We start from the raw sequence: 48,308 nt of genomic DNA, 5'->3' as shown, positions 1-48,308 counted from the left end.
GTTGCGGCTGACTTCCTCACCCGCTTGGTTGTTAGCCGTGTAGTTGTAGGTTCTCAACGGGAGACCGAGTACCCAACGCGCGGTATCGTTCAAGAAATCCGTTCGTTCGTCTACGAGCACCTGCCCTGGCACATCGTTCGAACGCCGGGTACGAACCGCTTGCGCGAAAACGTCGAATTCAGCCACCTCCGAAGTGAAGGTATTACCGTCCTGCACGCGCACATGCTTGCGCACCGGCATCCAACGTTCCGTTTGATCGGTATTGACGCGCTTCTGCAATTCCTCGCCGACGAAGGGAGGGAACGGACCCTGTGTCGGCTCGGCATATTCATCCCATTCCGTAAGAACGGACGTGCCTCCCGCCGCACCCGCATACAAGGTCGTGCTGAGTAGCCGGCTTTCTGTCTTGTCAGCGCGATTGCTGAAAACCGAGCGTGTCGTGTTCCCGTCAGGCGCTATCGTGTCGGTCCACACGGTGGACTGGCAACCCGATGAACAGTCTTGCTCCCAACTTTCGTTGCTCGGGGAGAGTTGGAAGTCCCAGCGCCTGGCAGGCATGCCGGCGCCTGTAAATGTCTTGGAGACGATCGAAGTGACGTACCACGCGTTGGGCATCAATGCCGAGCCACTGTCGGGATCGCCGACCATGCCACCGAAGCAATTCTTGGTGACGTACGAGCGGCCACGGCGCGTGGGCTTGACCACGAACGTACCCGTCAAACCCGAAGGATGGGTGATCGTCCCCGTAAACTCCTGCACGTTCGTCGGCGGACTCAGGACGCTGCATGAACTCGAATTGCTGTTGACGAAATTGGGGCCGGAGTGTGCCGATATAGCCGCCATGTTGAACTGCCATGACGAACCATCCGGTTGAGTAATCGACGTAAGGGTCGGAATGCCGAAATCGCCGATCGTATAGTTATACGTCCAGGTTCGCGGACTGGCCGATCCAGCTTGCACGGTGATCGTGTGCACACGCCGCGTATTCGCGTCGTACGCGAAATTCACTTTTCTTCCGTCGCTTGCATCGATGACGGTCAGTTTTCCGGCGTCGTAGCTGTAGTTGACCCAGTTACCGAAACGATCGGTCACGCGAGTCACCAGCATCGAGGCTTCCTGCCTATATAGGTCATCCTGTTCAGCAGCTGCCATGGGGCTGAACACGGCATCGGAACCCGACGCGCGAAGCGACGTGCTGAAGGTATCGATGGGGCGCGACAAGATGGCGGCCCATCGCGTGGCGAGGTAATCGAAGCGGTACTGCGTACCATCGGGAGACACCACCAGGAAGGCTTCGCGGGTGCTGTCGTTCACGGCCTGGGCAAGGCAACCCACCTGCCAGTTCTGTTTGGTGATCGCCGGAAACACGCTGCTCCCGACTTGCGGGGTCAACGTGTAATAGCTACTCCGAGCCAATAGATCCTGCGAACCGGCGCCGGGAACGACCAGCTGGTAGCCGTGCCACCAGTCTTGAGGCTGCCATGAGTGGCGATAGGCGTCGCCGGGCACCCCGTTGACCCCGGGAGGCGGACCGAAATGGGTGCAAATCTGTTTCGGATATTGTCCGAGTACCATCCAACCCTGCACATTCTGCTGGGTCGCGGCGATGGTGGTGATGCGTGGCACCTCCATGTCCCAGTCGCCGAACGCATTGTCCTTGAGGCGGTCGAGATCGCCATAGTTTTCGATCTGGAAGGTGCGATTGATCTGGATCGAAGGACCCGTACCGCTAAGCGAAATGTCGGTACTGGAGAAGCTCAGGCGTCCATCATACAAACTGACGTTTTCGCCGAACGGTGTTTCGCCCAGGGGCTGGATATCCTCGTTGACCCGGATCAGCTTCCGGTATTCCTCTTCGGGCGTGGTGTTGCTTGCCTGCGCTGATGCATCAGCCGCATACACGGCCGCAACAAGTGCAAGCCACCCCGACCAGTAGGCCATCGACTTCGACATGTTCCATGTTCCCCAGCGCGCGCAAGCGGAGGCGCCGGCCAGTCAATGACCAACGCAACGACAGGATTTCAGAAGGCGAACGTCGGGATACACGCTGACGGAATTGCTCCCGACACACGCCTCAACTTCGTTGGTTCAGTGAGTTACCGGCTTCCGAATGGAGCTGGGTATCGAGCGACGACGACATGAAAAGGCGCCATCCGGCGCGGCAAGATACTATCGAACATTCCGTTTCCCCTGAGACATCGACCCCCGGGTCGATGGACTTGGAAACGTTACGCAACTTCTTGCGCAATCGTCAATAGGAAATTGCGAACGAACGCACCATGGTTGGTCCCCCTGCCGCGGCATAACCCGCGGCAGGGGGACACGAGGTTGGACACGCGGCTTATGCCGCTGGATGAGCGACGTCGTGAAACCTGAGAACGGCACCGGAGACGCGATCACGGTTCTCCAGATCCTTCGTCGTGAAGTCGTCGACGAAGCCCACCTTCCTCAAAATCCGTCTGACCGCATCGCCCTGGTTCCAGCCGTGCTCGACCAGGACGGCCCCACCGGGCAGGAGATGTGCGCACGCGTCGGACGCGATGCGCCGGATGTCGTCCAGGCCATCCGCGCCGGAAGCCAGCGCCGATGCCGGTTCGAACCGCAGATCACCTTCGCCCAGGTGACGATCGTCCGCCTCGATATAGGGCGGGTTGCTGACGACGAGGTCGAAACGTCGGCCTTCCAGCGGCGCGAACCAGTCGCCCTGCACGAACTCCACGCGCTCCAGCCCGAGCCGTCGCGCGTTACGCCGCGCCACGTCCAGCGCGGCGGGGCTGACGTCCACCGCGACCACGGCGGCATCCGGCCGCTCCTTGGCGATGGCCAGCGCGATGGCGCCACTACCCGTGCCTAGATCGACCACGCCGCCACCCGCCGGCAACCGTTCGAGCGCCAGTTCCACCAGCCGTTCCGTTTCCGGGCGGGGGATCAGCGTCGCGGGCGTGACTTCGAGCGTAAGCGACCAGAAGTCACGCGTCCCGGTGATGTAGGCGATGGGTTCGCCCGCAGCCCGCCGCCGCACGAGGGCATCGAAACGCCGTATGCCATCGGCATCGGGGGCATCCTCCGCGTGCGCGAAAAACCATGCGCGACCCACGCCCAGCGCGTGCGCCAGCAACAGTTCGGCTTCGAGACGGTCGCCCAGGATATCGGAGGCCTGGCGCAGGATCGTGCGGATATCGGTCATGCCACGATTCTAGCGGTCCGCCCGCCTACAATGCCGCCATGCGCTTGCTTCCCCTGCTCTTCGCGGCCCTGCTCCTTGCCGGATGCCACGCCACGTTCTTCGGCGCCGTCAACGCGCGGCAATCGTCGACGGGCATCGCGTCGCATCGCGATATCGTGTTCGACCCGGCAAACGCCCTCGCACTGGACGTGTACAGCCCCGCCGATGCATCGCACGCACCGGTGGTCGTCTACTTCTACGGCGGCAGCTGGATGACCGGCAAGCGCCAATGGTTTCGCTGGATGGGCGAGGCCCTCGCGGCCCAGGGCGTCGTCGCGATCGTCGCCGACGTGCGCCCGTGGCCGAAGGCACGCATGGAAGGTTTCCTCCGTGACGCTGCCGGAGCCGTGCGATGGGCGCGCGATCACGCGGCCGGTTTTGGTGGCGATGCGGCACACCTGTTCGTCATGGGGCACTCGTCCGGGGGACAGATCGCCGCCATGCTGGCCACCGACAAGCAGTGGCTCGCGGCGGTGGGCATGAAGCCGCGCGACCTCGCCGGCTTCATCGGCGTCGCCGGCACCTATGACTTCATCCCCTTCGACGAGCCCGAGTTTTACGACATCTTCGGTCATGGCCCGGAGGAGCAAGCACGGTCGCAGCCGATCAACTTCGTCGACGGGGACGAACCGCCGGCCCTGCTGCTACAGGGTGAGAACGACACCATCGTATCGCCGGCGGAAGCGGTGTCGTTCGAGGGACGGTATCGATCGCAGGGCGAATCCGTGGAGTTGAAGCTCTATCCGAACGTGGGGCACGAACAACTGCTGCTGGCCTTCGGGCCACTGAAGGACAAGGCACCGGTCCTACGCGACACGATGGCATTCATCCATCGCCATGCAGGTGCCGCTTTCCATTGATGTAGTGAATCCGGGTGGGAGCCGACCCTGTCGGCGATGGGTGCTTGCCGTAATCTGGCCCGCTGCCGCGGGATCGCCGACAGGGTCGGCTCCCACCTGTCCCTAGCGCGCCTTCATCACGTCGCGGCCTTCCGCATTGCCTCCGCGCGCCGCATCCAGAATTTCAGGATAGGGATAATCGAGCCCGAGCAACTGGCGGATGTCCGCGCTCGCGTTCTTCACGAACGCCTCTGGCAGCGCCGCCGGCATGTTCTCCATGGGTTTCACGAATTTCGGCAGGTATTGCGTGATGATCGCCGAGCGGTCGATGCCGCTTCGATTCGGCATCGCGCAATGCCAGACCGCGCCAAAGAAGATCACGGTGTCGCCGGATTCGCCAAGCATGCGCTCGCAACGGTCGAAGAAACGATCGCCCTCATCCGGGTAGCGCAGCTCGCGCTGCGATCCCGGCACGAACGCGGTCGCGCCGGTTTCCTCCGTGAAAGGATCGAGCATGATCGTCGCCTGCGCATTGAGCGGGAAGCTCGCGTTGATCCGTACCGGATGCGTGGCCGGGGAGTGGAAGTCCCAGTAGGGATAATCGATATGCGGCTCCTGGCCGGGGCCTCCGGGAAGGATGCGGTTGGCCGCGATCGAACCCATGATGAACTCGCTGCCGATGAAGGCGCGCATGACCTGCATGATCGCCGGATGCGCCGCCATGTGGGAAAAGATGTCGCCTTTCGCCAGCAGGTTCCAGACGCGGCGTTGCAGGTTGATGCGCCCCGCCCGCTCGGCGTCGCCCTGGAAATGGGTCACCTTGCCGCCGTTTTCGTCGGCGTCCGACTCGCGCATGACGATCGCCCGCGCCTCGGCGATTTCCGCAGGCGTGAACAGGCCGCGCAGGACGACAGCGCCGTGGCCGTCGAGGAGTTCGTCGACGATGGCGCCGGTGTCCAGGCTGTCGGGAGTGAAGACCCGAAGGGGGGCCGAGGGACGGGGGAGGATTTGCGCGGAGGCGGTCATGCATGACTCCTGCCGTTTCAGGCGGCGTGGCAAGGGGACGGTGACGAGGTATGCCTTTACGCTAGGCCGTTTTGCAAGCGCTTGCAAATTGCGCCGCAACATACGTAGAGTCGATGGACCTCGGCCAGGATCCCTGCCCATGAAGAGCCAGCTACGCGTCGGCCTGATCGGCGCCGGCTATATGGGGAAAGCGCACACCGTGGCTTACCAGAGCGTGGGCGCCCTGTTCGAGCCGGGCCGCCGCCCTGTATGCGAGATGATCGCCACCTCGACCGAGGAAGGCGCCGCCGACGTCGCCAGGCGCTGGGGATGGGCCCGTTCCACGGGGGACTGGCGCGACCTGGTCGACGATCCCCAAGTGGATATCGTGGTCATCGCGACACCGCCACGTACCCACCATCCGATGGTGATGGCCTGCGTCGCGGCACGGAAACCGGTGTTCTGCGAAAAGCCGCTGGGCATGAACGCCGGGGAATCGCTGGCCATGACCGAGGCCGTGGAACGTGCCCGCATGCCCAACATGGTGGGCTTCAATTACATCCGCACGCCCGCCAGCCAATTGGCGCGACAGATCATCGCGTCGGGTGAGATCGGCGAGGTGATCCAGGTCACGGCCGAGCATGTCGAGGACTATTTGCACGACCCTGCCCTTCCCGCTTCCTGGCGAACCCGAATCGCGACCGGATCCGAAGCCGGCGCGCTGGGCGACGTCGCCACCCACATCGTCAACGCGTGCCTGCGCCTCGTGGGCCCGATCGAAAGCCTGGTGGCCGATATGACCATCGTGCAGCCACGTCGCGATGGACCGCACGGACCCGAAGCCGTGGAGAACGACGACCAAGGCCAGATGCTGCTCCGGTTCGCCAACGGCGCCACAGGAAGCATCAGCTTCAGCCGCATGGCCGCGGGCAGGAAGATGGGTTACACCTACCGGATCACCGGCACGCGCGGCGCCATCGCCTTCGACCAGGAAGACCAGAACGCCCTGTGGCTATACGACGCCTCGCGCGAACCGGCGCGAAGAGGATTCCAGAAACTGTTGATGGGGCCGGCGCATCCGGATTATCTCGCCTTCAACCAGGGTGTCGGCCACGGCACCGGCTACAACGAGCAGATCGTGATCGAAGCGCGGGATTTTCTGCATGCGGTGACCACCGGCGAATCGGTGTGGCCGACATTCCGCGACGGGTACGAGGTGGACAAGGTGATCGCCGCGGCGTTGCTGTCGAATCGCGAAAGGCGCTGGGTGTCGCCGTGACGCCGGCCGCTCACCGGAGGCTTCCCCGTTTCACCAGTTCGCAGGGAAACAACTTGTTGCGCGGTACGGCGGCCGGGTCGTCCATCCAGGCCACGATACGTTCAATGGCGTACAGCACCATCTCGCGAATGGGCTGGCGTACCGTCGTCAGCGAATAGGAGGCCCAGGCCGCCAGCGGCATGTCGTCGAAACCGACGATGCTGACGTCCTCCGGGATCGCCACGCCACGCTCGCGGCAGGCATCCATCGCGCCCAGGGCCAGGACGTCGTCGCCACAAAACACGCCGTCCAGCGTGTCATCGCGATCGAGCAACGTGTGCATGGCCAAGCGGCCGTGTTCATGCGTGTAATTGCCGGCATGGATGGTCTCGCGTAGCAATTTCCCGGCCGCCTCCGCAAATCCCTTGTTCCGGTCGATGGTGGAAGCGTCGTGCGCCGAGCCACCCAGGAAAGCCAGCCGGCGCAGCCCGCGCCGGCGCATGGCCTCCGCGACCTGCCGTCCGCCGGCCACGTTGTCCACCGTCGCCACGGGCACCGGCGACGAGCGCCCCGCCCGGCCGAACACATGCATCGCGGGCAGGCCCGCCCCACGGCACGACGCGGCGAATCCCGCTGGCGGCGCCGAGGTGGCGATGATCACGGCGTCGACGTTGTATTGGCGCAACATGTCGAGGGCGGAAGTGCCGTCTTCGTCCTCGCCGAGGTTGGCCAGAAGCGGGCGCAAGCCGCGGGCCTGCAGTTCGCGCGTGAAGAGGTCGAAGACCTCCATGAACGCCGGGTTCCCGAAATGATTGGACACCAGCCCGATGAGCTCGGTGCGGCCGGTCATGAGGCTGCGGGCAAGATGGTTGGGGCGATAGCCAAGAGCGGCGGCGGCCTCGAGCACGCGTTCGCGTGTCTTCGCGGAGACACTCGCCCCCTCGGTGAATGTTCGCGACACCGCCGAGATCGACACACCCGCGGCTTCCGCGACATCGCGCGCGGTGACGCGCGGTCGAAGATCTGACGAGGTAGACCTAGGGCTCATGTCAGCTAGGTTAGCTCAACCCGACGCTCGGGCGGTGCGCTACCACGTCTCGTCCGCGTAGGTTGCCCGAAAGGTCCGCTTTGCTGTCTCTGTCAACCCAAACGATGGTGCATCTATCAATTCCAGGAACCGCCTCACGTCGAAGACCAGATCCGGGTCAGGAACCAACGTGGCTAGCGAATCTGTCGTAGCTAACATGCCGATGGGCTCCGCAGGATCTTCGAACAGAATCCAATGACCATCCATGGACGAAGCGACTATCAGGCCATCCCAAGTCCCGGTTGGCATGTTTGCACGATAGCCCTTCGCGCCCGCACCGCTAAAGGGATGCTCACCGCGAGAAATCCACGTCGTCACTTCGGCATAGAGCTCATCAAAGCTACCATCCCTTTCGTGGCCTACCGATACAACAATTTCGCGTGACGCCGGAGACACCAGAAGTCTATCCAGTTCTTGCGCGATATCATTTCGTCCGAGGATGGACGTTTCAAAAAAATAATGGTGCGACCAACCTTCGCGTGAAAAGACATCCTCCGGAAAGCTGCGTCCCCAGCGGATACATTGCGCAAGACGTCTCTTGAGGTCCGACATATTCATTAATCTAGCTTCTCATTGAAGCGAATCTTTACCACCACCTGCCCATCAACCTGCACCGATGCAGAAGCTCCACCGGTGGATGAAGCCTTATCGTAGAATGTGTATTTCGTCCCGTCCTTGCTCAGCATTACCACGTTTCCATCTTTGCTCGTAGTGCGAACGAATCCGTTCGCTGCTAGATTTTTTTGTGCGGTCAGAGGCGAAGCTGAAGTACGGATCTGTCCTGGACTGTTACGCGTCGCCCCTCGCTCGACCAGTATCCGCGTTAGCTGTGCCTCTTCCGTAGGAATTATCGCCCTGGTGGCATTGAGAGCTAAGTCGGCCGACCGGATGGCGGCCTTGGCAAGCCCGAACTCGAACGGTGTGACGACGGTTTGAACAGCCCCACTTCCAGGCGGCGGCCTCCAATCCGGATCACATCCACACAGCGTCGACTCTAGAAAGTAGCTAGATTCTTCCGGCGACATGTATTTTCCATTCGCGACTTCGGCGCTACCGAAAACTTGCCTACCGTCCGGGTCCACATACCTATATGGATTATTGTTGGCATATGACTGTCGGTTGAAATTGAAGATGTCCCCAGGACGGGGCTTTACGGGATCCAGACTCGTAAAGCGTGAGGTTTCGCTGTCGTAATAGCGAGCCTGCATATAGACAAGGCCGGCCTCAATGTCACGGTAATGGCCTGCGAATGATGCGCCCCCCAATTCTTGCCCAAGCGCCATGGCCCCAAATGAATGATAGTCGCTCGCAGCAATCACATTCCCTGAGGCGTCCGTTGTAGCGAGTACATTGCCACTTGAGTCCGTATAAAAGTACGTAACGGACTTCGCGGCTAATACGGAGTTCGAGAAGAACAACAAAAGCAAGCTGCCAATCATATGCAGCCATGCCACCGTTCTTGGTGAACCGTTCCGCCTCATACTCATCCCCCTTCAGTGCCCCTTGACGCAGGATCACTAGTTCAAACCTTCGCCGTCAAGTAGCCATCACTGGCACCGCCCCGAAACGATCAGTGCCAACCAAAAAAAGCCGGGCGATCGCTCGCCCGGCTCGTCGTCACTCAAACATGCGCTGGATCAGCGCAGGATCGCCTTCGGATCCTGCTTGGCCTTCTGCGCCGAGCAGAGCAGGATCTGCTCGCTGGTCTGCGCCAGCCCGCGCTCGGCGCCGCTGACCTGGCCCAGGCGCGGCTTGAAGAACTCGCTCAGGCGATCGGCTTCGGCCTTCGAGCAACCGCCGCCACCGGCGAGACCCGGTAGCTGGCCACCCGCGAAGCTGCCCGTGCGCGCCACGATCTTGTCGTAGTTGGCCACGAACCACTTCCACAGGTCGGCACGCGTCGCTTCGGAGTCACGGCCGCCACGCAGCACCATGGCCATCTCGCCCACCTTCACGTCCTTGCCGAGCGCGAAGTCACGGACCTTGTTGGCCAGTGCCGGATCCTTGGTGGATGCCAGCGCCGACAACATCGCATTCCGCTTCGCCGGGTCGGAGGTCTTCGGGATCTCGGCGATGAGCGCGTCGACCGCGGGCGCGCCGCGTTCCTGCACCGCCACGCCCAGGGCGTCGGCGAGCAGGTCCGAATCGGCCGCTTCAAGGTCCAGGCGGCCATCCTTCACCTTCAGTGCGGCGTCGCCCTGCTTCAGCATTTCAGCGCGAACTTCCGGCTGGGCGATATCGTCGTCGGCCAGGAAGCCGGCGAGTGCCGTGCGGGTGATGGTGTCGTTATCCGGCTCGCCCGCCTTCTTCTTGTAGCCCAGCTCCTTGAGCTTCGGCAGGTACGCGTCGGTCGCCCACTTGCGCAGGCGCGTGCGCTGCGCATCCGTGGTGGCTTCGTTGTTGAGTATCCAGTTGAAGGTCATGAGCGGCGCAGTGAACACCTCGCGGGTCTTCGACGACGTCAGCGGCTTGAACGCGGCCAGCACGTCGCCCGCATCCAGGTCACCGTGCTGGAAGCCCGCGCGCACGGCGTCGGCATAAGCCAGCTGCTCCGCGTCGCTGAGCGTACCCACCACCTTCGACAGCGCGGCCAGGTCGGCCTTGCTCTGCGCGAAGCGGTAGTACCCACGGCCGTCGGCGTTCGGCAGCACCCACGTGTTCTTCGCCGCATCGTCCAGCACCATGGTGCCGGTGGCCTTGTCGAGCAGTTCGCACTTCACCTTGTTCGCGCCGCCGGTGGTGCCGTAACGCACGCACATCGGCACGCCCCAGACACGGCTGGCGTCGCCGGTGCTGCCCAGCGGCAGGTAGCGGCTCTGCGACAGGTGCAGCACGGTCTTGCCGCCCTCGGTCTTCACTTCGGTGCTGACGTAGGGCACGCCGGACTGGTCGAGGAAGCTGCGGAAGGCCTTCTTGAAGGCATCGCCCTGACCAGCGGCCTCGGCGATCGAATCGATCAGGTCGTCGGCCGTCGCGTTGGCGAACTTGTGCTTCTGGATATAGGCACGCATGCCCTTCTGGAACACCGGATCGGTCACATACCCCTCGAACATGCCGAGGACCGCCGCGCCCTTCTGGTACGTGATGCCGTCGAACGCGGTCTCGATGTCGCCGTTGCCCGTGATCGGCTGGCGGATCTTGCGCGCGCTGACCAGGCTGTCGTTGTTCATCGCGCCCTGCGCGCCGCGCACGCGATCGAGATCGGCGCGGTATTCCGGGTGCACCTTGGTGGTGACCTTCTGCTGCATCCAGGTGGCGAAGGCCTCGTTGAGCCAGAGGTCGTCCCACCAGGCCATGGTCACGGTGTCGCCGGTCCACTGGTGGGCCAGCTCGTGCGCGTTGACGTTGAACGAGCCACGCACGTACTGCGCGGCCGAGTCGGGATCGATGAGCAGCAGCCAGTCACGGAAGGTGACCAGGCCGGCGTTCTCCATCGCACCCGCGCTGAAGTCGGGTGCCGCAAGCAGGTCGAGCTTGTCGTACGGATAGCCGAAACCGTAGTAGTCCTCGAGCGTGTGGATGATCGAGTTGGTTTCACCCAGCACGTGCTGCAAGCGGTGGCCTTCGCCCTTGGCGGCGATACCGCGCAACGGCGTCGGGGTGGAACGGAATTCCGTCGGCGTGATATCCGGCCCCTTCACCACGTCCCACGGACCTACCGCGAACGCGACGAGGTAGGTCGGCAGCGGCTTGGTGGTCGAGAAGGTCAGCGTCTTCCAGCCTGCGCCCGCCTTCTCCTCCTTGACCTGCGCGGTATTGGCCACGCCCTGGTCGTCGGCGGGGATGGTCAGGCTGATGTCGAACGGCACCTTGAACGACGGCTCGTCGAAGCCCGGGAACGCGTAGCGCGCCGACACCGGCTCCATCTGCGTCATCGCATAGGGAACGCCCTCGTGCGAGACCTTGTACAGGCCCTGCAACTGCTTGTTCAGCGGTGCGGTGAATTCGATCGCGAGGGTGATCTCACCCTCCAGCTTGGCCCCGAGGTCGACGCGGACGACACCTTCCTTCTCGGCGGCCACGGTGTATTTGCCGGCGTGCTTCTTGCCCGCGGCATCGGTCACGGTGACCTTCGAGACCTTCAGCTCCTTGCCGTGCAGCCAGAGGAAATCGGACGGCTGGCTCAGCTTGATCTTGATCGTCGAGGAACCCGCGTAGGTCTCCTGCTTCGGGTCGACCTTGAACGAGAGCTTGTAGGATTCCGGCTGGGCCCAGGTAGGCAGATGGCCGAGGGGCGGCGCGTCCGTGGTGGCGGCGAACGCGGCACCACAGCAGGCGGCGAGCGCGGTGAGAACGAGAGGGCGGACGAAACGACGCATGGCGGGTGGGACTCCCCTGTGGGTGATCCATCCATCGTGCGAAGAGGGTGACCTCTGACACAGTGCCAGAAGGCACCCCCTGTTTCGCTGCGCCGCGTCAGAACTCGACGATGGGCTTGAACCCGCCCCAGAACATCCGCTTGCCGTCGAAGGGCAGGGTCTTGGGGTCCATGAACTCCGCAAGCCTCGGATCTTCCATGACTTTCTTCATGATGCGGTCGCGATCCCGGCGGTTGTTGTAAACGACCCACGAGAACACCACGGTCTCCCCGGGCTTCAGCTTGACCGATTGCGGGAAGGACGTGGATTTCCCCGGCTTCACGTCATCCGCGACGCACTCGCTATAGGCCAGCGCGCCATGCTCCATCCATATCTTGCCCGCCTTGCGGGCCATCTTCTTATACTCGGCCAACCGGTCCACCGGAACCGGCAGCACGAAACCATCGACGTAGCTCATTGGAACCCCTCCCCGCGTGTGGATGTGCGGGGAGAGTCCTCCAGAATGAAGAAAGGCCGCGTTAAGACGCGGCCTTTCACCGACAGGGCCGGCTCCCACCAGGCCGATCCGACCGGGGTGAACCCGATCCCTGGCTGGGACGATTCGTGGAACGGCGAGGATCAGCCCGCGGCTTCGGCCTGCTCGAGCACCACGGCCACGCCGTGGATCACCGAGGCGATGCGCACGGCGCTCTGGATCGCCTGCACGCTGATGCCGCCATCGCGCAGCACCTTGTCATGCGAGTCGATGCACATGCCGCAGCCATTGACGGCGGAGACGGCCAGCGAGACGAGTTCGAAGTCGTTCTTCGCGTCGCCCTTGTAGGCACCGATCACGTTCATGCGGAGCTTCGCCGGGATCGTGGCGTATTCCGGGTGGCTGACCAGGTGCTGGAAGCGGTAGTAGATGTTGTTCATGCCCATGATCGCGGCCGAGCCCTTGGCGGCGGCCAGCTGTTCGGCCGACGCATGCTCGGCGGCGAACGCGGCGATCGCCTCGGTCAGCGGCTTGTAACGGGCGGCGTACGCCGAGCCCAGGGCGACCATCGAGATCTGGGCCAGGTTGAGGCCGGGGGCGCCCGCTTCGCTCAACACGGAGTCGAGGTTGAGCTTGAGGTCCTTGGCGTATTCGGGAAGCTTGCTGCGCAGATCGGCGACGCTCATGGATGCACCTTGTCTTGATGAGGGAAAGGGGCGCGGAATGGCTCGGCGCCTAAGGCACCGGTTCACGCGGAACACGCGGGGGACGCGTGTCTGAAAAAAGAGGCGGTGAAGATCACTTCACCGCCTCCGGGGCTGCCCGCGCCGCGGGGGGAGGGGGAGGTAGCGGCGCGGGACTTACGACCGCTGGGGCTCAGGCGACCTTGAGGGTCTCGTCGCCAGCCTTCCAGTTGCAGGCGCACAGCTCGTCCGTCTGCAGCGCGTCGAGCACACGCAGCACTTCGTCCGGGTTGCGGCCAACCGAGCCTGCCGTCACATAGACGAACTGGATCTCGTTGTTCGGGTCGACCAGGAAGGTCGCACGCTGGGCGACGCCTTCATCGGTCAGGATGCCCAGGGCCGAGCACAGTTCCTTCTTGATGTCCGCCAGCATCGGGAACGACAGGTCCTTCAGGTCGGCATGGTCCATGCGCCAGGCGCGGTGGACGAACTCGGAGTCGGTCGACACGGCCAGGATCTGGCAGTCACGGTCGGCGAACTTCTCGTTCAGGTCGCTGAAGCCCTTGATCTCGGTCGGGCAGACGAAGGTGAAGTCCTTCGGGTAAGAGAAGACCAGCTTCCACTTGCCCTCGTAAGACTTGTCCGTCACGTCGACGAACGCGTCTTCGATCTTGTTGGCGAGCGGGCCGCCGGCCACGGCCTTGAGGTTGAACTGGGGGAACTTATCGCCAATGCTCAGCATCTTTCGACTCTCCATTGAGGGTTGGGTGAACTCTTCGCGCGCTTGGTGACGCGACTGAAACGCAAGCTTAGCCGCCTGCCCACACATATTCCAAATCGATTGTAGGCATCAATGTGATAGGCTAAGGCTATTGCGAACACCCCGGGGTCCGTCGCCATGAACCTGCGTGACTTGTCTTACCTCGTCGCCCTGGCGGAATACCGTCATTTCGGCCGCGCGGCTGAAGCCAGCTTCGTCAGCCAGCCCACGTTGTCGACCCAGATCCGCAAGCTCGAGGACGAACTGGGCGTTGCGCTGGTGGAACGTACCCCGCGTAAAGTCCTGCTTACGGAAACGGGACGTGAAATCGCCCGCAGGGCGCGGGGCGTGCTCTCACAGATCGATGAGATCAAGTCGATCGCTCAGCGCACCCGCGATCCGGAATCGGGCACGATACGGCTCGGCATCTTCCCGACCCTCGGGCCCTACCTGTTGCCTCACGTCGTCCCCCACCTGCGGACGCGTTTCCCACGCCTGGAGCTGTTGCTGCGCGAGGAGAAAACGGAACAAGTGCTGCACATGTTGCGCGAAGGCACCCTCGACGCCGGCATCCTCGCCCTGCCTGTCCACGACGATTCGCTGCACGTGGAATTCCTTTTCGAGGAGCCGTTCGTGCTCGCGGTCCCGAGCGGCCACGAGCTGGCGTCGCGCGCCTCGCTGCGCATGGACGATCTCGCCGAGCAGAACCTCCTGCTGCTAGAGGACGGGCACTGCCTCCGCGACCAGGCGCTGGAGGTCTGCCACCTCGCCGGCGCGGGCGAGAAATCGGGTTTTCGTGCCACCAGCCTGGAGACGCTGCGGCAGATGGTCTCGGCCAACGTCGGCATCACCCTGCTCCCCGCCCTGGCGGTGAAGCCGCCCGTCGCGCAGTCGCCGAACGTGAACCTGATCGAATTCGAAGCCCCCGCACCGAGCCGGCGCATCGCCATGCTCTGGCGGAAAAGCTCGGCCATGACGCCCTTCTTCGAGGCGCTGGCGGCGATCATCCGCGACGTGCCAGCCGAACTGTTCAACACCCGTGGCTTCGCGGCGGGTCAACCGGACGGCGCGCCGGCCGTTGCCAGTCCATCCCCCTGACGGTTCCGGTTGCATGCGCGTATGGCTTGTCGTCCTGCTCCTGCTTTGCGGCTGGGGCGCGTATTCCTGGTGGCAGCATCGTCCGGTACATAACGCGCCGGGGGTGCTGGTCGACGGCGTACCCAGCCAGGAAGACCTCGGAGCCGGCGTCACATTGACGCGCGGGCACTTCACGTTGAAGCCCCGGGCGACCTTCGCCATGACCGGCCGCGTACTTTCGCGCGAGGACTACCAGCTCGACGACCTCTCGCCGATCGCGCCCACCGACCTGGCCATGGGCTGGGGGCGCATGTCCGACAGTTCGGTGCTGGACCGTATCCGTATCTCGCAATCGAACCGCTTCTATTACTGGTACACGGACAATTACCCGATCCCGCGTCACGAGATCGAGGATTCCAGCGCGAACATGCACATGATCCCCGCCAACGACACCATCGCGCGGGAATTGCGCAATGTGCGTCCGGGCGAGCTGATCCAGTTCGAGGGGTTTCTCGTCGACGTGAAGCGCGACGATGGCTGGCACTGGGACACCTCGCTCACCCGCGAGGACACCGGCGCGGGCGGCTGCGAGATCGTGCTGGTGGAAGACATCCACGAAGCACGCTGACGGCTTCCGGTCAGTACGTCATCAACGCGTGCAATGGCAACGGCAGGGGCCACCTGGACCGGCCGTTCAGGCCGCCGAGTTCGATCACCACGCTGGCGCCGACCACCTCCGCGCCCAGGCGTTCCACGAGACGACGCCCCGCCTCCAGGGTGCCCCCGGTGGCGAGGACATCGTCCACGACGATCACCCGCTCGCCTGGCGCGAGCGCCTGCGAGCCGATCTCCAGCCGGTCCATCCCGTACTCGAGGCCGTAATCCACGCCCACAACCGGCGGTGGCAGCTTGCCGGACTTGCGTAAGGGAACGAAACCCGCCCCGAGCGCCCGGGCCATGGCCGCGCCGAAAATGAACCCGCGCGATTCGATCCCGCAGACGGCGCCCACGCCCTGCCCCCGCCACGGTTCGCACAAGGCGTCGATGCAGGCGCCGAAGGCGGAAGCGTCGGCGAGGAGGGGCGTGATGTCCTTGAACATGATGCCCGGGCTTGGAAAGTCCGGCACGTCGCGGACGAGATCGAAAATGGCCTGCATGAAAATCCTGGAGGGTGGCGCGAGCGACTCAGGCGGGAAGGGTAACCGCATCGAAGTCGTCGTCGGCGGCCGCGGCACGCGCCTCGGCCAATTGAGCGTCGATCGCGCGAACGATGCCTTCGGCCGCCTCGGCGGCGGCCTCCGGAACCATCACGGCGAGGAAATCGCGGGCCGGCAGCTGGCCGACGGCGCCGGTGAGGAACTCGCCCGCGATGAAGGCCGGAATCTCCGCCCGCTCGAGCGCATCCTTCACCAGGTGGGCATCGATCAGGGATTCGGCGTGGTAGGCGATACGCATGGCTGCAAGCTACCCCGCCGACCGAGTCCACGGCAAGCGCCCGGCGCGCAAGAAAGGTAAACTCGGACGTTTGCCGCGCCCCAGCCTCCGAGTCCCTCGCGATGTCGACCGAAACACCCGTCCTGCAGCAGCACTTCATCCGCCAGATCGTCCGCGACGACCTGGCCTCCGGCAAGCATGCGGTCATCCATACACGGTTCCCGCCCGAACCGAACGGCTACCTGCACCTGGGCCACGCCAAGTCGATCTGCCTGAACTTCGGGCTGGCCGCCGAATTCGCCGGTACCTGCAACCTGCGCTTCGACGACACCAACCCCTCGAAGGAAGACGTCGAATACGTCGACGCGATCCAGCGCGACGTGAAATGGCTGGGTTTCGAGTGGGCCGAGCTTCGCCATGCCTCGGATTACTTCGAGGTGTTCTATCGCTCCGCGCTGAAGCTGATCCGCCTGGGCGTGGCCTACGTGGACGATCTCAGCGCCGAGGAAGTGCGCGAGTACCGCGGCACGCTCACCGAGCCGGGCCGCAACTCGCCCTACCGCGACCGTTCGATCGAGGAAAACCTCGACCTGTTCCAGCGCATGCGCTCGGGCGAGTTCGCCGACGGCAGCAAGACCCTTCGCGCGAAGATCGACATGGCCTCGGGCAACATCAACCTGCGCGACCCCGCCCTGTACCGCGTCCGCAAGGTGCACCACCAGAACACCGGCGATGCCTGGCCGATCTACCCGATGTACGACTTCGCGCATTCGCTGTCCGACGCGCTGGAAGGCATCACGCATTCACTGTGCACCCTGGAGTTCGAGGATCACCGGCCGCTGTACGACTGGTGCGTCGACAAGGTCGACCTGGCAAACGATCCGGAACTATGGGAACCGCTGGTCAAGGCGGGCCTGCCCACGGCGCCGAGCAAGCCACGCCAGATCGAGTTCTCGCGCGGCAACCTCAACTACACGGTGATGAGCAAGCGCAAGCTGATCACGCTGGTGTCGGAGAACCTGGTCGATGGCTGGGACGATCCGCGCATGCCCACCATCGCGGGCGTGCGCCGGCGCGGCTTCACCGCCGCCGGCATCCGCCTGTTCTGGGAACGCATCGGCGTCAGCAAGCAGAACAGCACCATCGACATGAGCGTGCTCGAAGGCGCCGTGCGCGACGATCTCGACGGTACGGCGCCACGCCGGCTCGCCGTGATCGATCCGGTAAAGCTCGTCATCACCAACCTCGACGAGGCACACGCCGAAACGCTCACCTTTCCCAACCATCCGAAGGACGAGTCGTTCGGCACGCGCAGCGTGCCCTTCTCGCGCGAGCTCTGGATCGAACGCGACGACTTCGCCGAAGTGCCGCCGAAGGGCTTCCACCGCCTGAAGCCGGAAGGCGAGGTGCGCCTGCGCGGCGTCGGTATCGTGCGCTGCGATGAAGTGATCAAGGACGCCACGGGCGAGATCGTCGAACTGCGCTGCACGCTCGACCTCGACACGCGCAGCGGCATGCCCGGCGCCGACCGCAAGGTGAAGGGCACCATCCACTGGGTGAGCGCACGCGACGCCGTGCCTGCCGTGGTGCGCCTGTACGACCGCCTGTTCGACGTCACCGATCCGGACGACGACAGCGATGGCAAGACGTACAAGGACCACCTCAATCCGCACTCGCGCCGCGTGGTCCACGGCTATGTCGAACCCGCGGCGGCGGCGGCGACGCGGGAGGACCGCGTGCAATTCGAACGCCTGGGTTACTTCGTCGCCGACATGCACGACCACACGCACGACGCCCCTGTCTTCAACCGCGTGGTGACGCTGCGCGATTCCTGGGCGAAGCAAGGCTGATGTTGTACGCGCAGGTCCATCTCACCCTGCCTGCCTGGGTGCACGAGGCGGTGGATACGTCGCTGGCCTATCCGGACGACGAGGCCAAGGTCGGCCTCGCCATCGAGCTATCGGCGCGCAACGTCGATCTCGCCACCGGCGGGCCATTCGGCGCGGCGGTGTTCGACGGGAGCGACCGCATCGTCGCCGTGGGCGTGAACCGGGTCGTACCGCATGCCTGTTCGGTCGCCCACGCCGAGATGATGGCGTACATGACCGCGCAGCAACGCCTGCAACGCTTCCGGCTCAACGAGGACGGCGGCCGCTTCGTGCTGGCCACCAGTTCACAGCCATGCTGCCAGTGCTACGGCGCTACCGTATGGGCCGGCATCGATGCACTGTTGATCGGCGCCCGTGCCGAGGACGTCGAGGAGCTCACGCCCTTCGACGAGGGCCCGCTGCCGTCCGACTGGATCGGCGAACTCGAACGGCGCGGCATCGCCGTACGCCGCGACATCCGCCGCGACAGTGCACGCGAGGTGCTGCGCCGCTACGGCGAATCGGGCGCCGCATATTGATCGCGAGCCGCACCCGGTGAAGCGCTGGCGCACCGCGCTGCCGCTGTGCCTGCTGCTGATCGCGGGAGCGGTCCTGCTCGCCAGCGGCGTACTGGACCGCTTCGATCCCCACCATCTGCTCGCGGAAGAAGGGCTGCTGCGCGCGACGATCGCCGCGCATCCACTCACGTCCCGTCTTGCCTACGCTGGCGTACTGACCCTCGCCATCGCCACCGGCGTGCCCGGCACGATCGTGATCGTACTGGCGGGCGGCTTGCTGTTCGGCGCCGTGGAAGGCACCGCCTTGTCGTCGGTGGCCCTGGTCCTCGGCTCGCTGGTGCTCTATCTCGCCAGTCGCTACGCGTTCGGCACCGGCCGGCGCGAACCGCCGCGGTTGGCAAGACGCCTGCGCGACGGCTTCGCCAACCACCCTGTCACCTACACGCTCGCCCTGCGCTTCATTCCCATCGTCCCGCTCGGTGCCATGACGGTGGCGCTGGCATGGCTTCGCTGCCCGCTGTGGCTGTTCGTGGGCGCGACCTGGCTGGGCGGCACCGTATCGCTGTTCGTGGAAAGCTCGGTCGGCGCCGGCCTGGGCGAGACCTTCGGCAGCGGCGCGCCGGTGACCGCCGCCAGCTTCCTGAATACCCGGATCCTGCTGCCCCTGGCCGCCTTCACGCTGCTCACGATCCTCCCTGTGCTCGTGAAGGCGGTAAGCGCACGGCTAGGCCGGAAGGGCTGACGCCGCTCCGCGCGATCTGCGCTAGGCTGTAGTCTCGCGCCGCCGGGGATGGGTGGTGCCTGGGGAATCGCATGCGTGATGTATCCGCTCCATGGCTGGAAAAGGTCTGGCGCCGCACCTCGCTGGTGCAGCGCCTGACCTGCGTCGCCCTCGTGCCGACCGCGATCAGCGCGATTCTCCTGGTCACCTTGCTGACGCGCCACCAGATGGACACCCTTCACGAAATGGGCCGCTCCACGGCGGATGCCATCGCGCAGCAGGCGGCGACCGTCTCCGGGGAGGCCTTGCGCACCGGCGAGCGCCGCGAGATCGGCCGCATCGCGCAATCCATCGTGCAGTTGCCGCAGGTATCCCGGGTACGGATCAGCGATCGCGACGGCGAGATCATCGCCGATCGGGTGAACGGTTCGATCGGCAACGATGACGACGGCCTGACCGTGGCGCGCGAAGTACTCGATCCCGCGTCCCATCGCGTGGTCGGTTCCGTCACCGTGGATGTGAGCGTGGAGGATGCCGTCGCCGCGCAACGCGCCAGCGTGCACAACGCCCTGGTCTGGCTGGCGCTCAGCCTGCTGATCGCGGTCACCATCGGCTGGTCGACGGCCCGCTGGTTGAGCGCGCCCTTGCGCAACCTGGCGATCGCGGTGCGCCAGCTGGGCCTGGGCGATCGTACCGTGGTCGTGCCGGTCACCGACGACACCGAGATCGGCGACCTGCAACGCGGCTTCAACGGCGCCGCCTCGAAGTTGTTGCACGCGCAGATCGGCATGGAGCGCGAAATCGCCACCGCCACCGAGGAACTCGCACGAAAGAACGCCGCCCTGGAGGCGGCCAGCGTCGCCAAGGCGCGTTTCCTGGCCGCCGCGTCCCACGACCTGCGCCAGCCGCTTTACGCACTCACGCTGTTCTCTTCCGGCCTCGCCGTGGATGAATACGACCCCGTGCGCCTCAACCGTATCGCGCACATCCAGGAGTGCGTGGAATCGCTCGACCACCTGTTCGGCGAACTGCTCGACCTCTCCCGCCTGGAAACCGGAGCGATGCCGGCCATCATCCGCGACGTGCCGCTGGATGAGGTGTTCGAGGAGGTGAGCGTGAACTTCCGCATGGTGGCCGAGCAGCACGACCTTCGCCTGGTGGTACGCACCACCGGTCTCTGGGTACGCACCGACCGCACGATGCTCGCGCGCATCCTCAACAACCTCGTGAGCAACGCGCTGCGCTACACGCGCTGCGGCGGCGTGCTGGTCGGGGCTCGGCGCCGTCTCGACGGCGGTGTGCGGGTGGACGTGTGGGATACCGGCCTGGGCATCGGGCCGGATCACCTGCAGCACATTTTCGACGAATTCTACCGGGTGGAAAGCGGCCCCGAGGCAGGCCGCCCGGAAGGCACCCGGCGGGGACTCGGATTGGGACTGTCCACCGTGCAGCGGCTGGCCGGCCTGCTCGGCACACGGGCTTCCGTGCGCTCCAAGCCCGGCAAGGGGACCGTCTTCTCGATCACCCTGCCCGAGGTCCAGCCCGGCACGGTCGAGGCGACGACGGTGGCCGCGCCGGAGCCCGGCATTCCGCGGGACATCGTCGGAATGCGCGTCCTAGTGATCGACGACGAGCCCAGCATCCTCGCGGGCATCAGCTACCTCCTTGGCAGCTGGGGCTGCGAGGTCATGACCGCCGAGGATGCCCAGCAGGCGATGGAAGCCGTGCACCAGTGGATGCAGCCGCCCGACATCGTGATTTCCGACCTGCGCCTGCGTGAAGGCACGGGCCTGGACGTGATCGCCCTGCTCGATCGCTACTACCGCCGTCGACCGGGCGATCCGCCGCCGTTCGCCCGGGTGCTGATCACCGGCGAAACCCGCGGCGAATTCCTGCGCAACATCGACCAGCAGACCACGCAGGTGCTGTTCAAGCCGGTATCTCCCGAGCGCCTGCACGAGGTAATGGTTTCGGCCTGGACTGTCCATCATGCAGCCGTCTGAGCCGGATGGCCTGCTTGCCCATGGACGCCCGTAGGGCTATGGTCCGGACAACGGGGAGCTCGCGATCCAAGCGAGCGGAGGGAGAGGCATGCGTGTTCTGATCGCGGACGATCATAGGCTCATCATCGAGGGCGTGAAGCTCAAGCTTCGCGAACTCGACACGGACGTGGAGTTCATCGAGGCCGAAACGGTAGCCCAGCTTCGCGACAAGCTTGCACAGAAGCCCGCGCCCGACGTGGCGCTCATCGACATGGCCATGCCCGGCGCGGACGGTGTCGAGCACATCAAGGAGGCGGTGGCGGCCCTGCGCGAGTCCGATACCGACGATGGCGCGTCGCGCATGCGTCCCGTCATCGTGCTGTCGGGCACCGAGGACCCCTCGTCGATCCGCCACGTGCTCGACCTGGGCGTACAGGGATACATCCCGAAATCGTCGCCCCCCGACGTGATCCTCAACGCCGTGCGCCTCGTCGTCGGCGGCGGGGTGTACGTACCGCCGGAAGCGATGAAGGCGGCTTCCGCGGGCGGCGTGCCCACGTTCTCCCTGGCCAACAACAACGACGGGCTCTCGACCAAGGAGCGCCTCGCCACGGTCCTGACCGACCGCCAGATCGACGTGCTCAAGCTGCTGGCGAAGGGCCGCCCGAACAAGCTGATCGCGCGCGAACTGGGCATCAGCGAGGGAACCGTCAAGATCCATCTCGCCGCGATCTTCCGTGCGCTTCACGTGCGCAACCGGCTCGAGGCCCTTGTCGCGGCGCAGCACCTGGGCGACTGAACAGACGCCCATTCGTCATCGGCCCGGCGTAAGCTGGGCGGAACAACGCGGGGCAGGCGCGATGCGGGCAGGCGTGGAGATCGCTGCGACACGGCGGAAACGCGGATGGCTCGCCGCCGTGCTGGCGTGCGCCCTGTGCGTCCTGCCAGCCATCGCGAGCCCACCGGGCGACATCGACCCCCATGCCCCGCTGACCTTCGGCATCCTTCCCATCGGCGGCCCCGCCGAGTCGCTGGAAGCATGGCGGCCCATGCTGGACGACCTTCGCAAGGCGATCGCCCGGCCCGTCCGCGCGGTATCCGTCACCACCTACGAAGGCATCGCGCAGGCGATCGCCGAACAGCGCGTCGACATCGCCTTCCTTTCCGGCAGGCTGGCCCTGGACGCCGTGTCCCGGCAGAACATGCAGGTGATCGGGCGACTCACCCGGGGCGATGGCTCGAAGGGATATTACGCGGTGCTGCTGGTCGCTTCCGACTCGCGCCTGCGCACGCTGGACGAGCTCTTCATGCGTCCGGGCAAGTGGCGCTTCGCGCGCGGCGAGGCCTTGTCGGTATCGGGTTACCTCGTGCCGGAGACACAGCTGTTCGCCCCGCGCGGGATAGACTCGGACACCTTCTTCGCCAGCGTGCACATCGACAACCACCAGAACAACGCGCTGGCGGTGGCCAACGGCGAGGTCGACGTGGCCACCAACAACACGGCCGACCTCGAACGTTTCCAGCAGCACTTCCCCGACCAGTACGCGCGTTTGCGCATCCTCTGGAAGTCGTCGCTGATCCCGCACGCGGTGATCGTCATCCGCAACGACCTGCCCGTGGCGCTGCGGGAAAAGGTGGCGAGGTTCATCACCGGCTATGGCAAGGGGAAGGATACCGTGCGCGAGGAAGCCAACCTCAAGCTCATCCATGACATCAGCGGTTTCGCCCCCGCCGACGACGCGGACCTGGTTCCTTTTGCCGATATCGAGTACGCGCTGGAGAAGCGCCGTGCCACCACGGCCCAGTGGGTGAGCGAGGCAGCACGTGCCGCGCGCTTCCGAAAGATCCAGGCCGACCACGACCTGCTCGTCGCGCGCTTGCGCGGCAAGTGATAGGCCGAACGGCCTAGGCCGGCTGGTTTAGCTCCCCTTGTCTATCGCGCGACGAACGCGCGTTTCATAGATTCGTCATGAGACCCCGCGCAACAAGGCCGCTCCATGACTGCGTCGCCGCACCCGTATGGCAGGCCCTCGCCACTGCGACGGCAGCTGATCCTCAAGGGATTGCTGCCGATGACACTTATCGCCCTGGCGCTGACGGTGAGCCTCGGCGTGCTGCACCTCCGCGCCACGAGTGTCGAGAGCTACGCCGTGGCGCGCATCCAGGCGGTACGCATCGCCGCGTCGGTCGGCCCACTGGCCAGCGAGGACGCGACACGCGACGCGCTGGCACGTGCCCTCTCGCGGAGCGCTCCCACCCAGCAGGCCGTGCTCCATCGCCAGGGCGACGACGACCTCGTCGTCGACAGCGGCCGCCGCGTCGGCTCGGGACGCCCGCTGCGCGTATGGACCAGCACCTCGCAGGGCGAGCTCGAGACGGTGTCGGATGCCACCGTATTGCATGAGCGGCGTTTAGCCGGCGTGCTGATGACCCTGTTGCTGTGCGTTGGCGTGTTGGCCGTCTTCCTCGTGACGCGGCGCGCGCTGGAACGGGACGTGGTGGTTCCGGTCGAGCGGGTGCGCGGACGAATCGACCAGTTCCTGCATCCTCGTGGCACGCAGGCCGCGACGCCCGGCGACGATGCGTTGCGCGCGATCGACGGCCTGCTCGATGAACTCGTGGGTTTGCGTGCCCGCCACGACAAAGCCATGGCGGACGCGTTGCGCCAGCGCCTGCAGGACATCGCCCGGCACACCCACTTCGTGGAGCAGATCGGCGATCACTTCCGCCAGCCATTGCAGGCGCTGGCCTTGTTCGTGGCGGGCATGCAGCCGGGCGAGGACCTGCGCCAGCGGGCCGTGCTCGGGCAGATGCGCAGCAGCCTCATGCGGCTCAACGAACTGCTGGACGGGCTGCTGGAGATGGCACGCTTCGACGCCGGCGCGATCGAGCCTGCGTCGACGGATCTGATCGCCTCCGACCTCTTCGTACGCGAGCGCGCCGCCATCGAGGTGGATGCGACACGACTGGGTGTCGACGTGCGCTGGCGCGGTGGCCGGCTGCCACTGCGCACCGACCCGGCCCTGTTCGGCGACGTGCTGCACCGGCTGGTCGGCAACGCCGTGCTGAGCACGCCGAACGGCCGGGTCCTGGTCGCGATGCGCCGTCGCGGCAGTACGATCCGCCTCGAAGTGCGCGACAACGGCATGGGCCTGGAGCCGACGCTCCAGGCGCGTGTCTTCGAGGAATTCACGCGATTGCCGGGGCACCCCGGCTACGGCCTCGCCCTGGCTGTCGCCCGGCGCATCGTGGACACGCTGGGCGGCCGAATCGGCGTGCGGTCCAGCCCGGGCCGCGGCACCCTCTTCTGGGTGGAACTGGACGGCGCCGCGGCGGGCCCGGCCGCACAGACGTTCGCCTTGCTGGGACGCCACGCGGCGCACTGAGCGCCTGCCGGCGCTGTCGTCGGAGAGGCAACCAGCGTATCGTTGCGCGAGCACTGGGACCCTTTCGAGGAACGCGGGCGTGACGAGCATCAACTGGTCGGACACGGCGCCCTTCGTGGCGTTCCTCGGCGTGTTCGCCGGCGCGATCGGCCTGCCGGTACCCGCCATGCCGACCCTGATCGTGGTCGGCAGCACGCTGGTCGCCGCGCGCGATCCGCTGCTGATCATCGCCACCTTCCTCGGCGCCCTGGCAGGCGCCTTCCTCGGCGATGCCGCCTGGTTCCTGACCGGCCGCCGTTTCGGTTACCGCGTGCTCGACGGCCTCTGCCGCATCTCCCTCTCGCCCGATACCTGCGTCCGCCGCGCCAGCGGCTTCTTCGAGAAGCGCGGCGTGAAGTTGCTGCTGGTCTCGCGCTTCATTCCCGGCCTGTCGCTGGTGGCCATTCCGATCGCCGGGGCTGGCGACACGCGCTTCGTCCGCTTCACGGTGTACGACCTGCTCGGCGCGGCGCTGTGGGTGTCGGTGGGCCTGTCGGCCGGCATGCTGTTCTACCGCCAGATCGACGCCGTGCTGGCGGCATTGCGGCAGTTCGGCCTGGGCCTGGCGACCGTCGCCGTCATCGGCCTGCTGCTGTGGATCGGTTTCCGCTACCTGCGCCGCGCGCTGCTGCTTTCGCGCCTGCGCAAGAGCCGCATCAGCGTCGACGAGCTCTCGATCTTGCTCGCGAACGAACCCGGCGCCCTGATCGTCGACGTCCGCTCGGCGATGAGCCGCCGCGACGATCCCTACGTGATCCCCGGTTCGCGCCTGTTCGACCTCGCCACCGCCGACCAGGAACTGGCGACGCTGCCCCGGCACAGCGCGGTGGTCATCTACTGCTCGTGCCCGAATGAAGTGTCCGCGGCGAGGGTGGCGGAGCGGCTGAGCAAGCTGGGCTTCTCGAACGTCCGCCCCCTCACCGGCGGCCTGGGCGCCTGGCGCGAGGCCGGCCGGGACGTCGAGGCCATCGTGCTCACGACCTGAACCGGCCGCGCCTTCGGGTTGTGCCACCCGGGCCCGCACCGTAAACTTGCCGGTTCCCGCGTGTGGGTCGTTAGCTCAGTTGGTAGAGCAGCGGACTTTTAATCCGTAGGTCGCCGGTTCGAATCCGGCACGACCCACCATTCGCCCATGCTCATCGACGCGCAAAGCGTCATTCACTGACGACGATTGGGCTTTTTTCTCAAGTCCTGGCACGGTTCATTAGGGTAGCCTCCCTCCATCACCGAAGATCGAGGGACACGATGATGAACATACGCACCGATACAGGCGACCTACCGGCCATCGCCCTGGAACACGGCGGCCGTTCGGTGCGAGACATGCTGTACATGCTCTCGGAACGCATGAGGCATCTTTCAACGAAATCGGAAGTACGCGAGTTGGCCTGCCGGGTCGCCGTACTCGAAGAGCGCATGGCGCACACGGCCACGAAGGCGTGGGGTGCTCGGTGGAGCCGTGGCCGTGCTGGTCGCCATGATGGGCGGTTTCTGGTGGATCGTGCAGCAGTACCTCTCGCCCCTGCTACGCGCAGCGGGCTGAAAGAAAGGCTTACGCGTAATACGTGGGATCCGGCACGCCGGCCTTCGCGAAACCCTCGGCGCGCAGGCGGCAGGCATCGCAATGTCCACAGGCACGGCCTTCGGCATCGGCCTGGTAACAGCTCACGGTGGCGGAGAAATCCACGCCCAGGCGCATGCCTTCGCGCACGATGTCACCCTTGCCCATCTGCATCAAGGGCGCATGGATGCGTATCCCCGCGCCTTCCACGCCGGCCTTGGTGGCGACATTGGCGAGCGACTGGAACGCCTCGATGAACGCGGGGCGGCAATCGGGATAGCCCGAGTAATCCACCGCGTTGACACCACAGAAGATGTCGTTCGATCCCAGCACCTCGGCCCAACCAAGTGCGATCGACAGCATGATCGTGTTGCGCGCCGGCACATAGGTGACCGGAATGCCTTCGCCCCCATCCTCCGGCACGTCGATGTCCGCCGTGAGGGCGGAGCCACCGATGCTGCGCAGATCAACATGCACGGTCTTGTGCACCACCGCGCCGAGCATCTTCGCGACGCGTTCGGATGCTTCCAACTCGGAGCTATGACGTTGGCCGTAGGCGACACTCAACGCATACACCTCGAAGCCCTGCTCGCGCGCCATGGCGATCGTAACGGCCGAGTCCATGCCGCCGGAAACGAGGATGACGGCCTTGCGGGAAGCGTTCGAAGCGTTCATGACATTACCTGGAAGTTCAGTGGCCCGCGGCATCGTTCCAGAGCAGCTTGTGCAACTGCAACTGGAAACGCACCGGCAGGCGTTCGGCGAGGATCCACTCGGCGAGTTCGCGCGGCTCGACCTTCGACCACACGGGTGAGAACAGGACCATCGCCTTGCGATCGAGCGCGTGCTCGCGCACGACGTCGCGCGCCCACTCGAAATCGGCACGGCTGGCGATAACGAACTTCACCTGGTCGTGGGCAAGCAGGTGGTCTAGGTTCGACCAGAGGTTTCGCGCGCTTTCGCCCGAATCCGGCGCCTTGAGGTCCATGACCTTGCGCACGCGGGGATCGACCTGGGACACGTCGAGCGCGCCGGACGTTTCCAGGGAGACCTCGTAACCCGCGTCGCAGAGCTTGCGCAACAGGATCAGGCAGCGCTTCTGCGCCAGTGGTTCGCCGCCGGTCACGCAGACATGGTGCGCGCCATGGCTGGCGACCTCGGCGAGGATGGCATCGATGTCATGCCACTGGCCGCCGTGGAACGAGTACTCGGTATCGCACCAGACACAGCGCAAGGGACAACCGGTGAGGCGTACGAAGACCGTCGGCCAGCCAATGGCGTCGGCCTCGCCCTGCACGGAGTGGAAGATCTCGGTGATCCGCAGGCGCTCCGCGACGGGCGCGGCCGGCGGGGCGTCCGCCGGAGTTGCGGTGCTACCGTTCATGGGATCAGTTGGCCGTCTGGCGCTGCAGGCGGCGCAGGCGTTCCTGTGCGAGGCCGGCGGCCTTGGTGCCCGGATACTTGGCTGAGACCTGCTTCAGCGTGGCGATCGCGGCGTCCTGCTGCTTCAGCTCGATCTGGCAGTAACCGACCTTGAGCAGGCCATCGGAGACCTTGTCGCTCTGCGGATACTGCTTGACCAGGCGCTGGAAGGCCTCGATGGCCACCGGGTAGTTCATGGTCACGTAGTACGACTCGCCCAGCCAGTAGTAGGCGTTCGGAGCGAGCGGGCTATCCGGATACTTCACGAGGAAGTCGCGGAAACCGCGCGAAGCGGTGACGTAGTCGCCGGCGCGCAACGACTTGAAGGCGGCGTCGTAAGCGGCCTGCTGGTCGCTGCTGGGCGGCTGGCCCTGCGGCGCGGCGGAAGCGCCAGGGGCCGCTGCCGCGGCCTGCGTGGCTTGCGCGGCGGCCGGTGCGATCGCCGCCGAAGCGGGCGCGGAGGGCGTGGTAGCCGAGGCGGCGGGCTGCTGGCCCTGCGGCGCCCCACCTTTTTCGAGACGACCCAGCCGCGAATCGAGGTCCGCGTACTGTGCCTTCTGGGATTCCTGGAGTTGCTGGTTCTGGTGTTGCAGTTCCTCGATCTGGCCTTGCAGCTGGGACAGCTGTTGCTGCAGATCGTTGACCTGGTTCACCAGGGAGACCGTACCGGCCTGCCCCTGCGACTGCTGCTCGAGCCGCGACACGCGGTCGGCGAGGCTGAGGCGGGTGTCCTGGGCGATGGCTGGAACGGCAAAAAGCGTGGCGGACGCAATCGCGCCCGCCACGCCAAGCCTGGCCATGGTGCTGGTAGCCAGAGTCTTCTTCATTACTTACTTCGCGGTGTAGACGATCTCGACGCGACGGTTCTTGGCCCAGCAGTCTTCGTTGTGCTCGCGGCAGGTCGGCTTTTCCTTGCCGTAGCTGGTCACGTTGACCTGGCCAGCCGAACCGCCAGCGGCCTGGAGGGCGCTGGAGACGGCATTGCCACGGCGCTCGCCGAGGCCCAGGTTGTACTCACGCGTACCGCGCTCGTCGGTGTTGCCCTCGAGGGTCATGGCCGACTGCGGACGGTCCTGCAGGTACTTGGCGTGGCAGGCGATGATCTGCTGGAACTCCGGCTTGACGTCGTTCTTGTCGAAGTCGAAGTACACGACGCGCTGACGCAGGCAAGCGTCGGTGTCGAGATCGGACGGCTGGTACTTGCCGTCGCTGGTGGGAGCCGTGCTGGTGGCGACCGGCTGCTGTTCCGGCATCGGAGCCGGCTTGGTGTTCTTCTTGGAGCAGGCGGCCGCGCCCACGCACAGCAGGGCAGCCAGGGTGACGGTAACGGTCTTATTCATGGGACGTTCCTTCAACAGTTGAGTTCCGACAGTCGGTTTTCGGTTTCGGGACAGGCACCGCCGGTTGTCCGGCTGTTTTTCTACTTACATCTACGTCGACGGGGCGCTGTCCCGCACCCGGCGTCTTCGTTCCGGCGACCGCGCGAGGCGGCCACCGGTAAACCTTCCGTCCGCAGAAAAGGTGCGGCAAGGCCGCACCCTTCCCTGGACGTTGCCAATGTCGCCGCCCGCGAGGGCGCGCCATCAGCGCTGTCGATAGGGTCCCCAGGACGGTTCGCGCACGTCACCGTCCGAGAGGACGAGGCGCTGGCGCACCAGACCGTCTGCCGAAACCGCATACAGGACGCCGCGAGTACCTTGCGACGCCGCATAGAGCAGCATGCTGGCGTTGGGCGCGAAGCTGGGCGAATCGTCCACGTTACCCGGGGAAACGAAACGCACCTGCCCACCCAGGCTACGGTCCATGATGGCGATACGATACACGTTCCCGTTGCCCTGCACCATCGCAATCTGCTTGCCGTCGTAGCTCACCGAGGCACTGGCGTTGAAGCCGCCCTGGAAGGTGACGCGCTGGGCGGCACCGCCCGAAGCGGACATCTGGTAGAGCTGCGGCTTGCCCGAGCGGTCGGAGGTGAAAATGATGCTCTGGCCGTCGGGGGTGAAGGTCGGCTCGGTATCGATGGCGAAGTTGTTCGTCACGCGGGTTTCGGTACGGCTGGCGACATCGATGACGAAGATCTCCGGGTTGCCTACGTAGGACAGGCTGACCGCCAGCTTGCTGCCGTCCGGCGACCAGGCCGGGGCGCTGTTGATGCCGCGCGGGTGCGAGGCGATCAGGCTACGCGATCCGGTGGAGATGTTTTGCACATACACGGCCGAATTACCGCTCTCGAACGAGACATAGGCGATCTTGCTGCCGTCCGGCGACCAGGCGGGGGAAAGCAGCGACTCGCGCGAACGGGCCACGACCTGCGGGTTGTAGCCGTCGGAGTCGGCCACGATCAGCGAGTAGGTGGTGTTGTTGCCGGTACCGACCGCGGTGATGTACGCGATGCGCGTCCAGAAGGCGCCACGGACACCGGTGACCTTTTCGTAGATCTGGTCGGCGATCTGGTGGGCGACGCCGCGAAGGTCACCCGCCGGAGCGGTGAAGGACTGGGCCAGCAGGCTCTGCTGCTTGTTGACGTCCCACAGCTCGTATTCGACCTTGAGCATGCCGCCGCCGGCGTCGTTGATCCGGCCGATGGTCAGGAAATCCTGCTTGAGCAGGCGCCAGGTCGCGAACTTGATGTCCGAACCCTGCGACGGGGTCTCGACGATGTCGGCCTTGTCCAGCGAGCGGAATTTGCCGGACCGGTTGAAGTCGGCCCGGATGACGTCGGCCACGTCCGTCGGCAACGGCGCTCCCCCCGCCTGGGCGAAGGGGACGACCGCGATGGGCGTCGCCGTCTTCAGGCCGCCGACGATGTCCACGTTGAGCGACTGGGCGGCGGCCGGACCGGCCACGAAGGCGGTGAGCGCGACCAGGAGGATGGCGAGGCGGGAAAGCGTTCTGCGCATGGGCGGATTCATTGCGACCTGGGAATGGGGGACGGCGGCGAAATGTTAACGCGAAGGTCACCTGCTGCGTGACCGGATTCTGAACCGATCCGTCCGGGCCTACGCCGGGACGGGGCGCGCTACATCATTGCGGCCTGAACGTGAACGTTAGGTTGCGCTGGAACACGTCCTCGAAACCCTGGTAGGGCAACGGCTGGGCGCGCAGCACGGCATTTTCGATGGATGCCCGGCCAGCGGCATCGTAGGGGCAGCTGGAATCGACCTTGGCGCTCAGCACCTGGCCACCGGGTACCTGGACGATGTGCACCTGGCAGGACGCGTTGGGCATGTTGTCCGGGCGCAGCCAGTTACTCGTCACCGTGTTCTGGATCGCGGCCAGGTACTGGCCCAGCTTGCCGGTGTCGCTGCCGTTGGTACCCGATTGCTTCTGATCCGCGGACGGCAGGTCCGGCAGGCCATCGTCCTTGGCGTTCTGCAAGTCCTTCAATTGCTGCTCGGCCTGCTTTTTCGTGGTGTCGGCCTTCTTGGTCTGCGCCTTGGCCGCGTCGAGCTGCTTGAAGATCTCGTCGATCTCCTTCTGCTTCTCTTTCTTCTTCTGCTCCTGCTCGGCGTCGAGCTCGGCCTGGCGCTGGCGCTGCTTTTCCTCCTGCAGGCGCTTGGCGTCCTCGGCCTTCTGCACGGCGTCGTCGACGACCTTTTCCTGGTCCTTCAGGTCGGGCTGCTTCGGCGGCGGCGGAAGGGTCTCGACCTTGGGCTTCTCCGGTTGCGGCGGAGGCGGCGTCGGCACCACCGGAGGCGGCGGTGTCGTGTCCGGGGTCGGCTTCACCTTGGTGGCCTTGGGCGGTGGGCTACCCGTGGGGCCGACGAGGGTGGCCTCGATGATCTGGCCGGGCAGTTCCAGCGGAGCCGGGCATTTCAACGGGTTCCATTCCGCGGGCACGCCCAGGGCCTCGGCCCACTTCTCGTAGTCCGAGCACGGAATGACCGCGAGGCCCAGGAAGGCCACGATACCGATGTGCAGGAGCGCGGCGAGGAAGACCGCGCGGGGCGTACCGTTACGGTTTTCCATTCTGCGCCGACTGCGGCTGGCTCATCAGGCCGATCTTGGAGACGCCGGCCTCCTGGAGGATCGGGAGGATCGAATAGACCTTGCCATAGCCCACGCGCTGGTCGCCTGCGACCAGGACCTGGAGTTCCGGGTTGGCGTTATGGAAGGCCGTGATCTTGGTCCTGAACTCGTCGGCGCTCACCGGCTCGCGCTTGGCGCCGTTGGCGGTCAGGTAGATCTGGCCGGCCTCGTCGACCGACACCACGATCGGATCTTTCTTGTCCTGCAGGGACTTGGCGTTGGTCTGCGGAAGCTGGATGTCCACGCCGAGGTTCATCATGGGCGTGGTGACCATGAAGATGATCAGCAACACGAGCATCACGTCGATGTAGGGCACGACGTTGATCTCGGATTTCAGCTTCCGCTTGTGCCGGCGGTAGACGTTGCGCATGGCCATCGTTCCGGCTCAGACCGTTTCGTCGGAGTGGATCTGACGCTGCAGCACGGACGAGAACTCTTCCTGGAATACCTCGTACCGCGATGCGATGCGCTCCACCTTGTTGGCGTAGCGGTTGTACGCCCACACGGCCGGAATCGCCGCGAACAGGCCCATGGCGGTGGCGATCAGCGCCTCGGAAATGTGCGGGGCGACGACCGAGATGGTCACGTCCTTCATCTCGCCCAGGCCCTGGAAGGCGCCCATGATGCCCCACACCGTGCCGAACAGGCCCACGTAGGGGCTGATCGAACCGACGTTGGCCAGGAACTCGAGGTTCTGCTCCAGCTTGCCGATCTCGCGGGTGCCGGCCACGCGCATGGCGCGCTCGGCGCCTTCCATCACGCGGTTGGAGTCGGTCACGCGGCGCTGGCGCTGGCGGGCGAACTCGCGGAAGCCGGCCTCGAAGACGTTCTCGATGCCGTGCTGCCCGTCGCGGTTGCCCACCTCACGGAACAGGGCCGCCAGGTCGGCGCCGGACCAGAAGCGGTCCTCGAAGGTCTCGGCATTGTCGTGGGCGGTCTTCAGCTGGCTGTACTTGCGGATGATGATCACCCACGACAGGAACGAGAACACCAGCAAGAGGAGCATCACCAGTTGCACGGGCAGGCTCGCTTCCGAGACCAGCTTGAAAATGTTCAGTCCACCGTTCATCGCTTGAAGGCTCTCCGCCGGGTATCTGGGGCTTAGGTAAAGGGGAATTCGGGGGGAAACAGATCTGCCGGGATCTGTGCCGGACGCATCGTGTCGAGGTTCACGCACGCGGCACGCACCTTGGCGCGCACCAGCGGCATATCCCCCCGCACGATCTCCTGATCGAACAGCATACTGGCTGAACGGCGTTCTTTGATCGCTACCGTCACCAGGAGTTCATCATCCAGACGGGCCGGCCGATGGAAATCCAGGTGCATGTCGCGGACCACGAAGCCGAGCCCGGTCGCCTCACGCAGGGCGACCTGGTCGATGCCCTGGGCGCGCAGCCATTCCGTCCGGGCCCGCTCCATGAAGCGGACGTAGTTGGCGTGATACACCACGCCACCGGCGTCGGTGTCTTCCCAGTAGATGCGGACGGGCCAGCGGAACGGGTTCATGCGTCGCCCGGGAACAGGTCCGGGGTGGCCGCCTGGCGCGGCGGCGGGGTCAGCCCGAGGTGCCGCCAGGCCTTGGCCGAGGCCATGCGGCCACGGGCGGTGCGGATCAGGTAGCCCTGCTGGATCAGGTAGGGTTCGACCACGTCCTCGAGGGTGCCGCGATCCTCGCTGAGCGCGGCCGCCAGCGACTCCACCCCGACCGGACCGCCGTCGAAGCTCTCGATGATCGTGCTGAGCAACCGCCGGTCGAGGTCGTCGAAACCCTCCGCGTCCACCTTGAGCATATCGGTGGCCGCGCGGGCCAGCTCATGGGTGATCCGGCCATCGCCACGCACCTCGGCGAAATCGCGTACCCGGCGCAACAGCCGGTTGGCGATACGCGGGGTGCCGCGCGAGCGGCGGGCGATCTCGATGGCACCGTCCAGCTCGCAGTCGATATTGAAGATCCGGGCGGCGCGACGGACGATCGCCGTCAGCTCGTCGACGCTATAGAACTCCAGGCGCTGGATGATACCGAAACGGTCGCGCAGCGGACCGGTGAGCAAGCCTGCCCGGGTCGTCGCGCCGATCAGCGTGAAAGGCGGCAGGTCGAGCTTGATCGACCGGGCGGCCGGCCCTTCGCCGATCATGATGTCGATCTGGAAGTCTTCCATCGCCGGGTAGAGCACTTCCTCCACCACGGGTGAAAGGCGGTGGATCTCGTCCACGAAGAGGACGTCGTTGGCTTCCAGGTTGGTGAGCAGAGCGGCCAGGTCGCCCGCCCGCTCCAAAACCGGGCCCGAGGTGGAGCGCACGTTGACGCCCAGTTCGTTGGCGATGACGTGCGAGAGCGTGGTCTTGCCCAGGCCGGGTGGCCCGAAGATCAGGACGTGATCCAGCGCCCCGCCCCGACGCCGCGCGGCCTCGATATAGATGGACATCTGTTCGCGCACCGTCTGCTGGCCGAGATATTCGGCCAGGCGCTTCGGACGGATGCTGGCTTCCAGCGCCTCGTCGTCCATGGCGGCGGCGGAGGAAATGATGCGGTGCTCGGACATGGGCGCATTATGGCAGGTCTTGGGTGCGGGGCAGCCCTAGGGCCATCCCGCACCCGATTCCACCGTCAGCCGCCCAAGCTGCGCGCAAGAGCCAGCAAGGCCTCTTCGTTCGCCTTCACCGCATTGGGATCGAGGGGCTGAAGATCCAGACGGAAAGCCGTATTGTCCGTGACCCAATCGAGCGAAACGAGAGTATTACCACGGCGCTCCCGCTTTGTCTGGACGGACCCTGGACTGCCGTCGACATCCGCATTGACCCATTCTTTGATGAGAGTGATCGAACCACCACTCTCGCGATATTCGGATTCCTCCAACTGAACATAGCCCAGGCCAGCCACTTCCCAGGATCGTGAGACGCCTGTCCACCGACCATCGAGAAGTCCGCCACCTGTTGTAGCCTCCACGAGCCGCAACCTCCTTGACGAATTGCGGGCACGCCCTCGCAGTACATAAGCTCCTTACGTTTCCCAACGGAAGGTAACGTTAGGGGCCGCAGGCATTTCCGAGACTTACCCGATGTCCAGCTCGCCCGACAACCCACCGCGTCGTTCGGAGGGGCGGCGTCGGGTGCCATTCTCAGAGCGATTCCGCGGGACGTGCAGGCCGAAGATCTCGACCCGCGCTCGGGCTCAACAACAGTCTCCTGGGGATCTGGAAGAACGCTATCGCCAGCAGCGTGGGCCTACAAGTCGTGGTGGGCAGGATCGACTGCACCTCCGCCGGTCGTGCCTTTAATTTGCTGAAGCCCATTCGGGCAGCACCTTGAAGGAGCATGCATGAAGGCTCAGATAGTGACCGCCGCCGTCCTCGCTGTTACAGCGACTGACGCGAACGCGCTTATCAAATCGATCAGCCGGGCGAATTGTGTCGCCGGCGTGATCAACGAATCCGTCACATACGACAGGCCAAACCTGGATAGCCATTGGATGACGACGTTCAGTACGCATGTGGGCTTCGGCGCCGTAGGCGGCCACACGCGCTCGGCACCGAAGGCGTACACCTGGCGATCGTACGCAGGCGACCGTTTCGACTCTTCCAAAAACACCGTGACGGGAACACACCTCTTCGTCGACGAATTTGGACTCAGACGCTACCAGCAGACCATCGCGACAGACTGTAACCTGGGGGAGTGGTGAAAAATGACTCACAAAAAAATTCGATACGTCACTTTGCCGCTGGTTTGCGTTGCCGGATTTGCGACGATGGCGCATGGAACTGCCGATACGTCCCGCGACGTGAGGCTACCAGCGCTTTCGAGAGCACAGGTTCAACAGACCCTTGAGCAGGGAGTCGACATCAGCAAGGTCAATACCGCTCCTGGACTTCATGTCGTGCCTCTCAGCGAATCATGGAGCACACCCGACCAGGCCGAGATAGAGCGCAAACAGATCGAACAGCAGAGAAGCCGGGGGTTCTATTCGGCGGAAGCCGGCGAGGTTGTAGACGTGCGGAGCCGAATGAAAGCCGCGGCAACTGAACGTGGGAAAATGCCCAGGCACGACAGGGCTTTTCGTTCGTTGAACGATGTCCGGAAGGATCTTCTGGTCAATCCCGCAGAATTGGGAACGTCTGAACTGTCGTCAGCGACGCTGATGGAAGTCCGTCTTGGCGGAAGCTACGTCAATGGGAAATGGACCGGTCTTGCCCGGACATTTGAAGTGCCCGGCCTCGGCCTCATCGTGCTCAATGAAACGGATCACGCAGCCGGCAACGAGTCCGTCACTCTGATTCGGGAGTGGATGAACATCGACGTCAATGGACAATCAGGCACAACCAAGACCGCACGCGATGCATCAGGACGCACACTGGTGACCGTCGGATGGGTCAACGAGCGCAAGATCTATTCGATGCGCCTGCAACCCCTGCACCCCGAGGCCCATGAAGCAAATCAGGCCAGGCTACTCGAGATTGCGCGCAACCTTATCGAGACTTGATTCTTCGCAAGCCAATGTGGTGATGAAATAGCGGCGCCATGCTGGCGCCGCCCATCAAGTCGGCCCCGGCGACACGTTCGCGGCCGAACGTCAAATCTCCACCTGCGCGCCCAACTCGATCAACCGGTTGCCCGGGATCTGGAAGAACGCCGTCGCAGGCATCGCGTTGCGCGCGAGGAAGGCGAACAGCTTGTCTCGCCACAACGCCATGCCGGGTCGACGGACGTCGGCCACGATGGTTTCGCGCGACAGGAAGAACGTGGTGTCCATCATGTCGAAGTCGAGGCCCAGCGTACTCGCGCGGGATAGCGACAGCGGGATGTTCGGGTCTTCGGCGAAACCGTAGCGCAGCTGCAGCCCATAGAAGCCGTTGCCGTACTCGATCACTTCCATGCGCTCTTCGTAATCCGCCACGGGCGTCTCGAGCATTTCCACCGTCAGCAGGACGTTGCGCTCGTGCAGCACCTTGTTGTGCTTCAGGTTGTGCAGCATGGCGTGCGGCACCGAGTTCTGGTTCGCCGTGAGGAACACGGCGGTGCCAGGAACGATGAGCGGCGGGTGATCGGCGATATTGGCGACGAAGGGTTCGAGGGCCAGGCCGGATTGCTTGATCTCGCGGACCACCAGCTCCCTGCCCCGCCGCCACGTCGTCATCATGGTGAAGATCACCACGCCCAGCACCAGCGGGAACCAGCCGCCATGGGCGATCTTCAGCGCGTTGGCGCCGAAGAACGAGATATCGACGATCAGGAAGATCACGCCCACGGTGATGACGGCCGACCAGTGCCAATGCCAGCGGCGGCGGGCGACGACCAGTGCCAGCAAGGTCGTCATCGTCATCGTGCCGGTCACGGCGATGCCGTATGCCGCGCCGAGGTTGTTCGACGACCGGAAGCCGATCACGGCCAGGAAGACCAGCACCAGCAACAGGCGGTTCACCCAGGGCACGAAGATCTGCCCGGACATCTCGTGCGAGGTATGTACCACCGCCATGCGCGGCGAGTAACCCAGCGACATCGCCTCGCGGGTCATCGAGAAGGCGCCGGAGATCACCGCCTGCGAGGCGATGATGGCGGACATCGTCGACAGCGCGACCATGGGATAGAGCCAGTCTTCCGGCACCATCTTGTAGAACGGGTTTTCGATCGCCGTCTGGTCGTGCAGCAGCAGCGCGCCCTGCCCGAAATAGTTGATCAACAGCGCCGGCAGCACGAAGGCGAACCAGGCCAGGCGGATCGGCTTCTTGCCGAAGTGTCCCATGTCCGCATACAGGGCTTCCGCGCCGGTCAGCGCCAGCACCACGCCACCCAGGGCGATGAAGGCCTGCTTGCCGTGCTCGAGGAAGAACGTCACCGCGTACCACGGGTTCAGTGCGACCAGCACCTGGGGATGGGCGACGAGCTGGCGCAGGCCCAGCCCGGCGAGCACCAGGAACCAGACCACCATCACCGGCGCGAAGGCCTTGCCGACGAAATTGGTGCCGTGCCGCTGCACCGCGAAGAGGATGATGATGATGACCAGGCAGATGGGCAGCACGTAGGTGTCGAGCTGGGGCGCGGCGATTTCCAGGCCTTCGACGGCCGACAGCACCGAGATCGCCGGTGTGATGACACCATCGCCATAGAACAGCGAGGCACCGAAGATGCCGATCGCCGCCAGCACCCAGCGGGCCCTTGGCGAGCCGCTGACGCTGCGCTGGGCCAGGGCCATCAGCGCCATGATGCCGCCCTCGCCCTTGTTGTCCGCTCGCATCACGAAGGTCACGTATTTCAGCGACACCACCATGATCAGCGACCAGAAGATCAGCGAGAGGACGCCGAGCACCGCCGTTGGATGCGGTGTCATGCCGTGCGTGCCCAGGGTCTCCTTCATGGCGTACAGCGGACTGGTGCCGATGTCGCCGAAGACGATGCCGATGGCACCCAGCGCCAGGGCACCGATGCGGCGGCCGTGGGCGTGCTGGATATCTTCGGCGGGATTTTCCGTTTTCACTCTCAACCTCCGAGCGCCGCTCGCAGCGCCTTGCGGATGATGGCCTCGGCGGAATCGCCTTCGGCGGCGGCTTTTTGAACGAGCCGGGATGCTTCCACCGGCTTGTAGCCGAGTTGTTGCAGGGCGACGGTGGCTTCGCCGACCGGATCGGCCGGCACGACCTCACCCAGCGTGCTGACCGGGAGGCGCACGCCCACCGCGTCCACGCGATCGCGCAGTTCCACCACCATGCGTTCGGCGGTCTTCTTGCCGATGCCCGGGATCTTGGTCAGGGCCACCACGTCACCCGCATGGACCAGCCGCGACAGATCGTCGGTGGCCACGCCGGACAGTACCGCCAGCGCGATCTTCGCGCCGATGCCGCTTACCTTGAGCAGGTTGCGGAACATGGCCCGCTCGGCTTCGCGCAGGAAGCCGTAGAGGGCCACGCCGTCTTCCTTCACCGCGTAATGGGTGAGCAGGATCACTTCCTTGCCCGTGCCAGGCAGGTCGTAGATGGTCGACATGGGTGCGTCGACCTCGTAGCCGACGCCTCCCACTTCGATGAGGAGCGACGGTGGCTGCTTGCTCACCAGGGTGCCGCGCAGGCGACCGATCATCGGCGACGTCTCCATGCCGTGCGGGGGATGCCCACGCGCTCGAGGCTGGAACGCGTATGCGCATGGGCGATGGCGATCGCCAGGGCATCGGCGGCGTCCGCCTGCAGCGGCCCCTTGATGCCGAGGATGATCCCGATCATGTGCTGGACCTGGGTCTTGTCGGCGCGGCCGGTACCGACCACCGCCTGTTTCACTTCGGTCGCGGCGTACTCGTGCACGACGATTCCCTGGCTGACCACGGCACACACGGCGGCGCCGCGTGCCTGGCCGAGCTTGAGGGCCGAGTCCGCATTGCGCGCCATGAACACGCGCTCGATCGCGGCTTCCGCCGGACCGTGCGTGCCGATGATGCCGCAGAGCTCGTCAAATATGCGTTTCAGGCGCAGCGGGAAGCTCGCCTCCCCGCCTATCACCAGGGCGCCATGCCATACATGGGTGAGCGCGCCGCTGTCCGATACGTCGATGACGCCGACGCCGGTACGCTGGCTGCCCGGATCGATGCCGAGGATGCGGGTCATGGCAGCGATGCTACGCGCAAGACGGTAAGGGGCCGGTAAGGCCTCAAGCCTCGTCCGCGTCGTGGGCCGGCAGCACGGCGTTGTGGTAGACCTCGTCCACGTCGTCGAGCGCGTTCAGGCGTTCGAGCAGCTTCTCGAATTGTTCCAGGGCCTCGCCGTTGGGCGTGACCAGTGGACCGTTCGGCCGCATCACCACGTCGGAACTCTCGACCTCGAAGCCAGCCGCGACCAGCGCCTTGCGCATGGCCTCGACGGCGATGGGATCGGACGCCAGCAACACCGTGCCGACACCGTTCTCGATGACGATGTCTTCGGCGTTGTTCTCGATCGCCGCTTCTTCCAGTTTCGATTCGACGTCGGCATCGCCGCCGGTATGCACCACGACCTGGCCCACGCGGGTGAACTGGAAGGCCACCGAATTGGTGGTGCCCATGTTGCCGCCGAGCTTGTTGAGCGCCGCGCGCACGTCGGCCACCGTGCGGACCTGGTTGTCCGTCACGCAATCGATGATCAACGCGGTACCCGCCGGCCCGTAGCCTTCGTAGCGGATCTCGTGCATGTCGGCGCCGCCCTCGGCACCCGAGCCGCGCTTGATGGCGCGCTCGATGGTGTCCTTGGTCATGTTCGCCGCGAGCGCCTTGTCGACGGCGGCGCGCAGGCGCGGGTTCCCGTTGGGATCGGGCACGCCGCCACGCGTGGCGATGGTGATTTCGCGGATCAGCTTGGTGAACACCTTGGCGCGCTTGGCGTCTTCGGCGTTCTTGCGACCTTCGATGGACGGGCCTCTACCCATGTTCGATTCCTGGACTTACCGGACGGACGAGGGCGCGATTCTAACGGAAGTGCGCTCCGGACGGGTCAACCGTCGAACCGGCCTTCGCGCAGGAAGGCCACCACCTGGCGGGCGACGTCGGCCGATACGAGCATGCCGGTATGGCTGGTTTCCAATACGCAATGGTCGGTGAGGCCGGGCAGCCGGGTTTCCTCCACGCCCACCGAGCCATCGTGCTCGGCACCCAGCTCGCCTACGAAAGCGCCCAGGCCGACCGGCATCCTCCCGGCGATCATGCCAACCTCGCGACACCCGTCCCAGCGGTCCAACCCATGCTCCAGCAGCTCCTTGGAGCGGCCGAGCAGCATGTCGCCGCCCCAGCGATGCGTGAGCCCCCGCGCGGCGCCGCTGCCGTTGAGCGGGGAACCGAGGCAGACGATGCGGCCATCCGGCAAATCGTCGTCGCGGCAGGCCAGCAGGGCCAGGATGCCGCCAAGGCTGTGCCCCACGACGTGTACCGGACCAGGACCGAGGCCACGGATGCGCTTGCGCAGCCGTGCGATCGCCTGCTCCGGCGGCGCCGCGACACTCATGTACTCGAACTGGTGAACCCGGAAACCTTCCTCGCGCAGCCGCCGATGCAGCATCGCCATGGCGAACCCACGCATCCACAGGCCATGCAACAGCAGGACCTCGGGCGGCGGCGGGGTCATCGGCGCGTTCAGGGTCAGGCCTTCAGCGCCTCCGCGGCGGCGACGCGGACGTGCAGTTCCTTCAACTGCGGCTCGGACACCGGCGAGGGGGCATCGGTCATGAGATCCTGTGCGCTGGTGGTCTTCGGGAAGGCGATGACGTCGCGGATCGATTCCGTGCCGGCCATGAGCGCCGCGATGCGGTCGATGCCGAAGGCAAGGCCGCCATGCGGCGGCGCGCCCATGCGCAGCGCCTTGAGCAGGAAGCCGAACTTGGCTTCCGCCTCTGCCGCGCCGATGCCGAGCAGGTCGAACACCGCGCTCTGCATTTCCGGACGGTGGATACGGATCGAGCCGCCACCGATTTCATTGCCGTTGAGCACCATGTCGTAGCCGCGGCTGACCGCGATGGCCGCGTTGGCGCGAAGGTCGGCGATGTCGTCGACCTTCGGCGCGGTGAACGGATGGTGGAGCGCGACGAAGCGCTTTTCCTCCTCGTCGTACTCGAACATCGGGAAATCCGTGACCCACAGCGGCTTCCACGTGTTCTCGACCAGGCCACGGTCGCGACCCAGCTTGATGCGCAACGCGCCCATGAAGTCGGTGACCGTCTTCCAGGCGCCGGCGCCGAAGAAGACGATGTCGCCCGTGGCGGCGCCGGTGAGTTTCAGCACCTGCTCCAACGCGGTGTCGTCCAGGAACTTCGCCACCGGGGAATTGATGCCGTCGCGGCCCTTGCCGAGGTCGTCGACCTTCAACCAGGCCAGGCCCTTCGCGCCGTACTTGGCGGCGTAATCGGCGAGGCCGTCGATCTCCTTGCGCGACAGGACGGCGGCGCCCGGCACGCGCAACGCGGCGACCCGGCCGGCGGGATCGTTGGCCGGTCCGGAGAAGACCTTGAACTCGACGTGCTTCACGGCCTCGGCGATGTCGACCAGTTCCAGCGGAATGCGCAGGTCGGGCTTGTCGGAACCGAAGCGGCGCATCGCCTCTTCGTACGTCATGCGCGGGAACACGGCGTCGAGTTCCACATGACGCACTTCACGGAACACGTGGCGGATCAGGTTCTCGACGAAGTCCTGGACGTCGCGCTCTTCGACGAAGGCGAACTCGAGGTCGAGCTGGGTGAACTCCGGCTGGCGGTCGGCGCGCAGGTCCTCGTCGCGGAAGCAACGGGCGATCTGATAATAGCGGTCGAACCCGGCCATCATCAGGATCTGCTTGAACAGCTGCGGCGACTGCGGCAGTGCATAGAACTGGCCCGGATGCACGCGGCTCGGCACCAGGTAATCGCGCGCGCCTTCCGGCGTGGCCTTGGTGAGGATCGGTGTCTCGATGTCCTGGAAGCCGGCGGCGTCGAGATAGCGGCGCAACTCGCGCACCAGCGCGGTGCGCGTGCGCATCATCTTCTGCATCTCGGGGCGGCGCAGGTCGAGGTAGCGGTAGGTCATCCGCATGTCCTCGTTCGGCGACTCGTGCAGCGCGAACGGCAGGTCGCGCGCGGCGTTGAGGATCTCGACCTTGTCGGCGATCAGCTCGACCGTTCCCGTCTTCAGCTTGTCGTTGGCCGACAGGCGCTTGCGGATCTGCCCGGTGACGCGAATGACGAACTCGTAGCCCAGTTCACCAGCGACGGCGAACGCCTCCGCGTTATCGCGTTCGATCACCACCTGGGCGATGCCCTCGTGGTCGCGCAGGTCGACGAAGGCCACATGGCTTTGCAGACGAAGCGTGTCCACCCAGCCGCAAAGGGTGACGTCCTGGCCGATCAGCGACTCGTCGATGAGTCCGCAATAATGGGTGCGCATGCGCTTGAAGCTCCGGCTACCGCAAAGGCGGTCAATAGCGTGGGAAAAGACCCCGGATCGTACCACGAGCCGGGGTCTCTCAAGCGCGGGCGGAGGCCTTAGCGGCCGATGTCGAACTTGCCTCGACAGCCACGATCGGCCCAGATGCCATCGCGGGTGAAGCCGTAGGTGTAGCCTTCGCGGCAGTCGCTCTTGGAGGTCTGCTCGACCAGGCGAGCGCCCCGTCCGATCGGCCAGTGGCAGAACACACGCTTGTTGTCTTCGCTGTCACAGGAAACGATCTGGCCGCCACCGCCGTAACCCGGGCGTCCACCGCCACCCCAGCCCGGACGGCCGTCGTCGTCCCAGCCCGGACGTCCGCCGCCCCAGCCACCGGCTTCCTGGAAGATGCCCCGGCAACCGTCGTCGACCCACAGGCCACCACGGTCCATGCCCCAGGTGCGGCCGCGGATGCAGGCGGTCTGGGAATCCTGGCGGACCAGGCGCGCGTCGCGCCAGGGCACCCGGCAGTAGGAACGGCGTCCGTTGTCGCTGTAGCAATTGACCGTGTCGCCGCCGCGCTGGGCGTGCGCCACGTGCGGAGTCAATGACAGGCCCACGCCGAGCGCGAGCATGGCGACCAGTCCAAGGATGCGTTTCATACCTACCTCCGATGTGTGTGACGCAAAATTATCGGAGGGATCCGCAACCATGTTTGAACGGACCGTAAGAAAACGCCCCAGCTCGGCGTAAGGACCTGCCTCGGTGACTATCCGGCCGCATGAGCGGCGGCACCCCTGCCTCAGCCGCCGGACGGCTTGGCGTCCGCCGAAGGGGGGGCGGCGGGAGCCGGCGCGGGAGCCGGCGCAGACGCCGCCTCGGCAGGCGCCCCGGAAGAACCTTCGGCCAGGTTCCGCTTTTTATCGCCGTCCTTCTTGAAATCGGTCTCGTACCAGCCACCGCCGGCGAGGCGGAACTGGGGTGCGCTCAACAGGCGGCCCACCCGGGGCTCGCCGCAGCTGGGGCAGGCGGAGGGATCGGCATCGGCGATCTTCTGCAAGCGCTCGAAGCGGTGGCCACAGGCCTGGCACTGGAATTCGTAGATGGGCATGGGGCGGGGTCTCTCGTTATCAGGCCGGCATTATCGGGGTGGGGGCCGGTTTTTCAATTCCTTGTGGCGCTCATCGCCGACAGGGTCGGTTCCCACCAGAAGCTCGCCATACCTCATACCCAGGCCTGGTAGGAGCCGACCTTGTCGGCGATCCAACCCGCGAAAGCGCCCGAGGCATTTTGCATTGCACCAAAATGGCTGGAGAAGCCAGTTCCATGCCAAGCCCGTAAAAATGCGGCCTAGCACGCCATTGTTTCCCCACGATGGCGCATTCATGACGAATGTGTTGACGCACCGCAGCAAGCATGCATAGCGTCATCCCAACGCGGCCTTGAACCGCGTCCGCGGGGCACTCCCGCTCCGCGTGCCGTAGCTCGCCTTGGGGACCATCGATGACGACAGGTAAGACCCTACGACGCAAGCCGTCGGCCAGCCTCTGGCTACCCGCCCTCGGCCTCATGATCGTGACGCCCGGTCACGCCCAGGACGCGGCGCCGCCGCCGGATACCAAGGAGGCCCGGCAACTCGACCAGGTGGTGGTGACCGGCACGCGCAGCACCACGCGCACCGAGGCGAACTCGCTCTCGCCCATCGACGTGCTTTCACCGAAGGATCTCACGTCCACGGGAAGTACCGATCTCGCCACGGCCCTCGGCCGCCTGCTGCCTTCGCTCGATTTCCCGCGCCCGGCGATCAACGACGGCAACGACGCCGTGCGACCGGCCAGTCTACGCGGCCTATCGCCCGACGCGACGCTCGTGCTCGTGGACGGCAAGCGCTACCACACGTCCGCCCTGGTCAACTACAACAACTCCGTGGGCCGCGGCGCGGCACCGGCCGACCTCAATTCGATCCCGATCTCGGCGATCGACCACATCGAGGTTCTCCGCGACGGTGCCGCCGCGCAATACGGCTCCGATGCCATCGCCGGCGTCATCAACATCGTGCTGAAGCACGGCGCGGGACCCGGCAAGAACTCCATCAACGCCAACTACGGCATCATGGACAAGGGCGACGGCGAGACCAACGGCATCGATGGCTCGGTCGGCGTCGACCTCGGTGGCAAGGGTGCGGACGCGAAGGGCTGGCTGCGCCTGGCCTGGAGCTACCAGAACTCGATGAACACGAACCGCGCCTCGCCGGTGAGCCTGTTCACGCCGGAAGAAGCCGCCGACGGCAACGTCGCCCACCAGCGTTACGGCGATCCGGCGGTGAAGACCTATCAGGCGCTGACCAACTTCCAGTACGAGCTGGCGCGCAATGTCGACCTCTACGGCTATCTCAGCCTGAGCCGCCGCGACGTCACCTCGAACGGCTATTACCGCGGCGCGACCAACGCGCGGAACGTGCCGGAGATCTACCCCAACGGCTTCCTCCCGCAGATCGTCAACCACACCAACGACTCCACCGCCGTGCTCGGCGTGAAGGGCGTGACGGACGGCGGATGGCGCTGGGATGCATCGGGCAACTACGGCATCAACGATCTCGTCTTCGACGTGCAGAACAGCGTCAACACCAACCTGTTCTACTCCACCGGCGCATCACCCACGTACTTCAACGCCGGAACGTTCAAGAACTCGCAGGCATTGGCGAACGTCGATATCGGCAAGGACTTCAGCGTGGGCTGGCTGCCCAATCCACTCACCCTCGCCTTCGGCGCCGAGTATCGCAAGGAGAAGTACCAGATCGACGCGGGCGATCCTGAGTCCTACTACTTCAACCAGGGCACCTTGATTCCCGGCACCGACACACCTTACGCGGGTGGCGCGCAGGTCTTCCCCGGACTCTCGCCCGCCGCCGCGGGCAGCTTCACGCGACACAGCGAAGCGGCCTATGTCGATCTCGAAACCGACGTCACGGACAAGTTTTCCGCCGGTGTCGCCGGCCGCTACGAGCACTACAGCGACGCGGGCTCGACGCGTTCGGGCAAGCTGTCGGCGCGCTACCAGTTCACGCCCACGTTCGCCCTGCGCGGCACGATCTCGAACGGGTTCCGCGCACCGTCGCTCGCGCAGCAGAACTACCAGTCGGTGGTGACGATCATCGATCCCAGCACGGGACAGCTCGCACAGACCGGCACCTACCGCACGTCCGATCCCGCGGCCATCGCACTCGGTTCCAAACCGTTGAAACCGGAGAAATCCGCCAACTACGGCATCGGTGCCGTGTGGGAACCGACCGCCGACTTCAGCGCCACGCTCGACATCTACCAGATCCGCATCTGGAACCAGATCCTCTACTCCGACACCATCAGCCTCACCGATCCGCTACTCGCGGCGTACTTCAACAGCGTGGTGCCGGGCCAGCAGGTGACCGCGGTGCAGTACTTCGCCAACTCCGCCACCACGCGCACACGCGGCGCCGACCTCGTGCTGAACTACCGCATCCCGACGACGGCGTTCGGCCAGTTCAACCTGTTGGCCAGTGGCAACTACAACAAGGTGAAAGTGCTCTCGGTGGGCGAGACGCCAGCCGTGCTCCAGGCCAATTCATCCGGACCGATCGAACTGTTCGGCCGTTCCAGCCAGGGCATCCTGACCAAGGCCACGCCACGCACGAAATTCCTGTTCGGGGCGGATTGGACGCTCGATGGATTCAACGCGCACGCGGACCTGACCCGCTATGGTTCCGTAACCCGTGTGAATACCGATCCCACGACCGACCAGGTCTTTCCCGCAAGGTGGCTGCTGAATCTTTCCGGCGGGTACACGATCGACCAGTGGAATTTCACCCTCGGCGTGGACAACGTCACCAACCAGTATCCGCAGCGGGTGAAGCCGACCAACAGCGGCGAGGATTATTTCAGCGGGTTGCAATATTCGGCGCTGTCACCGTTCGGGTTCAACGGGCGGTACTACTACGCCAAGGTGGGCTTTCGGTTCTGACGGAGGGGCGGCGGGAGGGAGAGCATCGCCGACAAGTCGGCTCCCACAAGGCGCGAGGCATCGTCGGCAAGTGGGCTCCCACGAGCACGAAGCATCGCCGGCAAGTGGGCTCCCACGAGGTATGAAGCATCGCCGACAGGGTCGGCTCCCACCTTCAATAAGGGCGGCTCCCGGCACCAGCAGGGTTGGCTCCCACCAGGCATCGAGTGCCTGGTGGGAGCCGACCCTGTCGGCGATATCAGGCCGCCGCGAACGTCAGATGGTTCCCGTCCGAATCCACCCGCACGGTCTGCCCGGGCGAGAAAGCACCCTGCAGGATGCGTTGCGCCAACGGATTTTCCAGCTGCTGCTGGATGGCCCGCTTGAGCGGACGCGCGCCGTACACCGGGTCGAAGCCCGCGCTGCCCAGCAAATCCAGCGCCTTGTCCGTAAGGTCGAGCGACAACTGGCGATCGGCCAGACGTTTCGCCAGGTAATCCAGCTGTATCCGCGCGATCGAACGGATCTGCTTCTTGTCCAGCGGGCGGAACACGACGAGGTCGTCCAGGCGGTTGATGAACTCAGGACGGAAATGCGCCTGCACCACGCCCAACACCGACGCCTTCATCTGCAGGTAGTCGGCCTCGCTGTCGCCCGCCTGCTCCTGGATCAGGTTCGACCCGAGATTCGAGGTCATCACGATCACCGTGTTGCGGAAGTCCACCGTGCGGCCCTGGCCATCCGTCAGCCGCCCGTCGTCGAGCACCTGGAGCAGGATGTTGAAGACATCCGGGTGGGCCTTCTCCACCTCGTCGAGCAGGATCACGCTGTAAGGACGACGACGCACCGCCTCGGTGAGATAACCACCCTCTTCGTACCCGACATAACCCGGAGGCGCGCCGACCAGTCGGCTCACGGAGTGCTTCTCCATGAACTCGCTCATGTCGATGCGCACCATCGCGTCCTGCGTATCGAAGAGGAAATCGGCCAGCGCCTTGCACAACTCCGTCTTGCCCACGCCCGTCGGGCCCAGGAACAGGAACGAGCCGTACGGGCGATTGGGATCGGATAGCCCGGCCCGCGCACGGCGGATCGCGTCGGACACCGCACGCACCGCTTCATCCTGGCCGACCACGCGCGCATGCAGCGCATCTTCCATGTGCAGGAGTTTCTCGCGCTCGCCTTCGAGCATCTTCGCCACGGGGATACCCGTCCAGCGCGCGACCACCTCGGCGATTTCCTCGGCGGTGACGCGGTCCTGCAAGAGCGTGAAGTCCTGCTGCTCCGCCTTTTGCGCGGCGGCGAGCTGGGCTTCCAGCGCCGGCAGCCGGCCATACTGGATCTCGCTCATCGCACCGTAATCCTGGCGGCGCTGGGCGGCTTCCAGTTCCAGGCGAGCCTGCTCGATCTGCTCCTTGATCTTCGTGGCGCCCTGCAGCGCGGCCTTCTCCGCCTTCCATACCTCGTTGAGGTCGGAGAACTCGCGGTCGAGCTTCTCGATGTCGGCCTCGAGCGTCGCCAGGCGCTGCTTCGATTCGTCGTCCTGCTCTTTCTTCAGCATCTCGCGCTGGATCTTGAGCTGGATCAATCGCCGTTCGAGCCGATCGAGTTCCTCCGGCTTGGAATCGATTTCCATGCGGATGCGCGACGCGGCCTCGTCCATCAGGTCGATGGCCTTGTCGGGCAACTGGCGGTCCGGAATATAGCGGGCGGAAAGCGTCGCCGCGGCGACGATCGCCGGATCGGTGATTTCCACGCCATGGTGCACGGCGTAGCGCTCCTTCAGGCCACGCAGGATCGCGATCGTGTC

Annotated in this window: 47 protein-coding genes and 1 tRNA gene (1 of these 48 running past the window's edge); 16 read left to right on the top strand and 32 right to left on the bottom strand. The window is 65.2% G+C overall.

Annotated elements, in window-relative coordinates; all coding sequences use genetic code 11:
* Together ACR9Y6_RS18835 and prmC are read right to left on the bottom strand one after the other, a co-directional pair.
* Positions 1-1,953: hypothetical protein (locus ACR9Y6_RS18835; RefSeq protein ID WP_481282665.1), on the bottom strand; the 1,953-nt coding region annotated here is incomplete at its 3' end.
* Positions 1,954-2,341: 388 nt separating this feature from the next.
* Positions 2,342-3,187 carry a peptide chain release factor N(5)-glutamine methyltransferase gene (prmC, locus tag ACR9Y6_RS18830; protein ID WP_481282664.1) on the bottom strand — a complete coding sequence of 282 codons (846 nt, stop codon included), beginning with the start codon at positions 3,185-3,187 and terminating at the stop codon, positions 2,342-2,344.
* 38 nt (positions 3,188-3,225) lie between these two features.
* On the opposite strand from prmC, the gene ACR9Y6_RS18825 reads away from it, so the two are divergent.
* Positions 3,226-4,086 (top strand): alpha/beta hydrolase, encoded by an 861-nt coding sequence (locus ACR9Y6_RS18825; protein WP_481282663.1) that lies wholly within the window; start codon positions 3,226-3,228, stop codon positions 4,084-4,086.
* A gap of 102 nt (positions 4,087-4,188) precedes the next feature.
* Here ACR9Y6_RS18825 and ACR9Y6_RS18820 read toward each other — a convergent pair whose 3' ends face one another.
* Entirely contained in the window at positions 4,189-5,091 is a 903-nt protein-coding gene (locus tag ACR9Y6_RS18820; protein ID WP_481282662.1) for a phytanoyl-CoA dioxygenase family protein, read from the bottom strand.
* Positions 5,092-5,230: 139 nt separating this feature from the next.
* Here ACR9Y6_RS18820 and ACR9Y6_RS18815 point away from each other — a divergent pair, with 139 nt between their 5' ends.
* A complete protein-coding gene (locus ACR9Y6_RS18815; protein ID WP_481282661.1) occupies positions 5,231-6,349 on the top strand; it encodes a Gfo/Idh/MocA family protein in 1,119 nt (372 codons plus the stop codon).
* Between the two features lie 10 nt (positions 6,350-6,359).
* Here the strand turns inward: ACR9Y6_RS18815 and ACR9Y6_RS18810 are convergent, their stop codons facing one another.
* The 7 genes from ACR9Y6_RS18810 to ACR9Y6_RS18780 form a co-directional block, all read right to left on the bottom strand.
* The gene (locus tag ACR9Y6_RS18810) at positions 6,360-7,376 is read right to left on the bottom strand and encodes a LacI family DNA-binding transcriptional regulator (protein WP_481282660.1); all 1,017 of its coding nucleotides are present in this window, start codon (positions 7,374-7,376) and stop codon (positions 6,360-6,362) included.
* Between the two features lie 39 nt (positions 7,377-7,415).
* Entirely contained in the window at positions 7,416-7,973 is a 558-nt protein-coding gene (locus ACR9Y6_RS18805) for a hypothetical protein (RefSeq protein ID WP_481282659.1), read from the bottom strand.
* Positions 7,973-8,869, bottom strand: a complete 897-nt coding sequence (locus ACR9Y6_RS18800; RefSeq protein WP_481282658.1) for an RHS repeat domain-containing protein — start codon at positions 8,867-8,869, stop codon at positions 7,973-7,975. The genes ACR9Y6_RS18805 and ACR9Y6_RS18800 overlap by 1 nt, the downstream gene beginning before the upstream one ends.
* Before the next feature lie 183 nt (positions 8,870-9,052).
* Complete coding sequence (locus ACR9Y6_RS18795) at positions 9,053-11,734, bottom strand: M1 family metallopeptidase (RefSeq protein WP_481282657.1); 2,682 nt, start codon at positions 11,732-11,734, stop codon at positions 9,053-9,055.
* 97 nt (positions 11,735-11,831) lie between these two features.
* Positions 11,832-12,191 carry a DUF1428 domain-containing protein gene (locus tag ACR9Y6_RS18790; protein ID WP_481282656.1) on the bottom strand — a complete coding sequence of 120 codons (360 nt, stop codon included), beginning with the start codon at positions 12,189-12,191 and terminating at the stop codon, positions 11,832-11,834.
* A gap of 161 nt (positions 12,192-12,352) precedes the next feature.
* Complete coding sequence (locus tag ACR9Y6_RS18785; RefSeq protein WP_481282655.1) at positions 12,353-12,895, bottom strand: carboxymuconolactone decarboxylase family protein; 543 nt, start codon at positions 12,893-12,895, stop codon at positions 12,353-12,355.
* Positions 12,896-13,085: 190 nt separating this feature from the next.
* Positions 13,086-13,634 (bottom strand): peroxiredoxin, encoded by a 549-nt coding sequence (locus ACR9Y6_RS18780; RefSeq protein ID WP_429199263.1) that lies wholly within the window; start codon positions 13,632-13,634, stop codon positions 13,086-13,088.
* Positions 13,635-13,790: 156 nt separating this feature from the next.
* On the opposite strand from ACR9Y6_RS18780, the gene oxyR reads away from it, so the two are divergent.
* Positions 13,791-14,750 carry a DNA-binding transcriptional regulator OxyR gene (gene oxyR, locus ACR9Y6_RS18775; protein WP_481282654.1) on the top strand — a complete coding sequence of 320 codons (960 nt, stop codon included), beginning with the start codon at positions 13,791-13,793 and terminating at the stop codon, positions 14,748-14,750.
* A gap of 13 nt (positions 14,751-14,763) precedes the next feature.
* Complete coding sequence (locus ACR9Y6_RS18770) at positions 14,764-15,357, top strand: hypothetical protein (RefSeq protein WP_481282653.1); 594 nt, start codon at positions 14,764-14,766, stop codon at positions 15,355-15,357.
* Positions 15,358-15,367: 10 nt separating this feature from the next.
* Here the strand turns inward: ACR9Y6_RS18770 and ACR9Y6_RS18765 are convergent, their stop codons facing one another.
* Positions 15,368-15,886 carry an adenine phosphoribosyltransferase gene (locus ACR9Y6_RS18765; RefSeq protein WP_481282652.1) on the bottom strand — a complete coding sequence of 173 codons (519 nt, stop codon included), beginning with the start codon at positions 15,884-15,886 and terminating at the stop codon, positions 15,368-15,370.
* Between the two features lie 28 nt (positions 15,887-15,914).
* A complete protein-coding gene (locus ACR9Y6_RS18760) occupies positions 15,915-16,184 on the bottom strand; it encodes a putative signal transducing protein (protein WP_481282651.1) in 270 nt (89 codons plus the stop codon).
* A gap of 101 nt (positions 16,185-16,285) precedes the next feature.
* Here ACR9Y6_RS18760 and ACR9Y6_RS18755 point away from each other — a divergent pair, with 101 nt between their 5' ends.
* The 9 genes from ACR9Y6_RS18755 (at position 16,286) to ACR9Y6_RS18715 (ending at position 25,802) form a co-directional block, all read left to right on the top strand.
* On the top strand, positions 16,286-18,013 hold the full coding sequence (locus tag ACR9Y6_RS18755) for a glutamine--tRNA ligase/YqeY domain fusion protein (protein WP_481282650.1): 1,728 nt from the start codon (positions 16,286-16,288) through the stop codon (positions 18,011-18,013).
* Positions 18,013-18,570, top strand: a complete 558-nt coding sequence (locus ACR9Y6_RS18750) for a nucleoside deaminase (RefSeq protein ID WP_481282649.1) — start codon at positions 18,013-18,015, stop codon at positions 18,568-18,570. The genes ACR9Y6_RS18755 and ACR9Y6_RS18750 overlap by 1 nt, the downstream gene beginning before the upstream one ends.
* Positions 18,571-18,586: 16 nt before the next feature.
* Positions 18,587-19,291 carry a TVP38/TMEM64 family protein gene (locus ACR9Y6_RS18745; protein WP_481282648.1) on the top strand — a complete coding sequence of 235 codons (705 nt, stop codon included), beginning with the start codon at positions 18,587-18,589 and terminating at the stop codon, positions 19,289-19,291.
* 71 nt (positions 19,292-19,362) lie between these two features.
* On the top strand, positions 19,363-21,273 hold the full coding sequence (locus tag ACR9Y6_RS18740; RefSeq protein WP_481282647.1) for an ATP-binding response regulator: 1,911 nt from the start codon (positions 19,363-19,365) through the stop codon (positions 21,271-21,273).
* Between the two features lie 88 nt (positions 21,274-21,361).
* Positions 21,362-22,051 carry a LuxR C-terminal-related transcriptional regulator gene (locus tag ACR9Y6_RS18735; protein WP_481282646.1) on the top strand — a complete coding sequence of 230 codons (690 nt, stop codon included), beginning with the start codon at positions 21,362-21,364 and terminating at the stop codon, positions 22,049-22,051.
* Positions 22,052-22,124: 73 nt separating this feature from the next.
* Positions 22,125-23,144: a phosphate/phosphite/phosphonate ABC transporter substrate-binding protein gene (phnD, locus tag ACR9Y6_RS18730; RefSeq protein ID WP_481282645.1), complete on the top strand. Its 1,020-nt coding sequence runs from the start codon at positions 22,125-22,127 to the stop codon at positions 23,142-23,144.
* Positions 23,145-23,249: 105 nt separating this feature from the next.
* On the top strand, positions 23,250-24,638 hold the full coding sequence (locus ACR9Y6_RS18725; protein WP_481282644.1) for a sensor histidine kinase: 1,389 nt from the start codon (positions 23,250-23,252) through the stop codon (positions 24,636-24,638).
* Positions 24,639-24,717: 79 nt separating this feature from the next.
* Positions 24,718-25,662 (top strand): DedA family protein/thiosulfate sulfurtransferase GlpE, encoded by a 945-nt coding sequence (locus ACR9Y6_RS18720; protein WP_481282643.1) that lies wholly within the window; start codon positions 24,718-24,720, stop codon positions 25,660-25,662.
* 64 nt (positions 25,663-25,726) lie between these two features.
* Positions 25,727-25,802: transfer RNA gene (locus ACR9Y6_RS18715), tRNA-Lys, on the top strand.
* Positions 25,803-26,226: 424 nt separating this feature from the next.
* Here the strand turns inward: ACR9Y6_RS18715 and queC are convergent.
* The 11 genes from queC to ACR9Y6_RS18660 form a co-directional block, all read right to left on the bottom strand.
* Positions 26,227-26,910: a 7-cyano-7-deazaguanine synthase QueC gene (queC, locus tag ACR9Y6_RS18710; protein ID WP_481282642.1), complete on the bottom strand. Its 684-nt coding sequence runs from the start codon at positions 26,908-26,910 to the stop codon at positions 26,227-26,229.
* A gap of 16 nt (positions 26,911-26,926) precedes the next feature.
* Positions 26,927-27,619 (bottom strand): 7-carboxy-7-deazaguanine synthase QueE, encoded by a 693-nt coding sequence (gene queE / locus ACR9Y6_RS18705; protein ID WP_426285518.1) that lies wholly within the window; start codon positions 27,617-27,619, stop codon positions 26,927-26,929.
* A gap of 4 nt (positions 27,620-27,623) precedes the next feature.
* Complete coding sequence (gene ybgF, locus ACR9Y6_RS18700; RefSeq protein ID WP_481282641.1) at positions 27,624-28,484, bottom strand: tol-pal system protein YbgF; 861 nt, start codon at positions 28,482-28,484, stop codon at positions 27,624-27,626.
* A gap of 3 nt (positions 28,485-28,487) precedes the next feature.
* Positions 28,488-28,997 carry a peptidoglycan-associated lipoprotein Pal gene (pal, locus tag ACR9Y6_RS18695; protein ID WP_306849584.1) on the bottom strand — a complete coding sequence of 170 codons (510 nt, stop codon included), beginning with the start codon at positions 28,995-28,997 and terminating at the stop codon, positions 28,488-28,490.
* Between the two features lie 243 nt (positions 28,998-29,240).
* Positions 29,241-30,569, bottom strand: coding sequence for a Tol-Pal system beta propeller repeat protein TolB (gene tolB / locus ACR9Y6_RS18690; protein WP_481282640.1), 1,329 nt, complete (start codon positions 30,567-30,569; stop codon positions 29,241-29,243).
* A 112-nt stretch (positions 30,570-30,681) separates the two neighbouring features.
* A complete protein-coding gene (locus ACR9Y6_RS18685) occupies positions 30,682-31,626 on the bottom strand; it encodes a cell envelope integrity TolA family protein (RefSeq protein ID WP_481282639.1) in 945 nt (314 codons plus the stop codon).
* Positions 31,613-32,056, bottom strand: a complete 444-nt coding sequence (tolR, locus tag ACR9Y6_RS18680) for a protein TolR (protein ID WP_306849581.1) — start codon at positions 32,054-32,056, stop codon at positions 31,613-31,615. The genes ACR9Y6_RS18685 and tolR overlap by 14 nt, the downstream gene beginning before the upstream one ends.
* Positions 32,057-32,071: 15 nt before the next feature.
* Positions 32,072-32,755, bottom strand: coding sequence for a protein TolQ (tolQ, locus tag ACR9Y6_RS18675; RefSeq protein WP_306849579.1), 684 nt, complete (start codon positions 32,753-32,755; stop codon positions 32,072-32,074).
* A gap of 32 nt (positions 32,756-32,787) precedes the next feature.
* Positions 32,788-33,192 (bottom strand): tol-pal system-associated acyl-CoA thioesterase, encoded by a 405-nt coding sequence (gene ybgC, locus ACR9Y6_RS18670; RefSeq protein WP_481282638.1) that lies wholly within the window; start codon positions 33,190-33,192, stop codon positions 32,788-32,790.
* Positions 33,189-34,229 (bottom strand): Holliday junction branch migration DNA helicase RuvB, encoded by a 1,041-nt coding sequence (gene ruvB / locus ACR9Y6_RS18665; RefSeq protein WP_481282637.1) that lies wholly within the window; start codon positions 34,227-34,229, stop codon positions 33,189-33,191. The genes ybgC and ruvB overlap by 4 nt, the downstream gene beginning before the upstream one ends.
* 65 nt (positions 34,230-34,294) lie before the next feature.
* A complete protein-coding gene (locus ACR9Y6_RS18660; protein WP_481282636.1) occupies positions 34,295-34,567 on the bottom strand; it encodes a hypothetical protein in 273 nt (90 codons plus the stop codon).
* A 438-nt stretch (positions 34,568-35,005) separates the two neighbouring features.
* Here ACR9Y6_RS18660 and ACR9Y6_RS18655 point away from each other — a divergent pair, with 438 nt between their 5' ends.
* On the top strand, positions 35,006-35,365 hold the full coding sequence (locus ACR9Y6_RS18655; protein ID WP_306849570.1) for a hypothetical protein: 360 nt from the start codon (positions 35,006-35,008) through the stop codon (positions 35,363-35,365).
* A gap of 3 nt (positions 35,366-35,368) precedes the next feature.
* Positions 35,369-36,163, top strand: a complete 795-nt coding sequence (locus tag ACR9Y6_RS18650) for a hypothetical protein (RefSeq protein WP_481282635.1) — start codon at positions 35,369-35,371, stop codon at positions 36,161-36,163.
* 90 nt (positions 36,164-36,253) lie between these two features.
* On the opposite strand, the gene ACR9Y6_RS18645 is transcribed toward ACR9Y6_RS18650, so the two are convergent.
* From ACR9Y6_RS18645 to ACR9Y6_RS18610, 8 genes are all read right to left on the bottom strand, one after another.
* On the bottom strand, positions 36,254-38,155 hold the full coding sequence (locus ACR9Y6_RS18645) for a potassium transporter Kup (protein ID WP_481282634.1): 1,902 nt from the start codon (positions 38,153-38,155) through the stop codon (positions 36,254-36,256).
* Positions 38,156-38,157: 2 nt separating this feature from the next.
* Positions 38,158-38,754, bottom strand: a complete 597-nt coding sequence (gene ruvA, locus ACR9Y6_RS18640; RefSeq protein ID WP_481282633.1) for a Holliday junction branch migration protein RuvA — start codon at positions 38,752-38,754, stop codon at positions 38,158-38,160.
* Positions 38,751-39,272: a crossover junction endodeoxyribonuclease RuvC gene (gene ruvC / locus ACR9Y6_RS18635; RefSeq protein ID WP_481282632.1), complete on the bottom strand. Its 522-nt coding sequence runs from the start codon at positions 39,270-39,272 to the stop codon at positions 38,751-38,753. The genes ruvA and ruvC overlap by 4 nt, the downstream gene beginning before the upstream one ends.
* 43 nt (positions 39,273-39,315) lie before the next feature.
* Positions 39,316-40,065, bottom strand: coding sequence for a YebC/PmpR family DNA-binding transcriptional regulator (locus ACR9Y6_RS18630; protein ID WP_481282631.1), 750 nt, complete (start codon positions 40,063-40,065; stop codon positions 39,316-39,318).
* Positions 40,066-40,130: 65 nt separating this feature from the next.
* Positions 40,131-40,757 (bottom strand): alpha/beta fold hydrolase, encoded by a 627-nt coding sequence (locus tag ACR9Y6_RS18625; protein ID WP_481282630.1) that lies wholly within the window; start codon positions 40,755-40,757, stop codon positions 40,131-40,133.
* Between the two features lie 14 nt (positions 40,758-40,771).
* A complete protein-coding gene (aspS, locus tag ACR9Y6_RS18620) occupies positions 40,772-42,544 on the bottom strand; it encodes an aspartate--tRNA ligase (RefSeq protein WP_481282629.1) in 1,773 nt (590 codons plus the stop codon).
* 98 nt (positions 42,545-42,642) lie between these two features.
* Entirely contained in the window at positions 42,643-43,185 is a 543-nt protein-coding gene (locus tag ACR9Y6_RS18615; RefSeq protein WP_481282628.1) for a DUF3011 domain-containing protein, read from the bottom strand.
* Between the two features lie 140 nt (positions 43,186-43,325).
* Entirely contained in the window at positions 43,326-43,634 is a 309-nt protein-coding gene (locus tag ACR9Y6_RS18610) for an FmdB family zinc ribbon protein (protein WP_481282627.1), read from the bottom strand.
* A 458-nt stretch (positions 43,635-44,092) separates the two neighbouring features.
* Here ACR9Y6_RS18610 and ACR9Y6_RS18605 point away from each other — a divergent pair, with 458 nt between their 5' ends.
* Positions 44,093-46,519, top strand: a complete 2,427-nt coding sequence (locus ACR9Y6_RS18605; RefSeq protein ID WP_481282761.1) for a TonB-dependent receptor plug domain-containing protein — start codon at positions 44,093-44,095, stop codon at positions 46,517-46,519.
* Between the two features lie 238 nt (positions 46,520-46,757).
* Here the strand turns inward: ACR9Y6_RS18605 and clpB are convergent, their stop codons facing one another.
* Positions 46,758-48,308: the 3' portion of an ATP-dependent chaperone ClpB gene (clpB, locus tag ACR9Y6_RS18600; protein WP_481282626.1), read on the bottom strand. It continues 1,032 nt past the right edge of the window; 1,551 of the gene's 2,583 nt are visible here — the last part of the coding sequence; its start codon lies beyond the right edge, outside the window; its stop codon occupies positions 46,758-46,760.

Source organism: Luteibacter sp. TLI7-4A, assembly GCF_056754745.1.
Note: the sequence above shows the minus strand (reverse complement) of the source record. Positions and strands in the feature narration are given on the sequence as shown.

Coding starts and splice junctions, on each gene's coding strand:
- prmC (WP_481282664.1), bottom strand. CDS start 3,187: ATGACCGATATCCGCACGATCCTGCGCCAGGCCTCCGATATCCTGGGC.
- ACR9Y6_RS18825 (WP_481282663.1), top strand. CDS start 3,226: ATGCGCTTGCTTCCCCTGCTCTTCGCGGCCCTGCTCCTTGCCGGATGC.
- ACR9Y6_RS18820 (WP_481282662.1), bottom strand. CDS start 5,091: ATGACCGCCTCCGCGCAAATCCTCCCCCGTCCCTCGGCCCCCCTTCGG.
- ACR9Y6_RS18815 (WP_481282661.1), top strand. CDS start 5,231: ATGAAGAGCCAGCTACGCGTCGGCCTGATCGGCGCCGGCTATATGGGG.
- ACR9Y6_RS18810 (WP_481282660.1), bottom strand. CDS start 7,376: ATGAGCCCTAGGTCTACCTCGTCAGATCTTCGACCGCGCGTCACCGCG.
- ACR9Y6_RS18805 (WP_481282659.1), bottom strand. CDS start 7,973: ATGAATATGTCGGACCTCAAGAGACGTCTTGCGCAATGTATCCGCTGG.
- ACR9Y6_RS18795 (WP_481282657.1), bottom strand. CDS start 11,734: ATGCGTCGTTTCGTCCGCCCTCTCGTTCTCACCGCGCTCGCCGCCTGC.
- ACR9Y6_RS18790 (WP_481282656.1), bottom strand. CDS start 12,191: ATGAGCTACGTCGATGGTTTCGTGCTGCCGGTTCCGGTGGACCGGTTG.
- ACR9Y6_RS18785 (WP_481282655.1), bottom strand. CDS start 12,895: ATGAGCGTCGCCGATCTGCGCAGCAAGCTTCCCGAATACGCCAAGGAC.
- ACR9Y6_RS18780 (WP_429199263.1), bottom strand. CDS start 13,634: ATGCTGAGCATTGGCGATAAGTTCCCCCAGTTCAACCTCAAGGCCGTG.
- oxyR (WP_481282654.1), top strand. CDS start 13,791: ATGAACCTGCGTGACTTGTCTTACCTCGTCGCCCTGGCGGAATACCGT.
- ACR9Y6_RS18770 (WP_481282653.1), top strand. CDS start 14,764: ATGCGCGTATGGCTTGTCGTCCTGCTCCTGCTTTGCGGCTGGGGCGCG.
- ACR9Y6_RS18765 (WP_481282652.1), bottom strand. CDS start 15,886: ATGCAGGCCATTTTCGATCTCGTCCGCGACGTGCCGGACTTTCCAAGC.
- ACR9Y6_RS18760 (WP_481282651.1), bottom strand. CDS start 16,184: ATGCGTATCGCCTACCACGCCGAATCCCTGATCGATGCCCACCTGGTG.
- ACR9Y6_RS18755 (WP_481282650.1), top strand. CDS start 16,286: ATGTCGACCGAAACACCCGTCCTGCAGCAGCACTTCATCCGCCAGATC.
- ACR9Y6_RS18750 (WP_481282649.1), top strand. CDS start 18,013: ATGTTGTACGCGCAGGTCCATCTCACCCTGCCTGCCTGGGTGCACGAG.
- ACR9Y6_RS18740 (WP_481282647.1), top strand. CDS start 19,363: ATGCGTGATGTATCCGCTCCATGGCTGGAAAAGGTCTGGCGCCGCACC.
- ACR9Y6_RS18735 (WP_481282646.1), top strand. CDS start 21,362: ATGCGTGTTCTGATCGCGGACGATCATAGGCTCATCATCGAGGGCGTG.
- ACR9Y6_RS18725 (WP_481282644.1), top strand. CDS start 23,250: ATGACTGCGTCGCCGCACCCGTATGGCAGGCCCTCGCCACTGCGACGG.
- queC (WP_481282642.1), bottom strand. CDS start 26,910: ATGAACGCTTCGAACGCTTCCCGCAAGGCCGTCATCCTCGTTTCCGGC.
- queE (WP_426285518.1), bottom strand. CDS start 27,619: ATGAACGGTAGCACCGCAACTCCGGCGGACGCCCCGCCGGCCGCGCCC.
- ybgF (WP_481282641.1), bottom strand. CDS start 28,484: ATGAAGAAGACTCTGGCTACCAGCACCATGGCCAGGCTTGGCGTGGCG.
- pal (WP_306849584.1), bottom strand. CDS start 28,997: ATGAATAAGACCGTTACCGTCACCCTGGCTGCCCTGCTGTGCGTGGGC.
- tolB (WP_481282640.1), bottom strand. CDS start 30,569: ATGAATCCGCCCATGCGCAGAACGCTTTCCCGCCTCGCCATCCTCCTG.
- ACR9Y6_RS18685 (WP_481282639.1), bottom strand. CDS start 31,626: ATGGAAAACCGTAACGGTACGCCCCGCGCGGTCTTCCTCGCCGCGCTC.
- tolR (WP_306849581.1), bottom strand. CDS start 32,056: ATGCGCAACGTCTACCGCCGGCACAAGCGGAAGCTGAAATCCGAGATC.
- tolQ (WP_306849579.1), bottom strand. CDS start 32,755: ATGAACGGTGGACTGAACATTTTCAAGCTGGTCTCGGAAGCGAGCCTG.
- ybgC (WP_481282638.1), bottom strand. CDS start 33,192: ATGAACCCGTTCCGCTGGCCCGTCCGCATCTACTGGGAAGACACCGAC.
- ruvB (WP_481282637.1), bottom strand. CDS start 34,229: ATGTCCGAGCACCGCATCATTTCCTCCGCCGCCGCCATGGACGACGAG.
- ACR9Y6_RS18655 (WP_306849570.1), top strand. CDS start 35,006: ATGAAGGCTCAGATAGTGACCGCCGCCGTCCTCGCTGTTACAGCGACT.
- ACR9Y6_RS18650 (WP_481282635.1), top strand. CDS start 35,369: ATGACTCACAAAAAAATTCGATACGTCACTTTGCCGCTGGTTTGCGTT.
- ruvA (WP_481282633.1), bottom strand. CDS start 38,754: ATGATCGGTCGCCTGCGCGGCACCCTGGTGAGCAAGCAGCCACCGTCG.
- ruvC (WP_481282632.1), bottom strand. CDS start 39,272: ATGACCCGCATCCTCGGCATCGATCCGGGCAGCCAGCGTACCGGCGTC.
- ACR9Y6_RS18630 (WP_481282631.1), bottom strand. CDS start 40,065: ATGGGTAGAGGCCCGTCCATCGAAGGTCGCAAGAACGCCGAAGACGCC.
- ACR9Y6_RS18625 (WP_481282630.1), bottom strand. CDS start 40,757: ATGACCCCGCCGCCGCCCGAGGTCCTGCTGTTGCATGGCCTGTGGATG.
- aspS (WP_481282629.1), bottom strand. CDS start 42,544: ATGCGCACCCATTATTGCGGACTCATCGACGAGTCGCTGATCGGCCAG.
- ACR9Y6_RS18615 (WP_481282628.1), bottom strand. CDS start 43,185: ATGAAACGCATCCTTGGACTGGTCGCCATGCTCGCGCTCGGCGTGGGC.
- ACR9Y6_RS18610 (WP_481282627.1), bottom strand. CDS start 43,634: ATGCCCATCTACGAATTCCAGTGCCAGGCCTGTGGCCACCGCTTCGAG.
- ACR9Y6_RS18605 (WP_481282761.1), top strand. CDS start 44,093: ATGATCGTGACGCCCGGTCACGCCCAGGACGCGGCGCCGCCGCCGGAT.